Genomic DNA, 57,671 nt, shown 5'->3' with positions numbered 1-57,671 from the left:
CTTCGACGACGAAGCCAAGAAGATCTTCGAAGCCGAAAAATCATCGGGCGAAGAGGTCGCATGGCTCGTTCAGGGCACGCTTTACCCCGACGTCATCGAGAGCTCCTCCGTTCACGGACCGTCGCACACCATCAAGAGCCACCACAACGTAGGCGGCCTTCCCGAGGACATGAAGCTCAAGCTCATCGAGCCGTTGCGCGATCTCTTCAAGGATGAAGTCCGCCGCATCGGCCGCGACCTCGGCATGCCCGCCGATATCATCGACCGCCAGCCCTTCCCCGGCCCCGGCCTCGCCGTCCGCATCCTCGGCGAAGTCACCCCGGAGCGTGTCGCGATCCTGCAGGAGGCCGACGAGATCGTCGTCGATGAGATCAAGAAGGCCGGCCTCTACAAGAAGGTCTGGCAGAGCTTCGCCGTCCTCTTACCCGTCAAGTCCGTCGGCGTCATGGGAGACCAGCGCACCTACGCCAACACCTGCGCCATTCGCGCCGTGGAAAGCGAAGACGGCATGACCGCCGACTGGGCACCTCTTCCCTACGAGGTGCTGCGCACCATCTCCAGCCGCATCGTAAGCGAGGTGCGAGGCATCAACCGCGTCGTCTACGACATCACCTCGAAGCCGCCAGGAACCATCGAGTGGGAGTAAGAAACACCCAAACACAAGAACGGCCTCTCCATGGAGAGGCCGTTCTTGTTTCCTGAACTTCCATCAAGCCCCGGGCCCCTTCTCCGGCCCACGATTCAACTCATCCGTCTTCAGCACGATCATCAATTCATAAAACGCAATCATCACCGAGTAATAGAACCCGGCCATTCCATCCAGAAACCCGCGCTTCGCCACGTACATCGTCAAAAACTTCAGCACAGGCCGACCTGGCATCCGGTAGTAGATCTCCTTGATGGTCACCCGCCGTTCTTTGTTGTCCACGGGCGAGATCAGAGCGCCCCACCGTATGTCCTTCGCATCCCCACGGTTCGCGACAATCTGCTGCGCTTCCTGGTCGCTGTAGAAGTTATGCCGCTTCACCCAATCGGCCCAGCCCTTGCTGAACGGGTAGTGATCGAGATATCCCTCGATCGTCGCGACCGGTCCATCCGGCTTCGACACGCAGTGCCCCAGCCGCTCATACCGCATCTTCTCCGGCCGGAACAGCCGCTCGTAAAACGCCGTCATCTGCACATGCTCGAGCCACGTATCGCGCAGAAAGTCGCGCCGCTGAATCCGGAAAGCAACGTTGTCTCCGGGGTTCGCCACCGCAGCCAGCATCGACGCCTGCAGCTTCGGCGTCACGCGCTCATCGGCATCGAAGTAGAAGACCCACGGATACTTGAACGGAATGTTTTCCAGCGCCCAGTTCTGCTGTTGCGAGAAACTATCGAACTTGCGAAACCAGACCTGTCCCCCCAGCTCCTTCGCCAGCTCGATCGTTCCATCGGTGCTGTACGAGTCGAGCACATGCACATCGTCCGACCAGCTTACGGTCTTCATGCAGTGCGGCAGGTTGCCAACTTCATTCAACGTCAGGATAAGAATCGAGATCATAATCCTCTAAGGCGCAGCGTGGAGTACGTCAATGGACGATAGAAGAACCAGGCTCTTCGCTGGTATGGGTTTTGTTATCATAGCAACACCAACACCTTCTCAAAACCTAAGAACATCTGGAGCCAATGCATGAGAGTGCTTGTAACGGGCGGTAGCGGCTACATCGGATCTCACGCCGTGCGTGACCTCGCAGCCGCAGGCCATGAGGTCGTCATCCTCGACAACCTCTCCACCGGAAACCCCGCCCTCGCCAAAGGATTCAGGCTTGTTCAGGGCGACATCGCAGACCGCGAACTCCTAAAGTCCCTGCTCGCAGACGTCGATGCCGTCATGCACTTCGCCGCTTCGGCCTATGTCGGCGAGTCCGTCTCGAACCCGCGCAAGTACTTCCACAACAACGTTGAGTCAGCGCTTCTCCTCATGGACTCCGTGCTCGAGAGCAGCGTCCGCCAGTTCGTGTTCTCCTCCACCTGCGCGACCTACGGCATCCCCGACAAACTCCCCATCACCGAGACCAGCCACCAGAAGCCGATCAATCCCTACGGCGTCACCAAGCTCTTCTTCGAAGATGTCCTCTCGGCCTATAGCGTCGCGCATGGCCTTCGCTATGTCGCACTGCGTTACTTCAACGCCGCCGGCGCGCATCCCAACGGAGAGATCGGCGAAATTCACCATCCCGAAACACATCTGATCCCGCTGACGTTGAAGGCTGCTCTCGGCACCGCGCCACCGCTCACCGTCTTCGGCAAGGATCTCGACACCCCCGACGGCACCTGCATCCGCGACTTCATCCACGTCTCCGATCTCGCCACCGCGCACACCGCCGCCGTCGCCTATCTGGAGAACGGCGGCGCCTCAACCGCCATCAACCTCGGCACGGGCAAGGGCACGTCGATCGCGGAGCTCCTCGCCATCGTCGAAGAGGTCTCCGGCAAGCCAGTTCCGCACGTCTACGCCGCCCCGCGCGCAGGCGATCCGCCGGCCCTCTACTCCGACCCCAGCAAAGCGAAGGAAGTCCTCGGCTGGAAGTCGAAGTACGATATCCGCGACATCATCGAGACCGCCTATCAGTGGGAGTTGAAGCTGCCCAGCTTCCTCGCGCAGTAGTCCAGAAACAGCGATGCCCCCATCTCACTGCCGAGATGAGGGCATCGTCGTTTTCATCCAAAATTGATCTGTAACATTTTTGCCTACATATCGAAAATCACTGCACCGTCGGCTTCATTGCCGCCGACCGTCTTCCCGTCGTCTGGATCACCACGCGCGTATCCTTCGTGAACGCGACTGGCTTCCCCTTCCGCAGCCACCGCTCATACACCGAGATCGCCGCGCCATAGAACCCGATCCCCGCGGCGAGATTCGGCTGTTTCGCCGCCGTGCCCACGACGAACCCGATCACGCCCACGGCATTCGACCCAGCCGCATCCTTGCGCAGCATATGCCGCCCATTGTCCCGGTCGAGCGGACGAAACGCCAGCCCAATCAGAATCAGCGGCACCGCGATCTTGTCCTTCGGCTTCGGCTTGACCTCACCCTCGGAGTTCATCGCCATATCCTCCGCGCCATCGGCCCCCGTCACCTGCGCCTGCACCGCCATGGGAGACGCTCCCGGCAGCGTCAACTCCCGAAAACTGAACCGCAGCTCCCCCACCCGGCCGAAGGACCGCGCCGGCTTCGCAGCCGTCACCGCGCCCGTCAGCACCGCGCCCTGCGGCACCGCGACACTGCCATCGCCATTCAAAATCGGCTCCGCCACCACAGCCCGAATCGTCTCGCCCGCCTTCGACGTCTCCGAGCTCATCGGGTCCTCAAGATAAGCCTGCACAATCCATGTCTTCGGAGACGCGTCCGGAGCCACCACGCCCGGCTGCGGCACGGCCTCAGCCTTGACCGGCAGCGCCAGTGGCTCCGCAGTCTCCACCGTCCAGGCGGTGTTCTTGGCAATCCGCTCCGGATGATATGGCAACTGGCTATACAGAAACTGCACCAGACGATCGCCCTTATCCGGTCCCGTCACCACCTTGATCCTGTCCTTCGCTGCGTCCTTCACCTGGCCCAACTGCTGGGCGATGAACCCACCCTTGCGCGGCGGAGGAGCGACCAGCCGGTACACCGGCGCGCCATTCGTAGCCGTCCCCGTCACCAGCGGCAGAGTCCTCCCGTCAGCCATGGTCACAGAGCTGAACCGCACCACCGGCACATGAAACGGAGTGAAATCGCCACGCAGACGCGCATGCACCCGTCGAGTATGGTCCGCCGTCAGCTCAACGACCGACCCCGTCACCACCGTCTTCGCGGGCAGCACAAGACGATCGTGGTCATACACGGCATACACCAGCTCGCCGCGCACCACCTCATCTTTCTTCATCTTCGCGTTCTTCTGAATCGTCACCGCAAACGGTGTTCCACTGGGAATGACCACCGGCGCGGCCTCCTGCGCCCAAACCGCATACGGAAGCGCAAACACTGCAAGCAGAGAAAAAGGTCTCATCATCTGCTCCCACCCTAACCCCGCAACCTTAACCGAACCTGAACCCATCATGCCGGTTAGACGTGCCGCAACCTCTTTTCCTTCATGAAGTTTCCGTCATGCCCCATGCAGCAAGGGGACCCACATGGGTCCCCTTGCCAACCATCCTGCTTCGCGAAGCTCTTATCCAAGCTCTGCCAGGCTGCTCGCCCCATACTTCAGGTACCAGGGGCTGGCTGCCTTCAGGCCATTGTTCACGTTCTCGATGTTCTCGACGCCCGTCGTTTCGAGCCACGCCTTGAACGCATCCGGACCTTGCTTCGCATAGATCGCGATGCCGTCCTTCCACGTCGCGCGTCCGCACAGCACGCCATTGAACTTCGTGCCGGACTCGCCCGCAAGCTCCAGCGTCTCGATGAACACCGGGTTCGAAACACCCGCCGAGAGATAGATGAACGGCTTATGCGTCATCGATTCCGCGTCCCGGAAGTGCTGCAAAGCCTCGGCGCGCGTATACGCCTTCTCGCCCTTGAAGCTCTTCGTGCCTTCGACGTACGACATCTCCACCGGCACTTCGACCTTCAGCACATCGACGTTGTAGCGTGCCTTGCCGAACTCCGCCATCGAGCCCGAAACGATCTCCGGCTTCTTCTTCGCATATTCCAGCGACTTCTCGTCCCCACCCTGCGCGTCATAGCCCACAAACTCCAGGAAGAACGGAATATCGTGCGCCAGGCACTCATCGCCAATCCGCTCGATCCAGGCGTGCTTCAGATCGTTGACGGCGGTCTTCTCATAGGGCGTGTAGTACAGCAGAATCTTGATGCAGTCCGCGCCGGCTTCCTTCAGGCGGCGAACACTCCACACATCCAGCAGGTCCGGCAGACGTCCCGGCGTTGCCGCATCGTAGCCGGTCTTCTCATAAGCCAGCAGAAGACCCTTGCCGTTGCGGTGCTTCGCGGCTTCCAGACCATACTCCGGGTCCAGCAGGATCGCCGAAGCATGCTTCGTCAGCGTCTCCGTCACCAGCACCTTGAACTCTTCCAGATCGTGCGCATCCGCACTCGACCCGCGCTCCTTGCCAATCGACTTCTGCAGTGATCCGCGCTGATCCATCGCCGCCGCGGCAATCACGCCGCGCGCATCGGAGACGGCCTTAAGGCCGGCAAGTTTTCCTGGGGTCAATTTCATGCGTCGCTCCTGATGCTGATTGTAAAGCCAATCGAACGGGTTCCCCGCGGATCGAATCGATGATCGCACAACCGTGCGATCATCTGCTCCCGCGACCAAACTTCATCGACAACTCATACCGCGTTCGATTCGCCGCACGGTACCAATGACTCGCATCTCCCAAATGGGAGATCGCCTCCGGTTGTGACCAGCCCCCCAAACGGTGTACGCTAACGGTACCCAGTAACAGTTTTGTCCCGCAAAGCTTCCTTGTGACGACCCCAGCACTCAGTCCAAGGCAATGCGTCCGGCATGCAATCGGAGATCGACCTCATGAAGACCCCCAGGCTGCTGATTGCTCTTGCTCTCTCCGGCCCTCTGTTCGCCTTGACTCCCTTGCTCCACGCGCAGAACACCCAGGCCCCTGCCTCTCCGGCTCAGGAACCCACGCCACCGGCCCAGGAAGCAACCCGCCCCAAACCCGCGGGATCCGTTCCCGGCATCGCGCAGACCGGCATCGAACAGACGGTCAATGTCATCACCTCCGCGCCCGTCGTCCAGACCGACGACGCCATCACCACCACCTTCTTCCGGGACTTCATCCAGTCCACACCCGGTGCCTACCAGGACATCCCCCGCTTCCTCCAAACCCTTCCCGGCGTCACCTACGACACCGACGCCCGCAACACCTACCTCGTCAACGGCGGCAACCCGCTTGAAAACCTCTACGTCGTCGACGGCGTGGAAGTCCCCAACATCAATCACATCTCCACCTCCAATACCTCCGGCGGATTCGTCTCCATGATCGACTCCGACGACGTCGCCAGCATCAAGCTGCACAAGATGCTCTACGGCCCCCAGTACTCCGGAGCCCTCTCCTCGGTCCTCGAGATCAAGACCCGCGACGTCGATCGCCTCGGCCTTCACGGCGATGTCTCCGTCGGATACGCCGGTGCCGACATCGTCGTCGACCACCCCATCGGACGCCTCGGCGCCACCGTCACCGAGTTCCGCAAATCCGTCGTCAACTTCTTCACGGATGACATCGGCATCGACGGCGTGCCCAAGTACTGGAGCGTCCTCTCCAAGGACATCTTCAGCCTCAGCGACCATGACGTCATCTCCATCCTCTTCCTCACCGGAGACGACTCGCTCGACATCGCGCCCAACCTCCAGGACGCCCAGGACCCAACCTTCCTCAACACCTACTACACCGGCAACCGCCTCACAGCCGCCGCAACCTGGGAGCACCGGTTCTCCGAGAAGACCATTCAGCGTCTCCAGTTCGCCTACTCACGCATCCAGAGCACAAGCCGCCAGACCGACCCGAAGAAGAACAACGCCCTCGTCGACTCCGACAAGCTGGACGACTCCCCCGTCAACGCCAAGTACGACGTCACCACCAGCTTCAAGCACCTCGACATTCGCGCCGGAGCCGTCGGCGGCGTGCACGGCATCGGCTACCAGATCCAGCAACCCAACGGCTTCCCCAGCCCCTATACGCTCGATCCCACGCCCGTCAACGCCACCAACGTCAACTACCAGCTTCAGCCCAAGGACTACGCCGGATACGGCACCGTCAGCTACCAGTCCAAGGACGGCTTTCTCGTCTCCGCCGGAGGCCGCTTCCAGAAGTTCGGGCTGACCGAGAGCAAGATCTTCTCACCGCAGTTCACCATCCGGACCCCCACCTACAAGAGCTTCTTCCTCTTCGGCGGCGCCGCCAGCTACGCGCAGCTTCCGCCTCTGCCCACCATCCTCAGCATCCCGTCGAACCTCCAGCTGAAGCCCATCACGGTCAATCAGTTCCAGGTCGGTCTCCACAGGCAGAGCGACAACGGTTCGCGCTTCAGCATCTCGGTCTACCAGAAGAACTACCACAGCTATCCGGTCTCCAGCGCCTATGCTGCGCTCTCCCTGGCTGACGTCGTCGATCCCTTCGGACAGCCCTTCATCTATCTCGCCCTCACCAGCGCGGGCTCCGGCATCGCCACCGGCGGCGAGATCGACTACGCCTCCAACCCCAGCAAGCGCTTCTTCTACCAGGGCAACATCGCCCGCCAGCAGGTGACGCACAAGGCTCTCGACGGCATCTCCCGCCGCGCCAACTTCGACGTTCCCATCCTGATCAACGGCATCGCGGGCTACCGCTTCACCGAGAACCAGCGCATCACGGCACGCGTCGGTTACCACACCGGAACACCCTACACGCCGTTCCTCATCACCCAGTCCAAGGCGCAGGATCGCCTCATCTACGACACCAGCCTCATCAACACGCAGCGCGGTTCGTACTACATGCGCGTCGACTTCCGGTACCAGATCGACCTGCATATCCACGACCGTCCACTCGAGCTCTACGGTGGTCTGGACAACGCCTTCAATCGCCAGAATTTCTACCAGTACGTCTTTATCGCGAACTGCACCGCCGCGAACTGCAACAACGATGCCTACGCCCTCACGCAGCAGGGCTTCCTGGCCGAAGGCGGCATCACCTATCGCTTCTAGCGAACAGGCCTCCTGTCCTCTTCGCGCGGCTCCCTTTGCCGGCGAAGAGGTCGAGAAAAGCTGTTCGTGCCGGCTGAGGAAGGTCTGCGCGACATCGTCGCCGCAGCACCCGTTCCGTTAGACCGCTGTCCCAGCCTTCAGTGCTTCCGTCTGCAGCACCAGCATCTCGCGAATCCCCGCCTCCGCCAGATCCAGCATCGCGTTCAACTCGCTTCGGCTGTACGAATCCTTCTCCGCGGTAGCCTGCGTCTCGACCAGACCCCCATCGGCCAGCATCACCACGTTCATATCCACCGTGGCGCGCGAGTCTTCCTCATACGCCAGGTCGAGCAAAACATGCCCGTCCACAATGCCAACTGACGTAGCCGCCACCATCTGCTTCAGCGGCGAAGCCTTCAGCGTCCCGGCCAGCACCAGCTTATCCAGAGCGATCGCCAAAGCCACACACGCCCCCGAGATCGCCGCTGTCCGCGTCCCGCCATCGGCCTGCAACACATCGCAGTCCAGGATGACCGTCCGCTCGCCCAGCGCCTTCATGTCGACCACGGCACGCAACGACCGCCCAATCAGCCTCTGAATCTCGTGCGTCCGCCCACCCACCTTGCCGCGCTCGCTCTCGCGCGCCGTCCTGGTCAGCGTGGCCCTCGGCAACATGCCATACTCGGCCGTCACCCAGCCCCGCCCCGAGTTCCGCATCCAGCCCGGAACACCGGCCTCAATCGTTGCATTGCATAGCACCCGCGTGTTCCCCGCCTCAATCAAAACCGATCCCTCCGCGGTTCCAACGTATCCAGGAGTAAGGCGAATCGGGCGAAGCATAGTGGCGGAACGGCCACCCGGGCGAAAGAGCTGCGTCACATCAGGCATATTTTCGATTATAGTTTGCTGCAACATAAAAACGAGCCACACAACCCGGCTGTGCGCAGCCGTTCACGTGTCCCAAACTAAAACCATCGGTTCCAAAACGGCAGTCCGATCCATTTCGGGAATCTCTACTCCACGGTTTCTTGCCATTTCTCCACAGGGGATTCGCAGAAAAATCCCAAAACGGGAACAGGCAGAATCCCATCCAGGCTTCTCCGTTGGTGCTATCTCCCTTCGTATCTATGGCTTACCCCAATGTTTCACTTTGGCACCTAACGTGATTACAGACTAGATACCTAACCGCACCCAAAACGGTTCTATGGGCTCTACTGGAGTTACACCATGCAGGCCACCCAGAGCAGCACAGCAGCCTTTCGTCGTCGCGCCGTTTCACCGAAATCGGATGCCCCTCAAGCCAGCGGAATCGGCGCAGGCCCCCTCTGGCACGATGCGGTCGTCTTCCCCGCGGGCTCAAGCTCCTCCCTCGAGGAGGTCGCACTTGCCTGTTAATCCGCCTCCGCACAGAAAAGATCACCTCGCGTCCACGCGGACTCCGCGCCAGTCCACGCCGCCCTCCGGTGTCCTCATCGGAGCCACGCCTTATCCTGGCCAGGACGCCCGCGCCCTGTCTTCTCCAGACGCGGAAGCCTCCTCAAATCCACCTCCCGTCATGCATCTCCTCGTCGTCGACGATGACGCTCCCGTTCGCACCGCCTGCGCGGAGATCGCCGAGAGCATGGGCTTCCTCGTCGTCTCTGCCGCCAACGCCTCCGAGGCGCAGGCCATCCTCAAGCATCAGTCCATCGACCTCATGCTCCTCGACCTCAAGCTTCCCGGACGCTCCGGCGGCCTTGAGCTCCTCGAAGAGGTCAGGACCCAGCACCCCCATACCCTCGTCGTGGTCATGACCGCGTTCGCCACCGTCAGCTCCGCCGTGCAGGCCATGCGCATCGGCGCGGGAGACTACCTGACCAAGCCCTTCGCCCTCGAAGAGCTCACGGCCGTACTCCACCGCGCCCGCCAGAGCCGCCACTTTGACATGGAAAGCCGCTCACTCCGTGAGCGCATGCGCACCCAGAAGGGTTTAGGCAACATGATTGGTCGCTCCCCCGAGATGGAGAAGCTCTATCGCATTCTCTCCAAGGTCACCCACTCCTCACATCCCGTCCTCATCCTCGGTGAGAGCGGTACAGGAAAGGAACTCGTCGCTCGCTCCATCCACTTCAACGGGCCCCACGCCTCCAAGCCCTTCGTCCCGGTCGACTGCGGCTCACTCGTCCCCACCCTCATCGAGAGCGAGCTCTTCGGCTACGTCAAGGGTGCCTTCACCGGGGCCAACAAGGCCAAGGACGGCCTCCTGGCCTCGGCCGAGGGGGGCACCGTCTTCCTTGACGAGGTCGGCGAGCTTCCCCTCGACCTCCAGGCCAAGCTCCTCCGCGCCCTCCAGGAAAGGGAGGTGCGCCCCGTCGGCGCGAACTTCACCGTGCCCATCTCCGCCCGCGTCCTCGCCGCCACCAACCGCGATCTCGCCGTCATGGTGGAGCAGGGCCGCTTCCGTAAGGACCTCTACTTCCGCCTCAACGTCGTCAGCCTCCGCATCCCGCCCCTTCGCGATCGCCGCGAAGACGTCGCGCTCCTCGCCCTGCACTTTCTCGAGCGCTGCGACCGCGAGTCCGGCACCCACCACACCTTCTCCGACGAGGCCCTCCGCATCATGAGCCGGTACGACTGGCCGGGCAACGTCCGAGAGCTCGAAAACGCCGTGGAGCGCGCCTGCGCCCTCTCCTCCGGCCCCATCCTTCACATGGCCGACCTGCCTACCCAGCTCCAGGACTTCCGCCTCCACGCCCAGCGCGAGTCCGAAGCTGCCCCCGCTCCCAACGCACACTGGCGCTCCCCCGGCGGGTCGAACCCGATTCTTTCCATCGCCGACCTCGAAAAGCAGGCAATCCTCGGCACCATCCGCCAGCTTAACGGCGACAAGCTCATGGCCGCCAAGCTCCTCGGCATCGGCAAAACTACGCTTTACCGCAAGCTCAAGGAGTACGGCATCTCCGACACCGGAGACGACAACCCGTTCGACCACTAAGCCCCATCACGCAACGAGGGAGACTGCCATGCCCCCTGAAGTCCTTCTCATCTCCGCCCTCCCGGAGACCCCCCAATTCGCCGAGGCCCTGACCGGCCAGCTCGGCGTCGCGGTAGAGCTCGCCCCGACGCAGCGTCAGGCCCTCACCGCTCTCCGCCGGGACTCCTTCTCCGTCGTCGTCATCGAGCAGAGCCTCGCCGAGCGCGACGCCGACTGGGCCGAGTCCGTCTGGCAGCACTCCGGCCTCGCCGTCCCCATCGAACTCAACTTCTCCATCTCCGCCCGCCCCCGCCTTCTGCGTGAGATCAAGGCTGCCCTCACCCGCCGCAACCGCGAGATGGCCCTCGCCCGCAGCGAAGCCGCCGCGCAGATCGGCAACGAGCTCAAAGGCTCCATCACCGGCCTCCTTCTCCAGACCCAGCTCACCCTTCAGGAGCCCTCGCTCCCCCCGGCCCTCGCCCCCAAGCTCAGGCACCTCGTCGATCTCGCCTCCGGCATCCGGGAGCGGCTTCGACAAGGCCTCTAGCCCCACCCCCCACATCCCCCGGAACCGCTGGTTCTCCTGATCCCTGATCCCTGATCGCCTGCTTTTGCTATCCTTGGGTCAAATCAAGCACGTCAAAAGGAATCCCGCACCCATGTCCGACGAAACACTGAGCACACCCGTTCCCTCCGTCAAGATCACCGTCCGCCCCAACGGCCCCTTCCGCGTCGAAGGTGCCATCTCCCTGGTCGACGTCAACGGACAGGAGTGGGATCTCACCGGCAAGCCGGCCATCTCGCTCTGCCGCTGCGGCCTCTCCGCCAAGCGCCCCTTCTGCGACGGAACCCACGGCCGCGAGGGCTGGAAGTGCGACGCCAGCCCGATCCCCGTCGAACCCGTAGCCCAGGGCTAAAGAGCCTCCAAACCGGGTGCCCCACATCGCGCCTTTGCGGTGTGGGGTTTTACCGCCTCAGCTCCATCCCCATCCCAGCTTCTGCCAAACTCTGCATCATCGAGGTTCTCCAAGCCCATGCGCCTCTCTCTCCTCGCCGCCGTCCTCGTCATCCCCGCGCTGCTCCCCGCCCAGCAGCCCGAGCCAAGACCCTACACACGCGTCGAGCAGATGATCCCCATGCGCGATGGAGCCAATCTCCATTGCATCCTCCAGCGCCCCGAAGGCGCCAGCGAGCCTCTTCCTTTCCTCATGCAGCGCACCCCCTACGGCGTCGACGGCGTGACCTCTCAGGGCATCAACAACTCCAAGCCCGAGCTCGCCGCCAGCGGATACATCTTCGTCAACTGCGACATCCGCGGCCGCTACAAGAGCGAAGGCCAGTTCGTCATGAACCGCCCCATCGTCGCCCACACGACGAAGAAAGACGTCGACGAGACCACCGACACCCGCGACACCATCGACTGGCTCCTCAAGAACGTGCCCCACAACAACGGCAAGGTCGGCGTCCTCGGCGTCTCCTATCCCGGCTTCCTCGCCATGATGGCCGGCATCGACGCACACCCTGCCGTCAAGGCCATCAGCCCCCAGGCCCCCATGACCGACATCTGGCTCGGAGACGACTTCTTCCATAACGGTGCCTTCCGCGAGACCTACGGCTTCGACTACGTGCAGCAACTCGAGGCCCAGAAGACCGACGTCCGCGTCGACACCAAGGAAGACACCTACGACTTCTTCCTCCGCAACATCAACTTCGCCGGTGCCGCCAAGACCGCGGGCATGACCGATCTGCCCACCGCCAAGGCCTTTCTCGCCCATCCCGAATACGCCACCTTCTGGAAAGACATGGCCGTCCAGACCCACCTCACCAAGGTCGAAGTCCCCACCCTCGAGGTCGGCGGCTATTGGGACCAGGAGGACATGTGGGGCACCCAGGCCGAGTACGCCGCCCTCAAGCCCCACGACAAGAAGAACGAAGTCTTCATGGTCCTCGGGCCCTGGAACCACGGCGGCTGGGCCGGACGCAGCACAAAGCTGGGCGTCGTCGACTTCGGCTCCGTCACCGGCGAGACCTACCGCAAGACCATCGAGGCCCCCTTCTTCGAGAAGTATCTGAAGGGCAAGCCCGGCTTCGACCTCGAAAACGTAGCCAGCTTCCGCTCCGGTTCCAACGACTGGCACCGCTACGCCGCGTGGCCCCCCAAAGTCGGCTTCAAGCCCGCCAAGCTCTACCTCAAGGCTGAAAAAGTAGCCTCCTTCGAGGCCCCCACCGGCGACTACACCAGCGTGGCCGCCGCCTACGTCTCCGACCCCGCCGACCCCATCCCCTACCGCGCCCGCCCCATTCAGGCCACCTACGGGAACGGCTCCAAGTGGCGCACCTGGCTCGCCGAAGATCAACGCTTCGTCACCGGGCGCAAGGACGTAGCCGCCTTCTCCACCCCCGTCCTCGACAAGGATGTGACGGTCACCGGAAACGTGATCGCCGACCTCTACGCCGCCACCACCGGCACCGACGCCGACTGGGTCGTCAAGCTCATCGACGTCTATCCTGACGACGCCCCGGCCCCCATGGCCGGCTACCAGCTCATGGTCGCCGAGGAGATCTTCCGCGGTCGCTACGTCAAGAGCTTCGAGCACCCCGAGGCCTTGAAGCCCGGCGAACCCACCGAGTTCAAGTACTCCCTCAACGCCACCGACCACACCTTCCTCAAGGGCCACAAGATTATGGTGCAGGTCCAGTCCACCTGGTTCCCCCTCTACGACCGCAACCCGCAGACGTACGTGGAAAACATCATGAAGGCCCCAGCCGACGCCTACAAGCCCCAGACCGAAACCATCTTCGGCAACGCCAAATACCCCTCGCACCTGGACCTGAACCTCGCCGACTAGCCCTCGCCGCTGTCGTGACCGTCGTTGCTCTTACCGTTGCCCCTTGAGTTGTCATCCCCGAAGGCGTTCTGCTTCTGCCGTCGTCGTTGCTGTTGTCGTTGTTTCTGCCGTTGCCGTTGGGATTAGAGTGGGGCTTCAGCCCCACGTCCCCGCCACCACACAAAAGGGGCTCAGCCCCGGGCCTTTTGCCGTTGCCGTCCAAGAAAGCCCATGATCAAAACCATCTCCTCCCGCGTCGTCTACAAGAACCCCTGGACCTCCGTCCGCGAAGACGTCATCGAGCGCTCCAACGGCGTCCGAGGCATCTACGGCGTCGTCGACAAGGAAGCCGCCTGCATCATCATCCCCCTGGAACACACCCCCGAGGGCGACTTCCTCTACCTCATCGAGCAATACCGCTACACCGTAAAGGGCCGCTTCAAGGAGTTCCCCCAGGGCAGTTGGGAAGAAGCCAACATCGACCCCGAAATCCTCGCCCGCGGCGAACTCAAGGAAGAAACCGGCCTTACCGCCGCCCGCATGACCCACCTCGCCACGCACCAGATCGCCTACGGCGTCATGAACCAGGCCCACCATGTCTTCCTCGCCGAGGGCCTCACCCACGGCCAGACCGACCCCGACCCCGAGGAGATCGACCTCACCCTCCATCGCGTCTCGGTCGACGAGTTCGAGTCCATGCTCCTCGACGGCCGCATCGTGGACAACTGCACCGCCGCCGCCTGGGCCGCATACCTTATCTACCGCAAGCGACACCCCATTCGATAAGCCTGTCCCGCTGAGCGCAGCGAGGCTTCCGCTCCAGGAGCGAGACCGCCTCTGCTGAGTCGCCGCAAACGTGAACCGTTCCAACACGAAACCTTCCCGATACAGAAATCATCCAAACACTGTCGCGTCATCAAACTCCCCGGATGAGGAATCGATGCCTAATCGCAAGCCAAACTCTCTCCCCAGGCGCATCCTCATGATTGTGCTCGTCGTTGTCTCGCTCGTCGCCATCGCCCTCGCCATCACGGCGTACATCGTCCTCCATCGAGCCAGCCCTATCCTCAAGGGGCGCGTCATCCAGACCCTCGAGACCTACTTCCACGGCAACGTCGAGCTCGGCACCTTCGAGGTCTCCATCCTCAACGGCCTCGACGTCTCAGGCACCAACCTCCGCATCTACGCGCCCGACGACGTCGTTGCCGCCGGAGCCACCGCCCCCATCATCACCGTCGGCAACTTCGCCTTCCACGCCGATATCCGTGCCCTCCTCGAGCACCCCACGCGCATCCACTCCGTCCGCGTCTCCGGCCTCGAAGTCCGCATCCCCCCGCGCCAGCAGCGCAACGCCGCTCCCAGGACCGAGAAGAAGCCCCACAGGATCGAGATCGCCGCCGACGAGATCGAGTTCACCGACTCCCGTCTCATCATCGTCAACGGCAACCCCAACAAGCCCGACAAGGACTTCGAGCTCAAACACATCCTCCTCAAGAACTTCGGACCCGGCTCCCCCTCCAACTACGAGGCCACCCTCACCAACGCCATCCCCAAAGGCGAGATCCACACCACCGGCACCTTCGGCCCCTGGAATGCCGAATCCCCCGGCGACTCCCCCGTCACCGGCATCTACCGCTTCGATCACGCCGACCTCAACACCATCAAGGGCATCGGCGGCATCCTCAACTCCACCGGAAAGTTCTCAGGCCAGCTCAACCACATCGTCGCCGACGGCACCGCCCACGTCCCCGACTTCACCCTCGACTCCGCCAACCACCCCATGCCGCTCACGACCGCCTTCCACGTCATCGTCGACGGCCTCACCGGCGACACCTATCTCCAGCCCGTCCAGGCCACCCTCGGTCGCTCCAACTTCACCTGCACCGGCTCCGTCGTCAACATCAAGGGCGTCGGCCACACCATCGACCTCGACATCCACGTCCCCGCCGGCCACCTCGAAGACTTCCTCCAGCTAGCCGTCAAAACCCGCCCGCCCGTCATGACCGCCACCCTCGGCATGAACACGCACCTGCATATCCGCCCCGGCAAGGACAGCGTCACCCACAAGCTCTCCCTAGAAAAGGGCACCTTCTCCATGTCGAACATTCACTTCACCAACCCCAAAACGCAGGACAAGGTCGACGAACTCAGCGCCCGTGCCTCCGCGCGCCCCGAAGACGCCCACCCCGGCGCCGACGACGTCCTCTCCCACATGACCGGCACCTTCACCCTCGGCGCGGCCAAACTCACCATCCCCACCCTCGACTACCGTCTACCCGGAGCCACCGCCCACCTCACCGGCGTCTACTCCCTCGACGGTGAGCAGTTCGAGTTCGCCGGCAAAGTCCGCACCGACGCCAGGGTCTCGCAGATGATCAAACCCGGCTGGAAGTCCACCCTGCTGAAGCTGGCCGATCCCTTCTTCGCCAAAAACGGAGCCGGAGCCGAGATCCCGGTCAAGATCTCAGGCACCAAGGAGGCCCCCCACTTCGGCCTAGACTTCGGCAGCAAAACGGAGAAGCGCCTCGAAGGCGCCAAAAGATAATCGGCTTATTCCAAACCGACGGTCCCGCTGTCCGGAATCGTCGTCCCTGAAAAGTCCCGTACCGCCGGCGCACACAGCACCTCAAACCACCGGCTCACATACACCTGCGCATGCGCTTCCCCGCAGTAATGCCGCGCCCCGCGCGCATTCGCGGTCTCGGTATCCCAACGCTGCACCTTCAGCTCAGTGGGACCGCACTGAATCACAAACCAGTGGGTAGGGTTGGTCGAGGTGATCCCACAGACATCGCAACGGTATTCCTGAAGAGTCGACATAGATGCGTTCAGCATACAACAAACAAAAGAGGCCAAAGCAAAAAGCCCTGGCCTCTTTTCCCGCTTTTTCCCCACACTCTGTCGCCTGTTCGATCAATGCACCGTCTTCATCCGCCGCGACATAAAGTCCATCAACAGATAGCTCCCCAGGTTCTCCGGAGTCGTAAAATAGGCCTTCCCGCGGCACATCGCGCTCACCTTCTGCACAAACTGCACCAGTTGAAAGTCGCTCGCCAGCATGAACGTGTTGATCATGATGTTCGACCGCTTGCACCGCGCCACCTCTTCCAGCGTCTCCGAGATCACCAGCGGATCGAGCCCAAACGCATTCTTATAAATCCGCCCATCCGGCAGCGTCAGCGCGCTCGGCTTGCCGTCGGTAATCATCACAATCTGCTTCATATCCTTCGTCTGCCGCGCCAGAATCCTCTGCGCCATCCGCAGGCCTTCCCGCGTATTCGTATAATGCGGCCCCACCTTCACCCGCGACAACTGCCCGATCGGAATCTCCTCCGCCGAGTCGTGGAACAGCACCAGGTTGATCGTATCCCCCGGAAACTGCGTCCGAATCAGGTGCGCCAGAGCCATCGCCACCCGCTTCGCCGGCGTAAACCGGTCTTCCCCATACAGAATCATCGAGTGCGAGCAGTCCAGCAGCACCACCGTCGCGCACGACGACTGATAATCAGACTGATGCACATGCAGATCCTGATACTCCAGATTCAGCACCCCCGGCCCACTCGCCGACACATTGAAACCCTCACGCGCAAACACACTCGAGAGCGTAGCTGTGATATCCAGGTTCAGATTGTCACCAAACTCATACATCTTCGAAGACCCATTCGTCTCCACACCTGAAGCCTCGTGCCGCGTGTCATGCCGCCCCAGGTTCGACTTCCCTAGCGGCCCCAGCAGATCCCGCAGAGCCTTGTACCCCAGGAAGTCCATGCCCTTGTCCGTCACCTCGAACTTGGCATTCGTCTCCCCTTCACCCTCTCCGCCCTCGCCCTGCTCCGGCATCTCGGCGTTGATGAAGTTTTGCTCCTGCATCTTCTGGATAATCTGGTCGATCAGCTCCTCGACCTGCTCCTCGTTCAGCGCCTCATACTTCTCCTGCGCCTCCTCGTCGAACAGCTCGCCCGAATCCAGCGCCTGACGGATTGCATCGCGCAGGTTCTCCATCGTCTGCTCGCCGTCAAAGTCCTGGAACCGCGAAAGCGGATCCTGGAAGCCGGAGTCCAGCAAAAAGTCCGAAAGCGCCTGCATCAGGTCTTCCAACCCGAACGCCGAAGCCAGATCACCCGTAAATTTCGTATACCGTATGCGCTTCATAGGCCTATAGCGATATTAGACTCAGAATCCCGCTACAGGATGCAGTCACCCACCCGTCACCAAACAGACATTCATCCGACAAGAAATCGGGCACCCACATCTTGTTCTCGAGATGTGGGCACCCGTCCTCCACTCAGTCCGCCGCCTTCGTCCCACTCATCACCGCAAAGCAATTGTCCTTGAACCAGAGATCCACATCCCGGAACCCAGCCCGCCGCATCCATCCAAGCTGTTCCCCCACCGGAGCCCGCCGGTCCTCCTTCTGCCGATACAGCGAATCCGCAATCTGCTGCTCGCTCGCACCGTTCGCCCGCACCTGCTCCAGCCACGTCGCCTGATACCGCTCCTCCAGCTTCGCCGAAGGCCCCGCGATATGGTCCGCGTTCACGAACACCCCGTTCGTCCGCAGCATCCCATACACCTTCCCAAACAGCAGCTTCTTCCCCTCATCCTCCAGATGATGAATCGACAGAGCCGACGCCACCGAACACACATCCTCCGGCAAACTGTCCTTCAAATAATCCGCCTGATGATAGAACACCCGGTCGTCGGAGCCCATCCGTTCCCGCGCCTTGTCCAGCATGGGAGCCGAAAAATCCACCAGGTGCAGCTCCGCCTCCGGAAACCGCTCCCGGATCAGGATGCTCAACAACCCCGACCCCGCCCCAAGGTCCACGATCCTCTTTGCCTTCCGCGGAATCAGATCAATCGCCCATTGATAGAACCTTCCACATCCCGGAATCAGCTTCGCCCGGTCAACGTCGTACGTGGAGGCAGTCGTGTCGAAGACGGTCTTGGTATTGTTCTCTCTCATGCATCCAACATAAGAGAAACGCATACTAACTTCCATCTTCATAAGAAAGTTCAATAACCGTATCGACGAGCCAGCAAATGGAAAGGCCTGGCAATCGGCCAGGCCTTTCTATGTCCTTCTCCCGCTTTTATCGTTGAGAGCCTGGTTACGCCTTGTTCTAGTTGAAGCCTCGACGCGTCCGGTTCCGAGCCGCCTCATCCCGTTCCTTATCCCGCATCTTCTCCGCATACTGAGCCGCCTGGTCCACCCGAGACTTCTTCTCCGCCGCCGTAAACGCCCGCTCCTCGGTCCGCGAAAGCCGCTTATGCGCCGTCATGCCTTCCAGCAGAAACTCAGCCGCACTCACCGAAATCTCCGCCGGCGAATTCTTCTCCAGCTTCAGCGGTCCCAGCTTCTCGAACAACCCCTGAATCTGCTTCAGCTCCGCAATCGAGTCCTTGGCCGAGTGGTCATCCGTCAGCGCCACCGTGCCACCCAGATTGAACCACTGCTCGATCTGCTGCGTGTTCGTGTCGGCAAAGTACTGGTCGAACACATTCACCACCGCCTGCCGGATAATCTCGCGAATGACGGTGTCCGCCCCGCGCATCTCGCCTTCATACTCCAGCTCGATCTTGCCCGAGATCCCCGGCAGCGCCGCGATAATATCCGCGATCCGCGGCACCGCCAGCGTCTCCCCATGCAGAAGCGCCCTGCGCTCCGCGTTCGAGATCACCAGCTCCATCGTAGAGATCGGCAGCCGCTGCGACACGCCGCTCCGCTTATCGACCTTCTTGTCCTCACGAGCAGCAAACGCGACGGTCTCAACAACCTGCGAGATGTAATAAGGCACATGCAGCGCAATCTCGCCACCCCGCGCCGACCACGCCTCCTGCTGGGTAATCGCAATCGCCTCGTCGATCGACTCCGGATAGTGCGTCCGAATCTCCGACCCGATACGATCCTTCAGCGGCGTCACAATCTTGCCGCGCGCCGTGTAGTCCTCAGGATTGGCCGAGAAAACCACCGCCACATCCAACGGCAAACGCACCGGATATCCTTTGATCTGGATATCCCCTTCCTGCATGATATTGAACAATGCCACCTGGATCTTCCCCGCCAGATCCGGCACCTCGTTGATCGCAAAGATCCCGCGATTCGCCCGAGGCAGCAATCCATAGTGCATCGTCAACTCGGAGCCCAGGTCCTCACCCGACCGCGCCGCCTTGATCGGATCGATATCGCCGACAAGATCAGCCACGGTCACATCCGGCGTAGCCAGCTTTTCGACATACCGCTGGTCCGGCGTCAGCCACGCAATCGGCGTGTCCTCACCATGCTTCGCGATCAGATTCTTCGCAAACTGCGACAGAGGAGCATACGGATTATCCCGCAGCTCCGAACCCGCCACATACGGCAGCGCCGGATCGAGCAGCGTCGTCAAAGCCCGCAGAATCCGTGACTTCGCCTGCCCGCGCAGACCCAGCAGAATGAAGTTGTGCTTAGAAAGCACCGCGTTCACAATCTGCGGAACAACGGTGTCTTCATACCCAATCACGCCCGGAAACAGCGGCTCCTTCACCGGGCCAGCGGCATTCGCACGCAGTCGGGCGATCAGGTTCTCGCGCAGCTCGTCCTTGACCGTGCGGGCCATCCTGGCCGGGGTGTATTCACTGTTGCGGAGTGCGCCAAGCGTAGTCGGAAGAGTCGTGTTCGCCATGTGTGAAGTATAGATGTCCCAGCCGCCCCAAAGTTGCGGCCCGCGAACCGGCGTTCACACCACTCAAATTGAAAGATCATCCTTCAACGCCTGCATCTCCGCCGCCGCATGCCCATTGCCCGTCCGCGCCGCTGCCGCCAGCCCAGCCTCCAGCCACGTCACCGCCTCGGACGACCGTCCCATCTTCGCCAGCAACTGACCCGCCATCTGGTACCCAGGCACATAGTCCGGGTTCGCATCCCGCAGCTTTCCAAACTCCGCCAGCGCCGCATCCGGCTGCCCCGCCTCCGAGTAAGCCATTGCCAGCCCATACCGCGCAAACGCATCGTTCGGTGCCTGCGTCAGAATCTCCGTCAACATTGCAATCCTGTCCATGTCCCTAAGTCTAAACTGGAAGCATGATCGAGCAGCCCGTCTCCCGCACCGTCGCCGAATCTCAGTCCGAGCGCACCGAAATCGTCTTCCCCGCCGACTCCAACGCCCTCGGCAACCTCTTCGGCGGACGCCTCATGCAGTACATCGACCTCGTCGGCGCCATGGCCGCCAGCCGCCACGCCCGGGCCATCACCGTCACGGCCTCCATGGACCACCTCGACTTCGTAGCCCCCGTCCGCGTCGGCGAACTCCTCATCCTCAAGGCCAGCGTCAACCGCGCCTTCAAGTCGTCGATGGAGGTCGGCGTCCGCGTCATGGTGGAAGACGTCGAGCAACAGCATCTCCGCCACGTCTCCTCCGCCTACCTCACCTTCGTTGCCGTCAATCGCGACGGCACCAGGCTCATCGTCCCGCAGGTCATCCCCGAAACCGAGCACCAGAAGCGCCGCTACGAAGATGCCGGCCGACGCCGCGAGATGCGCTCCGGAGAGACCCTCAGAAAAAAAGAGCTTCGCGCCGCCCTCACCCCCGAGTGGCACTATTGAAGAAGAAACACGGAGTTTGTCTGTCTTTCTTTAGCTCTTGTCCCGCTGCCGGGTATTCTGCACACCCATCAGAATCCCCATCCCCACCAGAATGATCGCACCAGCACCGATGTAGGCCTGCGGAATGTGCATGATGTGCGCCAGATAAACCAGCCCGATAATCATGATGGCAAAACCCAACGCGTAAATTCCAAAGGACATGTCGATCTCCGGGAGGCAAAAGTGCCTGTATTCACCGTGAGATGCCGTTTCCGCCCAACTCGTTCGTCTGAAAGGTCCGCCAAAGTTCCAGGTACGCCACCAGCCGCGCCACATGGAAGAAGTCCGACCCGACAAAGTAAAGCAGCGAAACGCCCGCGCACCAAATCACCATGAATCCCGTCGTCGTTACGCTCTCAAACGGCAGCGGGCAGGCCGAGAACACCATCCCCAGCACAATCAGCGCGATCTTCACGATCCCCATCACCAGGTTGATCTCCACTAGCTTCGACCGCAGCTCCCCCACCCGGAACGCCGCCCGCAAGCTGTCGACAACACCCAGACCCCGCAGCATGGCCAGCAGCGGAGCCACGCTCAGCGCCCAGCTTCCCACGCCCCAAAGCACGAACAGGCCCAGCGTCGTCACAATCGACGCGGCACAATACCCCACCAGATTCGGCTCCTGCCCCGCCGCCACCGGCCGCACGATCGTCGCGCCCGCCGCCGCCTCCAGCAGCACAAACCAGATCCAGAAGCTCACCGCCAGCGCCCCCATCCGGATCGCCTGGAGCACCATCACTGTCCCCACCCGGGACTGCAGCCGCGAATCAGCCCGCCGCAGCATCCACGTCCGCCCCACCGACGAAACCACAATCCACACCACCACCAGCACCGGAGCCAGCCACCGCAGCACAGCCGAGACCGGCGGCGCCACCAAAGCGATCGCCTGACCCAGCGTATTCGCCGCAGCCATCGGATCGAGGATCGTCATCCCCTGCAACGCGCCCCAATCCACGCCCGCCGCCATCACCACCGGATACACCCAGTGCCACACACTCCAAAGCGCCGGCACCCCATACACCCAGCGCCAAAGCACCTCCAGCGCCGTCAGCGAAGGCCGATGCCAGCACTCCGAAAGCGTCCGCACAAACGACTGCGTCCCCCGTACCGGAACTCCCGTGGTCTCCACTACTTCACCACGAGATTGACGAGCCGGCTCTTGACGACGACGACCTTCACCACCGTCTTACCGTCCAACCGCGCCACCACCTTCTCATCCGCCATCGCCGCCGCCTTGATCGTCTCTTCGTCGCTCTCCGCCGGCACCTTCACAACGATCACCAGCTTGCCATTGATCTGCACCGGAATCTCGAGCTCGCTTTCCTTGGCCAGCTCCGCATCTGCCACCGGCCACGTCTGTCGAAAGACAACCCCCGTCCCGCCCAGCTCGGCCCACAATTCAGCCGCCAAAAACGGAGCGAACGGAGCCAGCATCAGCGTCAGGCTCCTGAACACCTCCGCCACCACCGAAGCCGGGATCTCCCCGGAGTCCATCGCCGGCTCCGAAGCCTGAATCTCGTTCACCAGAATCATGATCGAAGCGATGCACGTATTGAAGTGCCAGCGCCCGTCGAAGTCCTGCGTCAGCTTCGCAATCGTCTGGTGCAGCGTCCGCAGCAGCTTCTCGCCGCCAACCGCCGGCCCATCCCCCCGAACGTCCTTGTACTTCGTCGCCAGCCGATACACCCGCGACAAAAACCGGCTCACACCCGCAACGCCATCCTCCTGCCAGTCCAAATCCCGATCCGGCGGCGCCGCGAACAACGCATACATCCGCGTCGCATCCGCGCCATAGCGCTCGATCATCAAGTCCGGGCTCACCACATTGCCCTTGGACTTCGACATCTTCGCGCCATCCTTGATCACCATCCCCTGCGTAAACAGCCGCTCCGCAGGCTCCGAGTTCTCAATCAGCCCAAGGTCCCGCATCACCTTCGTCCAGAACCGCGAATAGATGAGGTGCAGAATCGCATGCTCCACCCCGCCAATGTACTGGTCGATCGGGAACCAGTAGTTCGCCTTCGCCGAATCAAACGGAGCCGAGTCGTTCTTCGCATCCGTATACCGGTAGAAGTACCAGCTCGAATCGACGAACGTGTCCATTGTGTCCGTCTCGCGCTTCGCCGGTCCACCGCACCGCGGACACGTCGTATTCACAAACGCGTCCACCCGCCCCAGCGGCGATCCGCCCTGCTGCGTGATCTCCACCTGCGCCGGCAACAACACCGGCAAGTCCTCCGCACGCAGCGGAATCGGCTCCTCGCCGCACGCAGCGCAGTACACCATCGGGATCGGCGTCCCCCAATACCGCTGGCGGCTCACACCCCAGTCCTTCAACCGATAGGTCGTCGTCTTCTTCCCAAAACCGCCCGCCTCGGCGAACGCAGCCATCTTCTCCTGCGCCTCCAGGCAAGCCTCACCCGACCACGCACCCGAGTCGATCAGCACGCCCTCTTCCTCAGCCAAATACGGCAACGCCAACTCCGCCGTATCCAGGTTCGGAGCGACCACCCGCTTCACGGGCAGCCCATACTTCGTCGCAAACTCAAAGTCCCGCTCATCATGCGCCGGCACGGACATAATCGCGCCCGTCCCGTAGTCCGCAAGGATGTAGTTCGCCACCCAGATCGGCACACGCTCGCCATTGAACGGATTCAACGCAAACCGCCCGGTCGCGCATCCCTTCTTCTCAATCGCACCAAGATCCCCGGCAGCCTTCGCCGCCTTCTGCTCGTCGATCATCGTCTGCACACGCGCCGCAAGCTCTCCATCCGCCTCAGCAAAGGCTGTCGTCAACACATGCTCCGGTGCCAACGCCACCAGCGTCGCCCCAAAGATCGTATCCACCCGCGTCGTAAACACCTTGATCTTCTCGTCCGAACCTTCCACCGCAAAGTCAACAAACGTCCCTTCGCTCCGGCCGATCCAGTTCTTCTGCATGGTCCGAACCTTCTCCGGCCAGCCTTCCATCGTGTCCAACCCATCCAGCAGCTCGTCCGCATACTTCGAGATGCGCAAAAACCACTGCGTCAGATCCCTCTGCTCCACGATCGTCGTCTCATGCCGCCAGCAGCACCCGCCCACCACCTGCTCGTTTGCCAGCACGGTCGCGCACTCCGGACACCAGTTCACCTTGCTCTTCTTCCGGTACGCCAGGCCCGCCTCGAACATCTTCAAAAAGAACCACTGGTTCCACCGGTAGTAATCAGGCAGACACGTCGTCACCTCATTCGCCCAGTCGTAGCTCAGACCGATCCGCCGCATCTGCACCTTCATCGCGGCGATGTTCGCAAGCGTCCACTCCTCCGGCTGCCTCTTGTTCTTCAGCGCGGCGTTCTCAGCCGGCAACCCGAACGCGTCCCACCCCATCGGGTGCAACACATTGCGTCCGCGCATCCACATAAACCGCGCCAGCGCATCGCCAATCGCATAGTTCCGCACATGCCCCATGTGCAACTGCCCACTTGGATACGGCAGCATCTCCAGGCAGTAGTACTTCGCCTTGCCGGAGTCGTGCGCCTCCGCGGCGTAAAGCGCAGGATCGGCGTCCCAGAGAGCCTGCCACCGCGGCTCAATCTCGGCTGGGTTATAACGCAGGGCTTCAACGGGGGAGGCGATATTTTCGGTCTGAATCGTGTCTGACATACTCTTTCGATTGTACTCGGCCAGCCTAGCGAACCGCCTCAGGCGCAGGCAGCACCTGGTATCCCTCAGGCACCTGGAACAGCTTCGGATCCGGCTCGGCAGTACTCAGGTCTCGAAACTCATACTTCCTCAAACCATGGAACGGGCTATCGTCGATGGTGAACAGCGCCAGGTGAAGCCGCGGTGAGTACCAACTTCGGACCGACCATCTGAGGTCTTGATCGTTCCCATCCAGCCCCGCCTTCACCACACGCAGCGCCTCGGTCCCCTCCGTCGGCTCACCCTGGATAAGCTGCCCCTCGATCGGCGTCAGGCGATACTTCAGGCGTTCGTTGGCAGGCCCCAGATACACATCCATGCCCTCAGCCCCCACCTGCCTGTGAGGTGGTTCCACCCTCGGGTCGCCATACAGCCTGACGTAAGCAATCTTGCGGCAGTCGCACCACGATGTGATCGTGCGATGGATAGGATCCCAAACATCGTAGTTGGTGTATTTTTTGCCATCGCGGCGAAGGGCGTCCTTGCTCTCACTGACCTGCTTGTTCCATACCCACCCTTGTCCGTTGCGCGCCGACCAGCTCTCGCTCTCGTGCGCAATCTGCGTGCCATCGGCGAGCTTCTCGTAAGTCGTGGTCACGCGTCGAGCCGAGTACGGTGCCGAAGTAACGATCGTTGGATAAGCCGGTAACCGGCTCTGCGGGAAGGCCACACCCGAAATCGCAAGCACGACTGCAAAACGAAGCGCCGTCCAACGCATCATGCTCCTCCCTGTTCAACGTTTGAAAGCCAGTTTCCTCCCTCCCCCAAAGATTCGCAACACCTATGTGCAGAGTAGAGCATCATAGGGAGCATGAAAGTTCTCATCATCGACATCGGCGGCACGCACATCAAGGTAGCTTCGACGGAAAACCTCGTTCCCATCAAGATCGTCTCCGGCCCCCATATGACGCCCGCGAAGATGGTCGAGCAGGTCAAGGCCGCGACCGCCAAGTGGAGCTACGACGTCGTCACCATCGGCTACCCGGGCCCCGTCGCCCACGAGCGACCCCTCAGCGACCCCTTCAACCTCGGTCCCGGCTGGGTCGACTTCGCCTACCAGAAGCACTTCCCCGGCAAACCCCTCAAGTTCCTCAACGACGCCGCCATGCAGGCGCTCGGAGGCTACAAGGGCGGCCGCATGCTCTTCCTCGGAACCGGCACCGGACTCGGCTCCGCCCTCATCGTCGACGGCACCCTGGTCTCGCTCGAGCTCTCCCACATGCCCTACAAGAACGGCAAGTCCTACGAGGACTACCTCGGTCTGCGCGGCATCGAGGCACGCGGCAAGAAAGCCTGGCGCAAGTCCGTTAAGAAGGTCATCGCCATCCTGCAGGCCGGCATGGTCGCCGACTACGTCCTCCTCGGCGGAGGCAACGCCAAGCTGATGAAGAAGCTCCCCAAGGGCGTCATACTCGGAGCCAACTCCAACGCCATCGACGGCGGCATCGCCATCTGGAAGGACGGCGCAGTCGGCTCGTCGAAGCACCCCTCCCCCAATCAGTATCCCGACACCACCGTCACCGCCAAGCCCAACTAAACGCTCAAGAATCGGGCACCACTCATTGTCTTTGGGATTGCCTTTGCTTTGGGGATGAACATGGGGCTTTAGCCCCACGACAAAAACAAGCAAAAAGAAAGGGGCATCAGCCCCGGGCCCTTGCCGTTGCCTGCCCCTATCCGTCCTTCATCCTTCCGATCCCGGTTACGCCCTGCTTCAACCCGCCGCAAGCGTCCGCAGCACCCCGACATTCCGAGCCTCATCCCCCGGATTGTCCACCGGCGTCTCCGCAATAAACGCGCAATGATCGAACCGCGCGTCATGCAGCAGCTTCCGAAACGCCTCCGCCCCGATCGTCCCTTCGCCGATATGCTCATGCCGGTCCAGCTTCGATCCCATCGCGGCCTTGGCATCGTTGCAATGCCATACCCGCACCGCCTCGAACCCGACCGTCTCCCCCACCAGCTTCATCGTGTCCGCATACCCCTCCGCCGTCACGATGTCGTAGCCCGCCACATGCATATGGCACGTATCGAGACACACCCCCACCGGAGCACACGCCTCCAGCGTAGCCACCAGCTCCGCCACCTGCTCTAAAGATCCACCGAGAGAAAACTCAGCTCCAGCCGTGTTCTCAATCAGAATCTTGAAGTCCTTCCCCTGCCACGCCAGTCCATCGATGGCCTTCTCGATCGACTGCGCCGCCAGCCGCAGGCCCTCATCCCGCGTCAATCCCTTCCAGCTTCCGGGATGCAGCACCAGGTACTCCGCACCCAAAGCCAGCGCCCTCTCGACCTCACCGCGAAACCCGGCGATCCCGTTCACCCGAACGCTCTCGGTCTGGCTGCACAGGTTGATCAGATAGCTCGCATGGATCGAGACCGGCCCAATCCCAAACTCCGCCCGCAGATCCCGCATCTTCGCGGCATCCTCCGGCTTCACATCCGCCGCCTTCCACTGCCGCGGGCTCGAGGAAAAGATCTGAAAGGTATTCGCGCCCGCTTCCACCGCGCGATTTACCGCCATCCACGTACCGCCGGACGTGCCAAGATGCACGCCAATCTTCTTAAGCTTCGACATACAACGAGTTTAAGCCCACCCGCGCCCGCTGCAAACTCCCGCCACCGTTGCAAGCCCAAAGCCAACAGCCAACAGCTCATACAGAAACCCAGCCAACGATCCCCCGGGCGATCCAAGCGAAATCACGTATCATTCGGCCATGCCCGAACAAAGCGCCAAAAGCCACGCCTCCAGCGATCGCCTCTTCATGGCCATCGCCCTCATCCTTGTGATCAACGTCATCTTCGCCTGCGTCCGGGCCTTCCACGTCCGCGACGCCTATGCCATCTACCAGATCCTCGTCGCAGTGGCCTTTGTCATCCTGGCGCTCCGGGTCCGCGGCTACGGCACCAAAAATCAGGACCGCATCATCCGCCTTGAGGAGCAGGTCCGTTACGCCAGGGTCCTTCCCGAGCCCATCCTCACCCGCTCCGCCGCACTCACCCTCGACCAGTACATCGGCCTCCGCTTCGCCTGCGACACCGAACTCGCCGCCCTCGTCGAGCGCACCCTCGCCGAAAATCTAACCCGGAAGCAGATCAAGGAAGCCGTCACCACCTGGCGCCCCGACCACTTCCGCATCTAGGTTCCGACGGAGGTCTTCGGAGAGATGTCCTCCCGCATCCACACAAAGTCCACATCGTGGCCACGTTTTCCATGCAAAAAACCACGTTTTACCGGCCCCAAAATCGCAGGTAAAACCCGGAGAAACCCAAAGAAACAGGCATAAAACCCGAAAATGCACCACAAAACCCCACAAATGCCGAAGTTTAGACCAATTCCAGACCATTTCTGAAAAATCGCGCGGCGAGAGGTCTAACCTCTTCGATCCCCCAAACGTGTCATCGCGCACCCCAAAAGCCGCAGGACGTAACCCCCGATGTGGCATTTTCCTTTCCTCCGGACGGACCTAGGATCAGTCCTGTCAGCACTAGGAGGAGAAGCAAATGCCCGCCATCCACCGTCTCGAAGCCCGCACCACCAGCCACTCGCTCCGCCTCGCCTGCCTCGCCGCCAACCGTACCGTGGCCGTCGTCCGCAGCTTCGCCGAGACCCTCTTCGACGGCAACGACTTCGGTGGTCCCAGCCCCATGGCGGTGCAGGCATGAGCGCCAACCGCGCCCTTAAACACCAGAGGCACCACGGTTTATTCGTGGTGCCTCTCGGTGCTCCTATCGGAAGACGCGCTCTAGTAAACGTCCCTCTGGTACCGTTTGTCCTTCTTCATCTGCGCGAGGTACTCGTTCGCGTGGTCCAGCGTACCGTTCGAACCTTTGGCAATCGCATCGAGCAGAGCCAGCTCCACATCCTTCGCCATACGGCTCGCGTCGCCGCAGACGTAGAAGTAGGCACCTTCCTCCAGCCACGCAAACAGCTCGGCAGCGTGCTCCGCGATACGGTCCTGGACGTAAACCTTCTTCGCCTGATCCCGGGAAAACGCCGTGTCGAGACGCGTGAGAAGGCCGTCCTTGTGCATCCCCTCAAGCTGGTCCTGGTAAAGAAAATCTAGCGCCTTCCGCTGCTCGCCGAAGAACAACCAGTTCTTCCCCGTCTCGCCCTTCACCTGGCGCTCCTCGAGGAACGCGCGGAACGGCGCGATACCGGTTCCGGGACCAACCATGATCACCGGCTTCGTCGTGTCCTCAGGCAGCCGGAACTGACCGTTTGCATGCAGGAAGATCGGGATCTTCGCACCGACAGGCCCGCGCTCGCCAAGGTGGCCGCTGCACAATCCCTGCCGCTCCTTGCCATGCGACTCGTACCGAACCACACGCACGGTCGTCTCCACCATGCCAGGATGCGCCAGAAGGCTCGAGGCGATCGAATACATCCGCGGCGTCAACCGGGCAACCACCTGGAAGAGCTGTTGCGGATTCGTGATGATCCCGGGAAAGTCCGTGACCAGATCGACCAGTTCGCGGCCATAGGCGTACTCCTCAGCGCGAGCCTTGTTATCCGGTCCGACCATTGCCTGCAGTCCCTCGACAGAAGGATCAAGCTTCGCCAACTGCAAAATCGAGCTACGCGTAAGAACACCAATCTGCAACCGCGTGCGCACAGCTTCGAGAAGAGAGATCTCGACCTTGTAGTGGTCCAACACGCGCTCTTCGCCGGTGAACCCAAGGGCCTTCAGGATCTCTTCGACGGCGGCATCGCGGTTAGTGGGCAGAATGCCAACGGCGTCGCCCGGAACGTACTCCATGCCCTCATCGAGGGTCAGTTCGATATGACGGGTTTCTTTTTCCGATCCCTCTGCAGTCAGCAGCCTATTGACGGTGATTTCGGATAGAAACGGATTATTCCGTGTGTACTTCGCGTTCGCTTCGCTCATCTCTATAGCTTAAATGGATTTTCGTTTCGGTGAAACCCATGAGCACCGAAGAGCGTCCCAAAGCTGTAGCCATTTCTCCTAGACTGAGTTATCTCCCCGGTTCTCTCCACACTCGAGAGCGCACGACGAAAAGCACGATTCATTCGGATCCCCGCACGAAACGGACGTTCAAAGCGCATGTTTAAGAAGTTCTGTCAGTGTTTCGGGATCGCCTCCATCATTCTCGCGGGAAGCTACGGCGATTTTCTCGGCGGCGGCGCGGACGTTCGGATGCATGTGCCGTTCTCGCTGGCCCCCATCTGCGTAGCCCAGATCCTCGATATCCTCCTACTCGCCCTGGTGCTCTTTCTTATCCTCGCTCCGGTGCGCCGTCTCGGACTCTATGATTGGGCACGGCTTGTCCTGGCGCTTTTGATCCCGCCGTATCTCCTACAAAGGATTCAGTCTTTTCTCCCCGACAGCTTCCTTACGGGGCGCGTGGTCACATTTTCCATCATCTGGATCGCCGGCCTCCTTCTCCTTCGTCTCCGTTTTCCCCGCTCGTATAAGAGGACGATGCGAACGGCCAGCGCGGTCGCCACCTTCGTGGCGCTTTTCGCCGTCTGGAGCGTGGCGCAACTGCTCTGGGTGGCGACCTGGAAGCCTGGCCCGCAGCAAAAGATAGCTGCATGGGCCTCCGGAACCCAGCCTGCCAGGCAGCATCCGCTCATTGTCTGGGTGTTGTTCGACGAACTTTCGTACGACCAGACCTTCGAGCATCGTGCGCGCGACCTGCAGATGCCGAACTTCGACCAGCTCCGCAGCGAAAGCACTACCTTCACCAACGCGCAGCCGATTGGGTACTACACCAAGCGCATCATTCCCTCGCTGTTTACCGGCCAGATCGTCGACGACTTCAAGTACGACATGAAGAATCGCTTCAGCGTTCACTACACCGGCCAGAAGGGCTTCCACCCCCTTACCGGCTCCGGCACGGTCTTCGCCGACGCCCAGCAAGCGGGCTTCCGCACCGCGGTCGTGGGCTGGTACAACCCATACTGCACGATCTATGCGTCAGCGCTCGACAACTGCTACTGGACCAATCACGACAAGCTCGACGGCCCGATGGGGGAGAACGAGACATTCCGAAGCAACGTGTACAGGCCTTTGCGGCAGTTTACACAGGACATCAAGTCGTCGCGGCGGGCGAACCGCGACATCTGCAACTACGACGTGCAGCAGAGGCTGAAGACGCATCTCGATCTCGAAGACCACGCCCTGCAACTGCTCCATACCGATCAGGCTGACTTCGTGTTTCTGCACATGTCGACGCCGCACAGCCCGAATATCTGGAGCCGGATTAACGACGACTACACGCAGGTCTGCGATAGCTCGTATCTCGACAACCTGGAGCTGGCGGATCGGGTGCTTGGCAAGATTCTCACGACGCTGAAAGCCTCGCCGCGCTGGAACGACACGACCCTGATCGTGCAGGGAGACCACTCCTGGCGGGTCGAGACGTGGGAAGATACGCCGACCTGGACCGAGGAAGACGACGCCGCATCCAAGGCCGCCACGTTCGATCCACGACCGGCGCTGATCATCCATCAACCCGGCCAGTCCGACGCAAAGACCGTGGGGGAACCCTGGTCCCTGTTGAAGGTCCACACCGTGCTGGAGCAGAGCATCGCAGGCAAACCTTCCGCCTACTAGGCGATGCGATGCTCACACACACTTCCTGAAAGCCTGCCCAATCCGTCTAGACGACGAATTGGGTGAGTCGAGTGAGGGCGCGTTCCAGTTTTACGCCACGGGAGGCCTTCAGAAGCACGGCGTCGCCGAGGGTAACGTTGGCTTCCATCCAGTCGCCGGCCTCTTCGGGGGTGTCGAAGAAGAGGGTCTCGCAGCCACCGGCTTCGGCCCCCGTGACGATCTCGGAGGCGAGGCCACGAACACCGATCACGAGTGCGATGCCGCGCAGGGCCATCTGAAGGCCGCAGAGACGGTGGAGTTCGGACGCCTCCGGACCGAGTTCGAGCATCTCTCCGGCAACGACGATATGGCGGGCGGCGGGAATGGCCAGAAGGGCGTCGACCATGGCGTCGAGGGCGCGGGGGTTGGAGTTATAGGTGTCGTTGATGAGAGTGGCGCCACGCCAGGCGAGGAGCTCACCGCGACGGTCGCCGGCATGAAGATTTCCAGCGGCGGCGCAACACTCGGTCAGGGACATGCCGCTTGCCAGGCCTACGGCGATCGCCGCGAGCGCGTTGTAGACGTTGTGGCGACCGAGCATCCGAAGCTGAACGCTGCCGCGTTCGCCGCGCACAAGGATGGTGAAGACGACGCCCTCGGCGCCGATCTCGGTGATCGCTGTACCACGGATGGTGGCGCCTTCGCCTTCTCCGAAGAAGATGGCACGATCGCCCATGCCGCGTGCGAAGGCGGCGACGTAGGCGTCGTCGAAGTTGAGGAAGGCCAGGCCGTCGTCCGGGAGGGAGGCGACGAGTTCGTATTTGGCGGCAGCGATACCTCCGATGCCTTCGGGGAAATGTTCCAGATGAACGGGAGCCACATTCGAGACGACGGCCCAGTTGGGCTTCGCGATGGCGGCGAGGGCCGCAATCTCTCCGGCATGGTTCATGCCCATCTCGATGACCGCCACGTCGTGTTCGGGCTCGAGCTTGAGTAACTGAAGCGGGAGGCCGAAGCCGTTGTTGAAGTTCCCCTGAGACTTGAGAACTTTGAATTTGGCCGCGAGGACGGTGGCTACGGCCTCTTTGGTGGTGGTCTTGCCGGCCGAACCGGTGATGCCGATGAGACGTCCGCCCCACTGATCGCGCACCCTGGTGGCGAGACGCTGGAGCGACGTAAGAACGCAGTCGGACTCGTCATCGGGTACGCGAAGCAGCTTGGTGGCGTCGACGTGCTCGCCGAGCCAGCGCATGCTGACGACGGCGGCGACGGCACCGTTGGCGAGCGCGGCTTCGACGTAGTCGTGGCCATCCATCTTCTCGCCCTTGACGGCGAAGAAGAGCTCACCGGCGGCGAGGGTGCGGGAGTCGATGGAGTAGCCGACGGCCTCGGCCACGGTCGAGAAATCGCCCTCGGCGTGAATCCAGTCGGCGATTTGTCCAAGGGTCAACTTCATTGGAGCTCCTTCAGGATGTCTGCGGCAACGGCGACGTCATCGAAAGGGACGGTGCCGTCGGCGAAGGTCTGGGTCTTTTCGTGGCCCTTGCCGGCGAGAAGAACGATGTCTCCAGGGCGCGCGGCGCGGATGGCGATGGCGATGGCTCCGGCACGATCTTCTTCCACGATGCAGTCCGTTGGCGTGACGCGGATGGCTGGGAGGATCTCGGCGATGATCGAGTTTGGATCTTCGGAGCGAGGGTTGTCACTGGTGACCACGACAAGATCGCTCCCCTCACCGGCAACGCGGCCCATTTTGGGACGCTTTGTGCGGTCGCGGTCGCCGCCGCAGCCAAAGAGGGTGATAACGCGGCCTCCGTCGCGGCCGACGAGCTCGCGGGCGAGGGTGATGAGGTTCTTGAGGGCGTCGTCGGTATGGGCGTAGTCGACGACCACCGTGATGCCGGTGCGTCCGGAAGGCACGACCTGAAAGCGGCCAGGGACTTGTCCCAGGTGCTTTGCGGCTTCGGCGATCTGCTGGAGGGTGAGACCGCGGGCGAGAGCCGCGCAGGAGGCCGCAAGAAGGTTGTAGACGTTCACTCGGCCAGTCAGGGGAGAGTGGATTTCAATCGTGTCCGTGGGGGTTACAAATGTGTACGCGGTGTGGCCTGCCTTGAGGACGATGGCTTCGGCACGGTGGGTTCCCTTGCCGAGGATGCCGTAGGTCATGAGTTCGGAGCCGGCGCGATGCATGAGTTTGGGCGAAGACTTGTCGTCGATATTGATGACCGCCACGCGTGGTGCGGGTGTCCCGACTCCCTCGAAGAGGCGGGCCTTGGCTTCGAGGTAGGCCTCCATGGTGAGGTGGTAGTCGAGGTGGTCCTGCGTGAGGTTGGTGAAGATGGCGACGTCCACAGGGATGCCCCAGACACGCTCCTGTTCGAGCGCGTGAGAGCTCATCTCCATCACGCACTCGGTGGCTCCGGCAGCGACGCCGTCGGCAAAGACCTTGTAGAGGTCGCGGGCTTCGGGGGTGGTGTGCTCACTGGGAAGGATCTGGTCGCCGATGTGAGTTTCGATCGTGCCGAGCAGGACGCAGGTACGGCCCGCATGCTTCAGCATCTGCTCCAGGAGGTAGGCGGTGGTGGTCTTGCCGTTGGTGCCCGTGACGGCGGAGACCGCAAGAGTGCGCTCCGGATGGCCAAAGATGTTGGCGGAGACCATCGCGAGGGCACGGCGGCCATGTTCGACCAACGCGGCAGGAATGCGGCTTCGGAGGGATTCGAAGGCATCGGGAGAATCTGTGACAATGGCCGCAGCGCCACTGGTCATGGCGCGTTCGATGAACTGGTTGCCGTCGGCGGTGCCTCCGCGCATGGCGACGAAGACGTCACCGGGTTCGACGCGGCGTGAGTCGTACTGGATGCCGGTGATGGTGGTGGATTCGCCGTGAGTTGCGATCGTTGCTACATCGGCCAGCGCGTCGTGCCAGGTCATCGAATGCCTCACCGTGTGAAGCGTACTACGACCTGCGTGCCGACGGGAACCATGGTTCCTGCTGCAGGGACCTGTTCACGGGCGAGACCGCTGCCGACCGGCTCGACACGGAGCCCGATGGCAGAGGCTTGCTCGACGACCGTGCGAAGACCGTTGCCGTCAAAGGAGGGCACCGCGACGCGTTTGGACGAGTCGACGATGACGGCTCCACGTTCGAGATTCTGAACGGCAGGTTTGACGACCGGAGCATGTAAAGCAGCCGTTTGGCCGCCGGCGGCGTCGGGCATCGTCGAAGAGGTTCCCCCGTTCGCCTTGAACGCCGCGAGCACTTTGGCCGGAAGAAGTTTGAGGGCATTTTCGCTGCGGCTTGGCGTGGGTGCCGGTGCAGGCAGGGCGGATTGCTGCTGGGGTGCGGGAGCGTTCGCGGCGTGGAGGGGATCGTCGGCAGGGAGGTTGTTGACCTCGGCGAACATGGCGTTGAGGTCGTCGGGCTCGCTGGTGACGGCCTCTTCGACGGGCGGCGGAACGTTCTTGGTCTTGGTAAGAGGCTGGTCATGGGGAACGCCGAGATACTCCAACACCTGCTGGGCGACTTCGGCGAAGACCGGTGCAGAGGTCGTACCACCGTAGCGCGTGCCGAGGGTCGGTGTGTCGATAACGACTGCGATGGAGATAGCCGGATTCGAAACCGGAGCGAACCCGGCAAAGCTGGCAACCAGCTTGGTATGCGAGTAGGTGTGGGTGGCGACGTCGATCTTCTGTGCCGTGCCGGTCTTGCCGGCGGAGGTGTAGCCGTTGAGCTTGGCCTGGGAACCAGTGCCTTCGGTGACGGTGCCCCACAGGATCTTGCGCATCTTCGCCGAGGTCATCTCCGAGATGACGCGGCGGGACCCCTCGGGCAGGTTCGCAGGAAGCTGATTGGCGGGGCGGTAAGCGGCGGGTTGGAGGCGCGGGTCGCCCTTCATTTCATCGGTGGATTGGAGGAGGATGCGAGGCGGAATGTAGACGCCGCCGTTCGCGATGGCGGAGACCATGCTGACGAGTTGGACCGGGGTGACGCCAACCTCTTGCCCAATAGCCATGGAGAGGATAGACGTGGCTCCCCACTTCTTGGGAGCCTGGAGGAGGCCGCGCGTCTCGCTGGGAAGCTCGATGCCTGAGCGGTCGCCAAAGCCGAACCCACGCATGTATTCGTAAAACTTCTGGTTGCCGACCTTCAGCGCCATCTTGGCGGCACCGACGTCGGAGGAGTGCTCCAGGGCGTATTGCACCGTGACGCGGCCGAAGTGATCGCTCTTATCGTCGTGAAGGGTGCGGCCGAACATGGTCATCGCTCCGCCTTGGCAGTCGACGATGTCGGTGGGCTCGACGCCGGCGGAGTCGATCGCGGCGGAGTAGGCAACGAGCTTGAAGGTCGAACCAGGCTCGTAGACGTCGGAGACGGCGAGGTTCTGGAGAACGCTCGAGTCCATATGCTTCTGATCGTTGGGATTGAAGCGCGGGGAGATCGCCAGGGCCAGCACCTGACCGGTGTGAGGGTCCTGCACGACGACCGTTCCGTGGGCGGCCTTGACCTTCTCCATCTGGGCGTCAAGGGCACGCTCGGCCATGTACTGGATGTTGGCGTCGATAGAGAGCACCAGATTTTCGCCGGGGAGGGGCTCGCGCTCGGCGGAGTCCATGACGTGGCGCTTGGCATCGAGCGCAGTCAGCATATGTCCGGGAGCACCGTGCATCTCATCGTCGAACTTCAGCTCGAGGCCGCCGAGGCCGGCGTCATCGGAACCGACGTAACCGAGGACCTGCGCGCCGAGATCGTTGTTCGGATAGAAGCGCTTGAACTCCTTCTGCAGGTAGACACCCTTCAGGTTGAGCTCGCGGACGCGCTGCGCCGTTTCCGCGTCGACGCGGCGGGCGACCCAAGCGAAGTTCCTGGATGCCGTGAAGCGGGCGAGCATCTGCTGCTGCGAGGTGAAGTTGTCGGTGGGGTCGGCATGGACGACCTTGGCGAGGATCTCGGCGGCGCCGGCGCGGTTTTCGCCGAGTTCCGATGGAACAGCATAGACGGAGTCGACGAGCACCGTCATGGCCAGTTCGCGGAGGTTGCGGTCGTAGAGGACGCCGCGGCGTGGTGCGACCTCAAAGGTACGCTGCTGCTGGTTGGCGGCGCGGTGCTCCCACTCACTGCTCTTGATGAGCTGCAGCCAGGTGAGACGCATCCCGATGGCACAGACCCAGGCGCAGAAGAACAAGGCGACATACGCGAAACGGATTCTCCGGATGGGAGCCGTCAGCGTCTGCCGCCTTGCCTGGTTATTGTTCGTCGGTGTTCCGTAGCCCACGGCGTGGCCCCTTTAGTCGTCGTTACTGCATGGCGGGCGTGTTGACCTGCGCCAGTACCGGAGCGTTCGGGTCACCGCCATCGGAGCGAACGACCTGGCCGGGCTGGGGAACGTCAAGACCGAGCTGCTTGGCGATACGATCGATGCGGCCCGGGTCGGTGAGCTGAGCCTCGGTAAGGCGAAGCTGCCGGTTTTCCTCGCGCATCTGCTCCATCTGGACCTTCTGGGCCTCCACCGAATACCCGACTTCGATGGCCGAGAAGTGCTGCCAGACGTAGACCATGACCAGCACGAACAGGATGCCCATGACAGCCGTGAAGGTGCGCATCTCACGGCGGCGGACGGGATCGTCGGCCTTGACGATGCGGCTGTTGTCGATGTGCTTGGCGAAGAAGACCTCGGGCGTGGGCCCGCGGCGTGCCTTGCGCTGCAGATCGAAGAGTCCACGGTTGCGCTCAGCCATGGATCCGGTCCGGCTCCGCATTCCCATCTGTCCCATGCCTGCTGCTGTCATCGTCGCCATCGTTCTACCCTCGGGTGGTGCTTTAATCACTCGTTGCTAAAGTTTCTGTGCCGCTCTCATCTTGGCGCTGCGTGATCTTGGGTTTCGCCTTTGCTCTTCGTCGTCCGCGATCACCGGCTTCTTGGTCAATACTTCGAAAACCTTTGCGTCCTTGGCTTCCTTGAAGGCGTCTTTTACCAAACGGTCTTCAAGGCTGTGAAAGCTGATGAGCACCAGACGTCCGTTCTTCTTCAAGAGAGAGCCCGCGCTTTTGAGCAGCGATTGAATCTCTCCCAGCTCGTTGTTCACTCGAATCCGGATGGCCTGAAAGGTGCGTGTTGCGGGGTGGATCTTGTCGCCTTTCATTGATGGGGCCGCGACCGATATCACTCGAGCTAATTCTGCTGTTGTCGATATCGGCCGGGCCCGCACAATGGCTCTGGCGATTTTCCGCGACCTCCTCTCCTCTCCGAATTCGTAAATCAGGTCCGCGAGTTCGTTCTCGTTTTCCTGATTTACCACTTGCTCGGCCGTCTCCCCACTGCGCGTGTCCATCCGCATATCAAGTGGGCCATCCGACCGAAAACTGAATCCTCTGTACGCCTCGTCGAGCTGCAGGCTGCTCACTCCGAAGTCCGCGAGCAAGCCGTCGATCGTGCCGGGCTTGATCTCCTGGGCTGCCTCCGAGAAGGCTCGGGGAACGTAGACCACGGTGGGCATCTGGTCGCCAAGTTCCGCGGCGACTTCGTCCATCCGCGCCTTGGCCTTGGCCATCGCCTCGGGATCACGGTCGAAGCAGATCAGCTTGCCTGCCTTGCCCAGCTTTCTCGCGATGGCCGAAGAGTGACCGGCCAAACCGAGGGTGGCATCGACATACACGCCGCCGGGACGTACATTGAGGTACTCCAATGCGTCTTCTAAAAGAACAGGCGTGTGAACCGGTTTCGGTGTCACGCGCTCTCCCTGAGGAGAAAAACTTGGACCGCTGCTTTCGGGTTCCAACTAAATTCCCAATTCCGCCAAGGCTGCCTGCTCTGCCTCGGTCATCGGTTCGTCAATCTTGGCCTTGAACTTCGGCCGGTTCGCTACTTCAAGAAAAGTCAGCGACCCAAGGACAACCACTTCTTCTTTCAAATCCGCCGACTCCCGAATGACCTGGGGAAGGAGCAAGCGGCCCTGAGCGTCCATTTCCGTCATCTGGCCGTAATAGTTGGTCGTATCGACGAACTTCTTCCGAGCCGGATGCATTGAGCCCAACGTGGCAAGCTTCGCCTCGATGGCCTCCCATTCCTTCAGCGGGTAAATCTCGGCCCGCAACCCGTCCTTACTGGTGATGTAGAACTTGGTGCCTTCTCCGTATTGCTCATCCGCGAGGCGCTTGAAGTCAGCCGGTACTTTGAGCCGGCCCTTCTCGTCGATCTTCGTCGGGTAATTTCCACGGAAACTCATACTCGCTCGGTTACCTGGTACGCCTAAGTGGTCTTGAGGGGTAAGATTCACTCATATCGAGTAAGGTTGTTCCCTTTTTCTCCACTTTTTACCACTTCCATCCACATCGTCTCCCGCCGTGTGCCCCGTGTAAAGCCCTAAATTGGGAAACCGGTGGATTTCGTGTGCAGTTTTTTCTGGGATTTCCGTTGGAAATCTACATCTTGTGGCTCTTCATGCAAGGATCGCTATATGGGAGATTAACGATCCTGGTTCCTGCTGTTTTTCCCCTTGCGGGACTGCGGGGTCTCTGCTAAAGCGAAATAAAAGCGAAAATGCCAGTAACGTATGAAAAGGTTGTTTATACAACGAAATACTGAGTCTGGCCCAAGCGATCGTTCCGGGCTGCCTTTGAGTGTCTGCAGTGCCTGCGGCAGAGCCTTCGAGAAGCACGATCAAAGGACGATTGCGAAGGCAGAAGCCGGTATGACTAGGCTGACTCGTGAGCGCGGCGCTTCCGCTTCAGGAGCCAGAGCAGGTAGCCGAGGACGAGGAGATTGATCAGGAGCAGGCCCACGCGGAACCAGTTGGCGTCGCGGGCAAGTTCGAAGAGCTCCCAGGGCAGGAAGGAGATCGTCAGGCCGAGGGTCAGGTACTCAGCCCAGGACTGTTCCATCATCAGGCCTACCCCTTCCACCAGGGCCAGCGCCGAGTAGGCAAAGGTGCCCATGCTGATCTGGCGGAGACGGTGGTGGTCGATGAGGTCGACCTTGGACATGAGAAGTTCGACCAGCTTGCCTTCGGCGTCGACATGCAGCTTGGGTGCGAGGCGAAGGATGGTCTCGCCGAGATCTTTATGGAGAAACTGCAGGGCTCCGGCACCGATGGCGAAGAAGAAGAGCGCCTTGCCGAGTTTGAAGAGGCCGATGAGGAGGAGGCCGCGGTCGCGGGAGTGCTTGACCGTGGCGTCTGCCTTGGTGGAGGTGGGGGCTAATGCGGTGCCGGGTTGGATAACCTTGGTCTGCATCGATGCTGGCTTTAGTTGAACGGGCTCCCTCCGAAAAGTCAACGATGGGGCGATTGTCGGTGCCCGGGTTGCCAACTTCGTAAGCAGTTTGATGGGACGCACAACGAATTGAAATGTGTGCATCGCCTCCTTCCGTGGCAATCCACCTTCGCATGAACGGCGTAGAAGAGAGTGAAGCCCTTGCGCAAGGGAGCTCTTGAGAACCACACAATTCGGCAACAGGAAATCAAAGGACCTATCATGACGATCAAGAAGACTCTCCTCGCGGCATTGGCCGTCGGTGTACTTTCCGTGTCCACGCTTACCCTCTCCGCACAGACCGACCCCATGGTCGGCGGAGCTGCCATGTACCCGACGAAGACGATCGTCGAGAACGCCGTCAACTCCCCCATTCACACGACCCTTGTCGCCGCCGTGAAGGCTGCGGGCCTGGTGGACACTCTCAACAGCGCTGGACCGTTCACGGTCTTCGCTCCGACCAACGACGCCTTTGCCAAGCTGCCTGCCGGCACGGTGGACACGCTGGTGAAGCCTGAGAACAAGGCCACCTTGACCAAGATTCTGACCTACCACGTTGTGGCCGGTCGGATCAGCTCCAAGGAACTCTCGGCCTGGATCAAGAAGGGCCACGGCAAGTATGAGATGAAGACGGTTTCCGGCGGCACGCTGACGGCGACCAAGGTGGGCGGCAAGATCATGCTGACCGACGAAAAGGGCGGTATGGCCACCGTCACCATCGCCGATGTGTTCCAGTCGAACGGCGTCATTCACGTCATCGACACGGTGTTGATGCCCAACTAAGCTCCTCCCCCGGCTGTGCAGAAAAGAGCACCCCCACGGGGTGCTCTTTCTGTGTTTGACCGGGCATCGCGCAACGATACGCCGTATTCTGATCTTCTATGTCTTTGCCGATATCACCTGCCCTGCCGGGGAATAACCAACAACCATCGGATGCCGCAAAACGCCTTTTGCCCTGGCTGGTGGCGGTTGCCTTCTTTATGGAGTCGCTGGACACGACGATTCTGAATACTGCCGTGCCGGCAATCTCGGCGGCGCTGCATGTAGGTACCCTGAGCATGAAGGCGGTGCTTGCCAGCTACACACTCAGTCTGGCGGTGTTCATTCCGATCAGCGGGTGGGTGGCGGATCGGTTCGGAACGCGACGGACATTCGCGTTTGCAATCGGCCTGTTTACGCTGGGTTCGCTGCTGTGCGGGCTTTCGAGCAACATCCATCTGCTGGTGGCCTGCCGGGTCTTGCAGGGGTGCGGCGGATCGATGATGGTGCCGGTGGGACGGCTGACGCTGGTGCGGACGTTTGCGAAGAGCGATCTGCTACGCACAATGAGTTTCGTTTCGATTCCAGCGCTCGTGGCTCCGATGCTGGGGCCCGTGGCAGGCGGGTTGATTGTCGGGTATCTGCACTGGCGATTTATCTTTTTCCTCAATATTCCGATTGGGCTGGTTGGGTTGGTGATGGTCTATCTGCATCTTCCAGACTATCGGGAAGAGACGCACGCGCTGGATGTCGTGGGGCTGATCATGTTCGGCTCCGGGGTGGGTCTGCTGTCGTATGTGCTCGAGGTGTTCGGCGAACATACGCTGAGTTCGCGGGAGATCACCGCCATGCTGGTGATGGGGCTAGCCATGCTGGGCGGGTACTGGATGCATGCGAAGACCATGCAGTATCCGCTGCTGCAGCTTTATCTATTCCGGATACGGACGTTTCGCGCAGCCGTGGGTGGGAGCTTCTTTACGCGGCTGGGGATTGGCGGCGTTCCGTTTCTGCTGCCTCTGCTGTACCAGGTGGGGCTTGGCTTTACGCCGGTGCAGTCGGGGTTTCTGCTGATGCCGCAGGCTCTGGCGGCGATGAGCATGAAAGCCATGATGCCGAAGCTTCTGGAGAAGGTCGGCTACCGGTGGGTGTTGGTGTCGAATACGGTGGTGCTGGGCGTTTTGTTGATGGTGTTCGCGACCATTGGACTGACCACTTCGGTGTGGTGGATCGTGCTGCTGGCGTTTTTGTATGGAGGATTTTCGTCGTTGCAGTACTCGGCGATGAACACGCTGGTGTACGCGGATACGACGGACCAGGAGAGCAGCGCCGCCAGTACGATTGCAAGCACGATGCAGCAGATGTCGATCAGCTTTGGCGTGGCGGTGGCCGGATTGGCGACGGCGTTCTTTGTGCCGGAGAATGCCCAGTCGGCGCCGGGGCTTATGATTCATGGTCTGCACAAAGCGCTGCTGGCGATGGGTGTGCTGACGATTCTATCGACGGTGGTGTTTCGTAGTTTGAAGCCAGAAGATGGCGATACAGTGAGTCATCGCAAGGCGATTCACGCGGGGGCATGATGACGTACACGTACAACGCGGAACAGTGGCTTCCCTTCCCGATTGAGGTAGTGTTTGCTTTCTTCTCGAACCCGGAGAACCTTCCGCGGCTGATGCCGGGGTGGCAGAAGGCGCGCATCGAGGAGGCTTCGTTTGCGCCGCCTCCACCGCATCCCACGCCTTCGAAGCGGATTCGCGGGATTGCTGCGGGAGCCGGGACGCGGATTACGATGAGCTTTCGGCCCTTTCCGCTTTCGCCGATCCGTCTGCCCTGGGAGGCGGAGATCACGGAGTTCGAGTGGAACGATCACTTCTGCGATATCCAGGTGCGGGGACCGTTCGCGTATTGGAAGCACTGCCACCGGCTGACAGTAGAGGGGGCCGGGACACGGCTGAAGGACTCGGTGGAGTATGAGCTGCCGCTGGGGGCCTTGTCTCCGTTGGCGCAGCCTTTCGCAGCATTCCAGATCGCATCGATCTTCAAGTTCCGGCAGGCGCGGACGGCAGAGTTGCTGCCCTTGATGGTGGGTTCCTTGCGCTGAACGAAAGCAAAAGATTGTGGGGAAAAAGCGGGAGAGAGACAACAGCAAAAACGGATGCTTCGAAGGTGCCGGCGCAAATAATCCGCTCTTGTCTTCGCTCCGTACCCTCTTCTCTTTCGCCTTTTTCTTTGTTTGGCTTTGTCTTTGCTTTTTTTCCCGCTTTTTCCGCCTTTTCCCCACAATCTTTTGCCTGTTGTCAGCGGAGATTGTTGGCAGGGCGGGTAGGCAGGGTGAAGTGGAAGGTCGCGCCTTCGCCCAGGCGGCTGGTGGCCCAGATGCGTCCTCCGTGCTGATGCACGATGCTGCGGCAGATGGCGAGGCCGAGGCCGGTGCCCCCCATGGCGCGGGAGTCCGAGGCGTCGACCTGCTGGAAGCGCTCGAAGATCTGCTCGAGCTTATCCTCGGGGATGCCGCGGCCGTGATCCTCCACCTGAATCTCGACCTCGGCTTCGTCGAGGTTGCGGGCGGAGAGACGGATGGCGCTGCCCGCGGGTGAGAACTTGATGGCGTTCGAGATGAGATTGGTGAGAGTCTGAAGCACCCGGTCCGGATCGGCCCAGACGTTGACGCCGGCAGCGTCGAAGGAGATGGCGATGCTGCTCTTGGCCGCAGCGGTCTGCTGGAGGCCGGCGGCGCGGCGGAGAAGGTCGTCGACGGAGCACATGGTGTAGTGCAGTTCAGCCTGGCCGGAGCCGATGCGCTCGAGATCGAGGATGTCGTTCACAAGGCGGACGAGACGGTCGGTGTTGCCGATGGCGATCTCGAGCATGTGCTGGAGCTTGTCGGGGCGGTTCTGGAGGGCTCCGCCAGCAATGAGTCCCAGGGCGGCGCGCAGGCTGGTCAACGGCGTGCGGAGCTCGTGCGAGACGGTGGAGACAAACTCGTCCTTCATGCGGTCGAGGGCACGGCGTTCCGTGGTATCGGTGAAGGCGACGACGACTCCGACGGCCTTCCCCTCGCGTCCTGAGTCCTTGTTGGACTCGATCTGAGGGCGCGCGACGTATTCCACGGGGAAGCTGGTGCCGTCCTTACGCCAGAAGACCTCGTTGGCGACGCGAATGGTGTCGCGGTTGATGAGGGTGCGGCGGACGGGGCACTCTTCTTCCGGATAGGGGGTGCCGTCGGGCCGGGTGTGGTGGACCACATCGTGGAAGACCTTGCCGAGAAGTTCCTGGGGCTTGTAGCCGAGCATCTGGGCGGCCGCAGGGTTGATGACCGTGACCTTGCCTTCGAGATCGATACCGTAGATGCCGTCGCCGACGCTCTCGAGGATGGAGTTCGACTGCCGGATGAGGACGCGAAGCTTGTCCTCTGCCTTGACCTGCTCGGAGATATCGACGCCGAAGCCGAGCACATACGGCTCGTGCCCCGGAACATCGATCAACTTGTTGCGATAGGCGATGACGCGGTGTTCGCCGTTGACGTGCGAGAGGTAGAGCAGGCCCTGCGCTTCTCCCGTCTCCTCGATCTGCTGGAGATAGGGTTCGAGAAGCGCCTGCTTGCCCGGAATCATGAGGTCGCCCAGCGAGCGGCCTACCATATCCTCCACGGTGCGTCCGATGCTCTGTGCGCCGTGGGTGTTGACCGAGAGGAGGACGCCGTCGAGGTCGTGGGTGCAGACCATACCGAGGGAGCCTTCGACAAGCTGGCGATAACGCGCTTCCGACTCGCGGAGGGTCGATTCGGCGGCGCGCTGCACGGTAACGTCGATGCCGGTCGCGATGATGAAGGCGACCTGGCCCTGGGGGTCGAGCAGGGCTGTCGCACACCAGTCGATGAGACGCTCAGAGCCATCGCGGCTGACCCACTTGTTCTCGAAGGTGGCGGGAAACTCACCGTTGCGGAGCCGCTCGAAGGCGTCGATGGCTGTGGAAATATCGCTCTCCGGGATGAGACGCTCCCAGGGGTAGCGTCCAACGAGCGAGGGGAAGTCGTATCCGGAGGCGGTTTCGCAGGCTCGGTTGAAGCGGACAATGCGACCGGCGGTGTCGTAGACGACGACGAGAGCGCCGACGGTATCGAGGACGGCTGAGACGAAGTTGCGCTCCACGGTGAGGGCGGATTCGGCGCGGACACGGGCGTGCGCAGCGCGGTCCATCTGCCGGATTCGGTTGTTGAGCTCAAGCTGGTTGATGGCCTGACGGGCAAGCGCGGCGAGGCTGGTGACCTGCGCGTTGGTAAGGCGGCGATTGGCCGAATCCATGACGCTGAGGCTGCCGATAACCGCGCCTGCCGGTGTGACAAGAGGCGCCCCGGCGAAGAAGCGGAAGCTGCGTCCGGCAAACGCGATGCCGTTGCGGTAGGCCGGATCGAGGCGTGCGTCGGAAATTTCGTAGACGTCGTTGGAGAGAAGGACATCCTCAAACGGCAGATTGCCGCGGGGAGCATCGGAGATCTCGGCCCCGATGACGGAGCGGAAGTAGAGGCGGTCGGGGCCGACGAGGGCGATCAAAGCCAGAGGCGCGTTGCAGAGCTGTCCGGCGAGACGGACGATGTCGTCCAATGCCGCGTCAGGCGTAGCACCGAGCACCTCATACTCCTCAAGGGCGTCGATGCGTTTGAGCTCGTCTTTTTCCTGCAAAGCGTTCATGGCTGGATGCCGCGAGAAAGGTGCTGGCTCACTATCGTATGCACTGGAAACGATTTCCGCACTGCAACTTTAGGGTTAGGTAGTCGTACCCGTCGCCGTCATGGCTTGGGCAGGGTGCAGCAGTCTCCGGCGTTGGGGGGCTCGTCGGCGCTGGCGTCGAGCGCCACCTTCCAGCTCCCATCGGGGGTCTTCTTCCAGAGGGTGATGTAGCGTCCGGTGGTGACGATGGGCTGCCCGTTGCGGTCGCGGGCGTGGCCCTCGTAGTGGCCCCAGGTGTAGCCGGCATCGTTGGAGGGCAGCATCTGGGCACCCTGCGGGGTCCAGGTGAGTTGGTAGAGCTTTGGATCCCAGTTCGCCTGGGCTGCGATGTTGCCCCGTCCCAGGACGGCGGGTTTGCCGTTGGTCAGGGTAACGGCGTCGTCGGCGAACCAGGTGGCAAAGGCCTTGCCGCCACCTTTGGCGACGGACGCGGCGAAGCGGTGCTCGAGGTCGAAGAGAAGGAAGACACCGGGAGACAGGGTGGGCTGCGTGAGGGGCGACGCTGCGGTGGGTGCTCCAGGACCAAACGGCAGGGATCCACTGGCCTGCCCTGGCAGAAGAGGTTGCTGCGCGGCCGCCGTGAGGACAGGCAGCAGAGATGCGAAGACGGAGGCGAAGAGCTTCAAACGCATACGCCTTCGATGCTACCAGCAGGGGAAGACATGGCTCCAAGCAAGAGTACGGGCCGGTGCTGTATTCTGCGCAACACATGAACATTTCCAAGAACGATCTCGGCTTCCTGCTGCCCGGCGTGGGGCTTTTCCTGGTGGGCATCCTTACCCAGAGTCTGGGTCATGGCGCGGCAACTGCACGCCTTGCGGGTGAGGTAGTGCGTTGGGCAGGCATTGCCGGTTTAGCGGTATATGGGGTTCGCCGGCGAAGCCTTACGCCGTGGATCTTTATCGCGATGGTGGCGGGGGCGGAGATCGGGTTCGATGCTCCGGTGTTCGCGGGGTCGCTGCGGGTGTTCTCGGACATCTTTCTGCGGATGATCAAAACGATCGTCGCACCGCTGATCCTGGCGACACTGGTAACCGGTATAGCGGGACATGGGGACCTGAAGGGCGTCGGGCGGATTGGGGTGAAGAGCCTGATCTACTTTGAGGTGCTGACGACGCTGGCGCTGGTGATTGGGCTGGTGGCGATCAATATTTCGAAGGCAGGCGTGGGGTTGTCGCTGCCGGCCGCAGCCGGGGCTGCGGAGGCGATCCAGAAGGTAGCGCCTCTGCACTGGGACGACTTTCTGCTGCACATCTTTCCGGAGAATATTGCGAAGTCGATCGCTGAAGGGCAGATTCTGCAGGTAGCGGTATTCGGCGTGTTCTTCGGCATTGCGCTGGCTTGCCTGTCGGAAGAAAAGCGCGGGCCCGTACTGCGACTGTGCGAGAGCCTCTCCGAGGTGATGTTCAAGTTCACCAATGTGGTGATGTACTTTGCGCCAATCGGCGTGGGTGCGGCGATGGCCTTTACCGTGGGGCACCTGGGGCTTGGAGTGCTGGTGAATCTGGGCAAGCTGCTGCTGACGCTGTATGCGGCGTTGATCGCCTTCGCGGTGCTGGTGATGCTGCCGGTGGCGCTGATCGCGGGCGTGCCGGTGAGGCGGTTTCTGCGGGCCGTGGCAGAGCCGGCCACGATTGCGTTTGCCACGGCGGCGAGCGAAGCGGCGCTGCCGAGGGCGATGGAATCGATGGAGGCGCTGGGGGTGCCGCGGCGCATCCTGGCGTTTGTGATTCCCGCAGGGTACAGCTTCAATCTGGATGGATCGACGCTTTACCTGGCGTTGGCCAGCATCTTTGTGGCGCAGGCGGCGGGGATTCACATGAGCTGGGGCGAACAGTTGCTGATGATGGGCACGCTGATCCTGACCAGCAAGGGCGTTGCGGGTGTGCCCCGGGCTACGCTGGTGGTCTTGTTGGCGACCGCCGCGACTTTCCGCCTGCCGACCGAGCCGATTTTTGTGATTCTGGGGATCGACGCCCTGATGGATATGGGCAGAACGATGGTGAATGTGGTGGGAAATTGCCTGGCGAGCGTGGTCGTCGCGCGGTGGGAGGGTGAGTTTGGAGTAGAGCCGATCAGCGAGGTGGTGTTGGAGGGGATGGCGGACTAGATCGGATCGTTGTGGAGGTGATCTTCGCAGGGCTCGACGCCGATGGTCGGGATGATCCAGATGAGGGTGACGGCAGCGATCAGGCCGAGGGCGACATCGGGGTGGTAGCAGGCCAGCGGAATGGAGACGACGTAGGTGACGACCGAGATCATGTCCTTGGGGCGGGCGGCCATGTCTTCGTGCAGGAGCTTCCCGGAGCGGCGGAGACGGCGCAGGATCGCAAGGCGCAAAAGCATGAAGCTGAAACCGGTGACGAGGTTTCCGGTGCCGTAGAGGGCGACCGAAAGGCTGTCGAGGTGCTTGTCGAGGAGGTAGGCGGTGGAGAACGGCAAAAGCGATAAACAGAAGAGAAGAAACAGGTTGGACCACAGCATGGCCTCGTCGACGCGGTCGATGCGTTCGCTGCACCGGTCGATGAGGTGGCGGTGGTTTATCCAGTAGATGCCGGTGTAGGTGAAGGACAGGGCGTAGATGAGGAGCGTTGGCAGGACCTGACGGAGGCCGGCGAAGCCGTCTTCGTGCGGGACCTTGAGCTCCAGCACCATGATGGTGATGATGACGGCGATGACGCCATCGGAGAAGGCTTCAAGACGGGCCGGGGTGGAGTTGACGTGTTTCATAAGGTGGATTTGAGCAGGATACACGGTGGTCCTGTAGCCGAAGCATCTTTCCCCGGCGTCCAGTGTTGGTATAGTGAATGGTTGCGGCTTCCTGCAGGGAGCGGCTGAGAAGAACGGAACTATGGATACGATTTTAAGCAGGATCAAGTCGCCGGCCGATGTCAAAGCTCTTTCGATGCCACAACTGACCCAGTTGGCCGAGGAGATACGCGAACGGCTCATTCAGGGTGTGGCCAAGACGGGCGGGCATATCGGCCCGAACCTGGGCGTCGTCGAACTGACGATTGCGATGCACTATGTGTTCGACACGCCGACGGACAGCTTCATCTTCGATGTGAGCCACCAGGCGTACGTCCACAAGCTGCTGACGGGGCGCGAGCATTTGTTCGATACGATCCGGCAGCCGGGCGGGTTGAACGGCTTTATGCTGCGGACCGAGAGCGAGCACGACAGCTATGGCGCGGGGCATGCCGGGACGGCGTTGTCGGCGGCGCTGGGCATGGCAGTGGCACGGGATATGTCGGGCGGAAGCGAGCATATCGTGGCGCTGGCGGGGGATGCGGCGTTTACGAACGGGATCTCGTTCGAGGCGCTGAACAATATCGCCGCGCAGACCAAGCGCCTGATCATCGTGCTGAACGACAACGAGTGGTCGATCGACAAGAACGTCGGGGCGATCGCGGAATATTTCCACAAGATCGTGATGAACTCGACCTACAACAGCCTGCATGACAAGGCGGTTGAGTTTGTCGAGATGATCGGCGGCAAGGCAGCGAGGCATGTTGCGAAGAAGGCTGAGGAAGCCGCCAAAGGACTGGTCGGTCGCGGGATGATCTTCGAGGAGTTCGGGATCAGCTACTTTGGGCCGATCGATGGGCATAACCTGCCGAATTTGATCGAGACGTTCAAGTTCCTGAAGACGCAGAACAAGCCCGTCGTGCTGCATGCGATCACGCAGAAGGGACGCGGGTTCCAGCCGGCGATCGAAGGGCAGAAGAAGTTCCATGGACTGGGGCCGTACCATCCGGAGACGGGTGAGACCAAGCCCGCGGTGCAGAAGACGTACTCGGAGATCTTTGCCGAGACGCTGACGAAGCTGGCGACTGGGAACGACAAGGTAGTAGCGATTACGGCGGCTATGCCGAACGGAACGGCGCTTGACCTTTTCCGGCCGGTGCATCCGACGCGGTATTTCGACGTGGGCATCGCGGAGGAGCACGCGGTGCTGTTTGCCGCAGGCATGGCGACCAAGGGATACAAGCCTTTCTGCGCGATCTACTCGACGTTTTTGCAGAGGGCGTTCGACCAGATTGTGCATGATGTGGCGCTGCAGAATCTGCCGGTGGTGTTCTGCATGGATCGCGGCGGGTTGAGCGGCGACGACGGACCGACTCACCATGGACTCTTCGATATCAGCTATTTGCGCAGCGTTCCGAACCTGATTCATATGGTTCCGAAGGACGAGGACGAGCTGGCGGACATGATGTACACGGCGATGCTGCACGAGGGACCGAGCGCGATTCGGTATCCGCGTGGCACGGGGCCGGGCGTGGCCGTCAAGGATCAGCCGGCGGTTCTGGAGATCGGCAAGGCTGAGGTGATCTCGGGCAAGCCGGGCGCGGAGGTTGTGATCTTCGGGCTGGGCGCGATGCTGGCCGAGGCGGAGCGTCTGGCGCAGATGTTGAAGGCACAGGGCTTCTCCGTCGCGGTGATCAATCCCCGGTTTGCGAAACCGATCGACAAGGACTGCGTGGATACGTTTGGCGCGGCGTGCGAGCTTGTGGTGACGTTTGAGGACCATGTGCTGGCGGGCGGCTTTGGATCGGCGATTCTGGAGACGCTGAATGCGCTGCGGATCGATATCCCGGTGGTGCGCGTGGGATGGCCGGATGAGTTCATCGAGCATGGCAAGGTGGAGTCGCTGCGGGAGAAGTATGGCCTGACGGCGGAGGCTGCGCTGGAGAATTGCAAGGGCGCTCTGGAAGAGATTCTGGAGTGGCGTGGACGGTAAGAGGTCCAACCTCTGCTCGTAAAAGTGGTCTGAAAGTGCACCGTTTTCGGTGCACTTTTTCTTGTGCCCGTATCCTGGTGTTCTAAAGGACTTCGTGGGGTGGCGATGCGAAAAACCCAAGGTTTCACCAGAGACGTTTGGGACGTTAAAACGTGGACAAATGCATGGATAGTGTGGCCAATATGCGGTGAATGCGCGATGCGCGAAAATTGGTCTGTTTTGGATTCGATATTCGCACGCCTGTTCGAATAAGGGAAAAGCCGGTTTGCTGCGAGACTATGGGGAGGAGATTGAGCGATGACGAAGACGGTGGAGAGCGTGGCTGCGCGGCGGTCGTTTTTGAAGGGTGCGGTGGCGAGTGCGGTGGCGGCGGCTACTGCGGCCGGCGCTGAGGGGCAGAAGGCGAAGACGGTGGTGAGGCCGAACATCATTCTTTATCTGGCGGACCAGTTCCGGTGGGATTTTCTGGGGGCGAATGAGAAGAACCATTCGACGCGGACGCCGCACCTGGATGCGATGGCCGCCCGTGGGAAGAACTTTACGCATGCGGTGACGAACCAACCGGTGTGCTCGCCGGCGCGGTCGGTGGTGTTTACGAGCCGGTATGCGACGGAGACGGGGGTGTGGCATAACGGGTTCCCGATCCACAAGGAGCTTTCCACGCTGCCGGGCGAGTTGCATGCGGCGGGCTACTCGACCAACCTGATCGGCAAGTGGCATCTGGCGCCGGAGAAGAAGGAGGATGGCGGGAGCATCGGGTTTGTGCCGAAGGAGTACCGGAGTGGGTTCATGGATCTGTGGGAGGGGGCGAATGCGCTGGAGAATACGTCGCACCCCTACGAGGGGACGATCTGGGATGGGGATGGCAAGGAGATTACGTACAAGGACGAGTACCGGGTGGACTTCCTGACGGATCGGGCGGAGAAGTTCTTGCGGCAGAAGCATGAGAAGCCGTTCTTTCTGTTTCTCTCGCAGTTGGAGCCGCACCAGCAGAACGACATGCACCAGCCGATCGGGCCGAAGGGTTCGGTACAGCGGTTTGCCAATGCGACGGTGCCGGATGACCTGCGGGCTCTACCGGGGACGTGGCAGGCGCAGTTGCCGGACTACTACGGATGTGTCGAGGCGATCGATACTTCGGTGGGCCGGGTGAGGAAGATTCTGGAGGAGGAGGGGCTTGCGGAGAATACGATCTTCGTCTTCTTCAGCGACCATGGATGCCACTTCATGACGCGGAACACGGAGTACAAGCGGAGCACGCATAACAGCTCGATCCGGGTGCCGCTGGTGATCGATGGGCCGGGGTTCCGGGGGCGGCAGCAGATTCCGGAGTTGATTGGTTTGATCGATGTGGCGCCTACGCTGCTGGAGGCGGCTGGGGTGCCGGTGCCTTCGACGTGGAAGGGCAAGAGTGCGGTGCCTTTGCTGAACGATCCGGCGGCCCGGGAGCACTGGCCGAACAGGCAGTTGATCCAGATCAGCGAGTCGATGACGGCGCGGGCGATTCGGACGCCGGACTGGACGTATTGCGTGGCGGATATTTCGGGGAAGAAGGACACGCCGGCGGCGAAGACGTATACGGAGTACCAGATGTACGATCAGCGGGCGGATCCGCATGAGCTGGTGAATCTGGCGGGGCGCGCGGAGTATAAGGCGAAGGCGGAGGAGCTGCGGGCGGAGCTGAAGAAGATGGTGGTGGCGGCGGGAGAGGCGGAGCCGGAGATTTTGGGGGCGAAGCTTTATCCGTAGGGATGAGCGTGTGAGGCTTATCGGCCCCGGTGGAACCCACATCTCAGAAGCGAGATGTGGGGCACCCGGCGTTATCGCGGATTGGAGGCGCTGGTGAGGATGCCGTTGAAGAGGAGTTTGAAGGTTCCGTGGGGCTGGCCGCGGAAGGCTATTTCGGGGCCGAAGAGGACTACCCTTCCCTTTCCGACGGCGATGTCCACTACGGCCGCGGTGCCGTCGAGGTATTGCTGACCCCAGGCCCAGCCTGAATCGAGGACGGAGGGGCCTTTGTACCAGGAGACGGCGTGAACGTGGTTGAGCTCGGCGTCGGGGGCGAGGCGGAAGGATGGGCTGTTGTCGAAGAAGACATCCAGGCTGGTGGGCAGGCCGTAGGCGAGCGGGACGGTGTTGTCGATCTGGGCGCGGAGGAGCGAGCCAGGGATGTAGAACTTCTCGCGGGGGAGGGGTTCTTCCTTCTCCTGGCGGAGTTCGGTGAGTCCGTCGCGGACGGGGAGGTGGAGGAGGTCGGCGAGGGCGGTGGAGGAGCCGATGGTGAGGATGGTTCCTCCGTCCTGGGCGAACTGCTGGAGCTGGGGGATGGTGGTTTTCGGCGTGATGCGGCCGAGCCAGGGGCGGAACTCGGCGGGGATGTCTTCGGGTTTGGGCTGGCCGTTGGGACGCTCGGAGGCGTCGCCGCTGCCGGCTCGCCTCTGGATGGCTCCGTCGGCGAGGATGAGGACGTCGTAATGGTCGTGGAGGTGGCCGGCGTCGAGGGTCTGGGGATAGACCACCTCGAAGGGGAACTCGAACTGCTCGAGGAGGAAGCGGGTCCAGCCGGAAGGCATGCTGCCGCCGTACTGGTCGGCGAGGCCGATGCGGATGGGTTTGAGCTTGATGGTGGGACCGGTGGGCGTGGTGGCCAGGGCGGTGGCGTGGAGGCCTAGTTTTGTAACGCTATTGGTTACGATCTCGCGGGACTTGGGGGTGGCGGGGATCCAGATGGCTCCGGCTGCGAGGCCCTCGGTGGGCTGCTGGAGCCACTGGACATCGCAGCCGGCTTTCAAGAGGCGGTTGGTGAGGATGACGGCGTCGTTGTATTCGTGGCTGATGAGGAAGCCGCGGGTTTTGGCGGTTTCGCCGGTGATGTCGCCGGTTGGGGGTGAGGCGAGGTTTTCGGTGATTTCTTTGAAGGGGCCTTCTACTGCTGCGTAGAAGCGGTCGTAGTGGACGCCCATCTGCATGGCGAGGGTGTAGCCGGTGACGTCATAGGGCGGGATGGGCGGCCCGCCGGGGTAGCGGAAGTCGTTGGGGTGGTCCTGGGGCTCGAACATGTCGAGGATGTGGGGGCGGTAGGCCTGGTCGGCTTTGACGATGTAGGAGTTCTTCGGGTAGGGCTTGCCTTCGACGGTGAAGTCGGAGGAGGCTTGCAGGACCGTGACACCGTTTTTGAGGAGGGTGTTGATGAACTTGGTGGCGGTGGGGAAGTCGGGCTGGGTGGCCGGAAGGATGTAGACGCGGGGGTCGCGCTTGGCGGGGTCGTGGAGGACGGAGTCGTAGAGTTTGGCGGGGGCTGAGGTCTCGCGTCCGCCTTCAGCGGGGGCGCCTGCTCTGCCGGGCCGGGCTGCGCGCTCGGGGTCTACTGCCGCGGCTTCGACGGCGGCGATGCGCTTGGGGGAGACGGTCCAGCTATCGCGCTGGCCGCGCTCAATGGAGTTCTTGCCCATGCGGTAGATGTCGTAGAGGAGTTGCTCGCGGTTGCGCGAGGCGTAGTCGAGGATGGCACGGTTGGCGGTCATCTCGTAGTCGATGGACTGGCGGTAGTGCCAGAGCTGCGGCTTTACCGGGTAGGGGAGGTCGCTGGTGGGGAGCTGCTTGGAGGGGAGGAGCGGGAGCTGCCAGGGGGTGGGGCTGCCGATGATCTCGGTGAGGATGCCGATCTGGTTATGGAAGTAGGTGACGGTGCGAAGGCCGCCGTTGTACCAGGTGGAGTAGGTAGCTCCGCTGCGCATGGTGGAGCCGGGCTTGTCTTCCTCGATGAAGCGCATGTGGATGGCGGTGCCGACGGACTGGATGCCCATGGGGATGAGGGGGTCGAAGTGGTAGTTGAAGGGGTCGCGGAAGGGGGGGACGAAGATGACCGTTCCGGCGGGGCCGGTCTGGTGGTGGTTATACATGATCTGGGGGTACCAGGTGCGGAAGAGCTGGCTGTCGATGTTGGTGGTCTCGGCGAGATTGGCCATGAAGAAGTCGCGGTTGTTGTCGTGGCCGGCGTACTTGTTCCAGAGGCGCGGGGGGCTGGTGCCGGGGCCTTCGGCCTTCCGCTTCTCGGGGACGGGCTCGCGCATATACCAGTTGGCGACGAGCTCCTGTCCGTCGGGGTTGGCGGCGACGCAGAGGATGATGGAGTCGTGGAGGAAGCGGAGGGTCTCTTCGTCGTTGCGGCTGGCGAGTTGATAGACCCACTCGATGATCTGCTGGGAGCCGACGGTCTCTGAGGCGTGGAGGCCACCGTCGATCCAGACGACGGACTTGCCTTCTTTCGCGAGGGCGTGAGCCTGGGCGTCGGTGAGGTCTTTGGCGAGGGAGAGGCGACGGGAGATGTCGCGGTAGTGGTCGAGGTTCTTGAGGTTCTCGGGCGAGGAGAAGATGGCCATGTACTGCGGGCGGCCTTCGGAGGTGGTGCCGATGGAGACCAGCTTCATGCGGTCGGACTCGGTGGCGAGCTTCTTCCAGTAGGCCTCGAGCTGGGTGTAGTTGGCGACGTGGTAGTCGTCGCCGATGTTGAATCCCAGGGCCTGCTTCGGGGTGGTGATGGTCTGCGCGGCGGCGATGGGGAGATGGGCCGTGAGGAGGGCGAAGGCCAGAAGGCTTTTTGGGAGGCGCATAGACCTCCAATGTATCCGAGGAGGCGGAGGTTTCTTGGCACTCTTTTTGCGAGGCTATGCGAGGTATAGGACTTCTACGATTCTGCCGGGAAGAGGAGCTGGATGGTGGTGCCGCCGGTGGGGCGGTTGATGGCGCGGACGATGCCGCCGTGGAGGCGAACGGCACGCTCCGTGATGGCCAGACCTACGCCGAAGCCGCCCGTGGAGGAGCTGCGGGCGTGGTCGAGGCGATAGAAGGGGCGGAAGATGTGGACGAGCTGATCTTCGGGGATGCCGGGGCCGGCGTCGTCGACCTCGACCATGACGAAGGGCAGGGCGTTCTGCTGGGTTTCGGTGACGCGGATGGTGACCTGGGAGTTGGGCTTGGTGTAGCGGATGGCGTTTCGGACTACGTTCTCGATGGCGCGGTGCAGGAGTTCCCAGTTGCCGCGGATGGATGCGGTGGAGACCTCTTCGAGGATGACGGAGCAGGGACGGCGCTGCGCTTCGTACTCTGCGTCGGGAAGGATCTGTTCGCAGAGGGCGTTGAGGGAGAGTTGCTGGAAGCTGAAGGTTCCTTCACGCGCCTCCATGGAGGACAGGGTGAGGAGCTGACCGATGAGCTGATTGAGGCGACCGGCCTCGCGGTCGATGCGGGCGAGGTGGCCGCCGCGATCCTGCGGAGCGTCCTCGCGGGCGAGCTCGAGGGCTACGCTGAGGCGCGAGAGAGGCGAGCGGAGTTCGTGGGAGACGTCGCGGAGGAGGAGGCGCTGCGCGGCTACCTGGGATTCCAGGCGCTCGGCCATGTGGTTGAAGTCGTGGACGAGGCCTTCGAACTCGTCGGAGTGCTGACGAAGGGCGCGTTTGGATGGCTCGGGGACGCGCGCGGTGAGGTCACCTTCGGCGAGCTGTCGCGCGGCTTTGCGGAGGCGAACGAGAGGGCGGGTGAAGAGGAGGACGAGAACGAAGGTGGTGAGGCCGCCTACGCCGATGGCGACCCACATCTGCGGGAAGGCGAAATGAAGCATGTCGCGCCAACGCGGAGGCGGCTTGGAGATCGACGGAGGCTGGAACCATACGTACTCATAGTGTTCCCCTTTGGTCGAGGTCAACGGCACAAGCCATACGTATCCGCCATCCACGAAGCGGCCGTCGATCCGTCCGGGAAAATGCGGGGTGAGCGAAGGGATGGAGGGTGCGTCCTTGGTGCTGCAGACTTCCTGTCCCTGCTGGTCGAGCAGAGCGGCACCCGAGGGCTCATGACGGTTCGCGTTGGCGCTGAACCCCGCGCAGCCTGCTGCTTCATAGGTCTCGAAGGCCACGACGGCGTCATGATGCAGACTGCTGTCGAGTGCATCATTGACGATGTTGCGCGTGGGAAAGTGCTGCCCCACGATGAGCGCCGTGGAGATGATGAAGATGAGGCTCTGGGCGAGCCAGAAGATGGCGAAGATCTTGAAGAAGAGGCCGCGCATGGGTTAGTTTCTCCCGCTGGAGGGGGTGCGGAGGAGGGCCAGTTGGTAGCCTGTGCCACGCACGGTTTTCACGCGGTCGTCGCCGTTGCCTTCACCGGCGAGCTTCTTGCGGAGGCGGCTGACGTGCATGTCGAGGCTTCGGTCGAAGGGGCTGAACTTGCGGCCGAGGACGGCTTCGGCGAGACTCTCGCGCTCGACGACCTTGCCGGGCGAGCGCATGAGGACTTCTAGAAGGGTGAACTCTACGTCGGTGAGGTCGAGACGGAGGTGGTCGAGCGTGACGGTGCGGGCGGCGGGGTCGAGCACGAGGTCTTCCACGACGAGCGCGGATGGACGGCTGGTCGCTGCCGGGGCAGCGCTGCGGCGGCGTATGGCTCGGATGCGGGCGAGGAGTTCGCGGGCGTTGAAGGGCTTGGGCATGTAATCGTCTGCGCCCATTTCGAGGCCGACGATGCGGTCGATGTCTTCACCGCGAGCGGTGAGGAGGAGCACACTGTCAGAGGAGAAGGTGCGGATCTGCTTGAGGACTTCGAAGCCATCGATGCCGGGGAGCATGACGTCGAGGAGGATGATGGGCCAGCTACGGCTGCGCACGGCCTCGAGGCCGGTATCGCCACGGTGGACGGCATGGACGCGAAGCTCGTATCGCCCGAGGTAGTCGGTCAGCATCTCACACAGCTCTTCGTCATCGTCGATCAGGAGTATGTCTTCCATCTGCGCTCGCCTTCTGGAGCTATGGTAACGCCGCGGACGGGCTGCTCCCTGTCATGAATCGTCACACGCTCCGTTGCGCTTCGTTACAGAGCGTTACGCAATGTATCCGCGTGGGGTTGCGAAGTGCGTTTTTCTAGAGAAGGTACAGAAAGGCGCATACGATGATGGGGAAAAAGACGCTGGTCCGGTTGTTTCTTGGAGTGATGCTTTCGATGACGGGCGCGGCCTTTGGGCAGGCGGCAACCGGAGTGGTGAGGGGCGTTGTGACCGACCCCTCGGGAGCACTGGTGCCGCAGGCGGAGATCACGGTGCGCAACGCCAGCGGGTTATCGCGCACGGTGAAGAGCAATGGCACGGGCAGCTTCGAGATGCCGCGCATGGTGCCGGGCCGGTACACGATGAGCGTTGCGGCGAAGGGATTCTCGTCGTCGCAGGTGGACGATGTCGAGGTCTTCGGGGACAAGACGACGACGGAGAATGTGAAGCTGGAGATTACGGTGGAGTCGGAGGTGCAGGTGACCGCCGAAAGCGTCCAGGTGAGCACAAGCCCCGACGACAATGCGAGCGCGCTGGTGATCAAGGGGAAGACGCTCGATGCGCTCTCGGACGATCCGGACGATCTGCAGAACGAGTTGACCGCCTTGGCAGGACCGGCGGCGGGGCCGAGCGGTGCACAGATTTATATCGATGGCTTTACCGGTGGACAGTTGCCGCCGAAGAGCTCGATCCGCGAGATCCGGATCAATCGGAATCCGTTCTCGGCGCAGTACGACAAGCTTGGATATGGGCGGATCGAGATTCTGACCAAGCCAGGCACGGACAAGTTTCATGGGTCGCTGATGATGAACGGCAATGAGAAGGCGTTCAACTCGCTGAATCCGTTTGTGACGAATGAGCCTTCGTACTACTCGACGTTCTTCACGGGCAATGCAAGCGGCGCGTTGAGCAAGAGTGCGTCGTGGTTCACCAGTGTGTTCCGCCGGGACAACCAGTCGAACTCGATTATCACCGCGCAGATTCCGGGCACGACCTCGGCTGGGCAGAGCTATTCGCTGGCGGTGTCGAATCCCCAGTCGCGTCTCGATATCAGCCCGCG

Annotated in this window: 49 protein-coding genes (2 of these 49 running past the window's edge); 21 read left to right on the top strand and 28 right to left on the bottom strand. The window is 61.8% G+C overall.

Annotation, left to right across the window (positions count from 1 at the left end):
* Positions 1–646, top strand: partial view of a glutamine-hydrolyzing GMP synthase gene (guaA, locus tag BM400_RS09670; protein ID WP_089838845.1) — the final stretch only. 932 nt of this gene lie to the left of the window's left edge; the window shows 646 of its 1,578 coding nt (coding positions 933–1,578); its start codon lies off the left edge, out of view; the stop codon is at positions 644–646.
* 63 nt (positions 647–709) lie between these two features.
* On the opposite strand, the gene BM400_RS09665 is transcribed toward guaA, so the two are convergent.
* Positions 710–1,543: a glycosyltransferase family 2 protein gene (locus BM400_RS09665; RefSeq protein ID WP_089838843.1), complete on the bottom strand. Its 834-nt coding sequence runs from the start codon at positions 1,541–1,543 to the stop codon at positions 710–712.
* 129 nt (positions 1,544–1,672) lie between these two features.
* On the opposite strand from BM400_RS09665, the gene galE reads away from it, so the two are divergent.
* A complete protein-coding gene (gene galE / locus BM400_RS09660) occupies positions 1,673–2,650 on the top strand; it encodes a UDP-glucose 4-epimerase GalE (protein ID WP_089838841.1) in 978 nt (325 codons plus the stop codon).
* Between the two features lie 97 nt (positions 2,651–2,747).
* Here the strand turns inward: galE and BM400_RS09655 are convergent, their stop codons facing one another.
* Positions 2,748–4,037 carry a hypothetical protein gene (locus BM400_RS09655; protein WP_141223861.1) on the bottom strand — a complete coding sequence of 430 codons (1,290 nt, stop codon included), beginning with the start codon at positions 4,035–4,037 and terminating at the stop codon, positions 2,748–2,750.
* Positions 4,038–4,196: 159 nt separating this feature from the next.
* Complete coding sequence (locus tag BM400_RS09650; protein ID WP_089838838.1) at positions 4,197–5,204, bottom strand: tagatose 1,6-diphosphate aldolase; 1,008 nt, start codon at positions 5,202–5,204, stop codon at positions 4,197–4,199.
* 312 nt (positions 5,205–5,516) lie between these two features.
* Between BM400_RS09650 and BM400_RS09645 the strand changes: the two genes are divergently transcribed.
* Positions 5,517–7,688 (top strand): TonB-dependent receptor plug domain-containing protein, encoded by a 2,172-nt coding sequence (locus BM400_RS09645; protein ID WP_175528947.1) that lies wholly within the window; start codon positions 5,517–5,519, stop codon positions 7,686–7,688.
* Positions 7,689–7,805: 117 nt separating this feature from the next.
* On the opposite strand, the gene rph is transcribed toward BM400_RS09645, so the two are convergent.
* Entirely contained in the window at positions 7,806–8,555 is a 750-nt protein-coding gene (gene rph / locus BM400_RS09640; protein ID WP_089838834.1) for a ribonuclease PH, read from the bottom strand.
* Between the two features lie 496 nt (positions 8,556–9,051).
* Here rph and BM400_RS09635 point away from each other — a divergent pair, with 496 nt between their 5' ends.
* From BM400_RS09635 to BM400_RS09610, 6 genes are all read left to right on the top strand, one after another.
* A complete protein-coding gene (locus tag BM400_RS09635; RefSeq protein ID WP_342714572.1) occupies positions 9,052–10,641 on the top strand; it encodes a sigma-54-dependent transcriptional regulator in 1,590 nt (529 codons plus the stop codon).
* A gap of 28 nt (positions 10,642–10,669) precedes the next feature.
* The gene (locus BM400_RS09630; RefSeq protein WP_089838832.1) at positions 10,670–11,167 is read left to right on the top strand and encodes a hypothetical protein; all 498 of its coding nucleotides are present in this window, start codon (positions 10,670–10,672) and stop codon (positions 11,165–11,167) included.
* Between the two features lie 112 nt (positions 11,168–11,279).
* A complete protein-coding gene (locus BM400_RS09625; protein ID WP_089838830.1) occupies positions 11,280–11,537 on the top strand; it encodes a CDGSH iron-sulfur domain-containing protein in 258 nt (85 codons plus the stop codon).
* Between the two features lie 117 nt (positions 11,538–11,654).
* Positions 11,655–13,469 carry a CocE/NonD family hydrolase gene (locus BM400_RS09620; protein ID WP_089838827.1) on the top strand — a complete coding sequence of 605 codons (1,815 nt, stop codon included), beginning with the start codon at positions 11,655–11,657 and terminating at the stop codon, positions 13,467–13,469.
* Between the two features lie 210 nt (positions 13,470–13,679).
* Positions 13,680–14,234, top strand: a complete 555-nt coding sequence (locus BM400_RS09615; protein ID WP_089838826.1) for an NUDIX domain-containing protein — start codon at positions 13,680–13,682, stop codon at positions 14,232–14,234.
* A 154-nt stretch (positions 14,235–14,388) separates the two neighbouring features.
* Positions 14,389–15,993, top strand: coding sequence for an AsmA family protein (locus BM400_RS09610; protein ID WP_245781789.1), 1,605 nt, complete (start codon positions 14,389–14,391; stop codon positions 15,991–15,993).
* Between the two features lie 5 nt (positions 15,994–15,998).
* On the opposite strand, the gene BM400_RS09605 is transcribed toward BM400_RS09610, so the two are convergent.
* The 5 genes from BM400_RS09605 to BM400_RS09585 form a co-directional block, all read right to left on the bottom strand.
* The gene (locus BM400_RS09605) at positions 15,999–16,268 is read right to left on the bottom strand and encodes a hypothetical protein (RefSeq protein ID WP_089838824.1); all 270 of its coding nucleotides are present in this window, start codon (positions 16,266–16,268) and stop codon (positions 15,999–16,001) included.
* Between the two features lie 93 nt (positions 16,269–16,361).
* Positions 16,362–17,600 carry a vWA domain-containing protein gene (locus BM400_RS09600; protein WP_089838822.1) on the bottom strand — a complete coding sequence of 413 codons (1,239 nt, stop codon included), beginning with the start codon at positions 17,598–17,600 and terminating at the stop codon, positions 16,362–16,364.
* 133 nt (positions 17,601–17,733) lie between these two features.
* Entirely contained in the window at positions 17,734–18,414 is a 681-nt protein-coding gene (locus BM400_RS09595; RefSeq protein ID WP_089841691.1) for a class I SAM-dependent methyltransferase, read from the bottom strand.
* Positions 18,415–18,571: 157 nt separating this feature from the next.
* The gene (locus BM400_RS09590) at positions 18,572–20,113 is read right to left on the bottom strand and encodes a sigma 54-interacting transcriptional regulator (protein WP_089838820.1); all 1,542 of its coding nucleotides are present in this window, start codon (positions 20,111–20,113) and stop codon (positions 18,572–18,574) included.
* A gap of 63 nt (positions 20,114–20,176) precedes the next feature.
* Positions 20,177–20,488 carry a tetratricopeptide repeat protein gene (locus BM400_RS09585; RefSeq protein WP_089838818.1) on the bottom strand — a complete coding sequence of 104 codons (312 nt, stop codon included), beginning with the start codon at positions 20,486–20,488 and terminating at the stop codon, positions 20,177–20,179.
* Between the two features lie 23 nt (positions 20,489–20,511).
* On the opposite strand from BM400_RS09585, the gene BM400_RS09580 reads away from it, so the two are divergent.
* On the top strand, positions 20,512–21,033 hold the full coding sequence (locus BM400_RS09580; protein WP_089838816.1) for an acyl-CoA thioesterase: 522 nt from the start codon (positions 20,512–20,514) through the stop codon (positions 21,031–21,033).
* A 30-nt stretch (positions 21,034–21,063) separates the two neighbouring features.
* Here BM400_RS09580 and BM400_RS22030 read toward each other — a convergent pair whose 3' ends face one another.
* The 4 genes from BM400_RS22030 to BM400_RS09565 are packed head-to-tail and all read right to left on the bottom strand — an operon-like array spanning position 21,064 to position 25,477.
* Positions 21,064–21,234 (bottom strand): hypothetical protein, encoded by a 171-nt coding sequence (locus BM400_RS22030; RefSeq protein WP_175528946.1) that lies wholly within the window; start codon positions 21,232–21,234, stop codon positions 21,064–21,066.
* A 31-nt stretch (positions 21,235–21,265) separates the two neighbouring features.
* On the bottom strand, positions 21,266–22,201 hold the full coding sequence (locus tag BM400_RS09575) for a hypothetical protein (protein ID WP_089838813.1): 936 nt from the start codon (positions 22,199–22,201) through the stop codon (positions 21,266–21,268).
* On the bottom strand, positions 22,201–24,717 hold the full coding sequence (gene leuS, locus BM400_RS09570; RefSeq protein ID WP_089838811.1) for a leucine--tRNA ligase: 2,517 nt from the start codon (positions 24,715–24,717) through the stop codon (positions 22,201–22,203). Before leuS ends, BM400_RS09575 begins: the two co-directional genes overlap by 1 nt.
* A gap of 25 nt (positions 24,718–24,742) precedes the next feature.
* Positions 24,743–25,477, bottom strand: a complete 735-nt coding sequence (locus tag BM400_RS09565) for a hypothetical protein (protein ID WP_089838810.1) — start codon at positions 25,475–25,477, stop codon at positions 24,743–24,745.
* A gap of 90 nt (positions 25,478–25,567) precedes the next feature.
* Here BM400_RS09565 and BM400_RS09560 point away from each other — a divergent pair, with 90 nt between their 5' ends.
* Entirely contained in the window at positions 25,568–26,293 is a 726-nt protein-coding gene (locus BM400_RS09560) for an ROK family protein (protein WP_089838807.1), read from the top strand.
* A 177-nt stretch (positions 26,294–26,470) separates the two neighbouring features.
* On the opposite strand, the gene BM400_RS09555 is transcribed toward BM400_RS09560, so the two are convergent.
* Positions 26,471–27,334, bottom strand: coding sequence for a deoxyribonuclease IV (locus tag BM400_RS09555; protein ID WP_089838805.1), 864 nt, complete (start codon positions 27,332–27,334; stop codon positions 26,471–26,473).
* Between the two features lie 139 nt (positions 27,335–27,473).
* Here BM400_RS09555 and BM400_RS09550 point away from each other — a divergent pair, with 139 nt between their 5' ends.
* Together BM400_RS09550 and BM400_RS22025 are read left to right on the top strand one after the other, a co-directional pair.
* Positions 27,474–27,899, top strand: a complete 426-nt coding sequence (locus tag BM400_RS09550) for a DUF6526 family protein (RefSeq protein ID WP_089838803.1) — start codon at positions 27,474–27,476, stop codon at positions 27,897–27,899.
* Between the two features lie 361 nt (positions 27,900–28,260).
* Positions 28,261–28,422, top strand: a complete 162-nt coding sequence (locus BM400_RS22025; protein WP_175528945.1) for a hypothetical protein — start codon at positions 28,261–28,263, stop codon at positions 28,420–28,422.
* Between the two features lie 80 nt (positions 28,423–28,502).
* Here the strand turns inward: BM400_RS22025 and BM400_RS09545 are convergent, their stop codons facing one another.
* Entirely contained in the window at positions 28,503–29,645 is a 1,143-nt protein-coding gene (locus BM400_RS09545) for a diflavin oxidoreductase (protein WP_089838801.1), read from the bottom strand.
* Between the two features lie 177 nt (positions 29,646–29,822).
* On the opposite strand from BM400_RS09545, the gene BM400_RS09540 reads away from it, so the two are divergent.
* Entirely contained in the window at positions 29,823–31,337 is a 1,515-nt protein-coding gene (locus BM400_RS09540) for a sulfatase-like hydrolase/transferase (RefSeq protein WP_089838799.1), read from the top strand.
* 46 nt (positions 31,338–31,383) lie between these two features.
* Here the strand turns inward: BM400_RS09540 and BM400_RS09535 are convergent, their stop codons facing one another.
* The 7 genes from BM400_RS09535 to BM400_RS09505 all read right to left on the bottom strand — a co-directional run bounded on the left by BM400_RS09535 (position 31,384) and on the right by BM400_RS09505 (position 39,549).
* Positions 31,384–32,772: a UDP-N-acetylmuramoyl-tripeptide--D-alanyl-D-alanine ligase gene (locus tag BM400_RS09535; RefSeq protein ID WP_089838797.1), complete on the bottom strand. Its 1,389-nt coding sequence runs from the start codon at positions 32,770–32,772 to the stop codon at positions 31,384–31,386.
* Positions 32,769–34,262 (bottom strand): UDP-N-acetylmuramoyl-L-alanyl-D-glutamate--2,6-diaminopimelate ligase, encoded by a 1,494-nt coding sequence (locus tag BM400_RS09530; RefSeq protein WP_245781788.1) that lies wholly within the window; start codon positions 34,260–34,262, stop codon positions 32,769–32,771. The genes BM400_RS09535 and BM400_RS09530 overlap by 4 nt, the downstream gene beginning before the upstream one ends.
* The gene (locus BM400_RS09525; RefSeq protein WP_483866650.1) at positions 34,259–36,592 is read right to left on the bottom strand and encodes a penicillin-binding protein; all 2,334 of its coding nucleotides are present in this window, start codon (positions 36,590–36,592) and stop codon (positions 34,259–34,261) included. The genes BM400_RS09530 and BM400_RS09525 overlap by 4 nt, the downstream gene beginning before the upstream one ends.
* 22 nt (positions 36,593–36,614) lie before the next feature.
* The gene (locus tag BM400_RS09520; protein ID WP_089838794.1) at positions 36,615–37,115 is read right to left on the bottom strand and encodes an FtsB/FtsL family cell division protein; all 501 of its coding nucleotides are present in this window, start codon (positions 37,113–37,115) and stop codon (positions 36,615–36,617) included.
* Between the two features lie 36 nt (positions 37,116–37,151).
* On the bottom strand, positions 37,152–38,048 hold the full coding sequence (gene rsmH / locus BM400_RS09515; protein WP_089838792.1) for a 16S rRNA (cytosine(1402)-N(4))-methyltransferase RsmH: 897 nt from the start codon (positions 38,046–38,048) through the stop codon (positions 37,152–37,154).
* A gap of 48 nt (positions 38,049–38,096) precedes the next feature.
* Entirely contained in the window at positions 38,097–38,543 is a 447-nt protein-coding gene (locus BM400_RS09510; RefSeq protein ID WP_089838790.1) for a division/cell wall cluster transcriptional repressor MraZ, read from the bottom strand.
* A 469-nt stretch (positions 38,544–39,012) separates the two neighbouring features.
* Positions 39,013–39,549: a DUF2127 domain-containing protein gene (locus tag BM400_RS09505; RefSeq protein ID WP_089838788.1), complete on the bottom strand. Its 537-nt coding sequence runs from the start codon at positions 39,547–39,549 to the stop codon at positions 39,013–39,015.
* A gap of 240 nt (positions 39,550–39,789) precedes the next feature.
* Between BM400_RS09505 and BM400_RS09500 the strand changes: the two genes are divergently transcribed.
* The 3 genes from BM400_RS09500 (at position 39,790) to BM400_RS09490 (ending at position 42,424) form a co-directional block, all read left to right on the top strand.
* The gene (locus BM400_RS09500; protein ID WP_089838786.1) at positions 39,790–40,350 is read left to right on the top strand and encodes a fasciclin domain-containing protein; all 561 of its coding nucleotides are present in this window, start codon (positions 39,790–39,792) and stop codon (positions 40,348–40,350) included.
* Positions 40,351–40,448: 98 nt separating this feature from the next.
* Positions 40,449–41,903, top strand: a complete 1,455-nt coding sequence (locus tag BM400_RS09495) for a DHA2 family efflux MFS transporter permease subunit (protein ID WP_089838785.1) — start codon at positions 40,449–40,451, stop codon at positions 41,901–41,903.
* Entirely contained in the window at positions 41,900–42,424 is a 525-nt protein-coding gene (locus tag BM400_RS09490) for an SRPBCC family protein (protein ID WP_245781787.1), read from the top strand. The genes BM400_RS09495 and BM400_RS09490 overlap by 4 nt, the downstream gene beginning before the upstream one ends.
* Before the next feature lie 196 nt (positions 42,425–42,620).
* On the opposite strand, the gene BM400_RS09485 is transcribed toward BM400_RS09490, so the two are convergent.
* Positions 42,621–45,014 carry a PAS domain S-box protein gene (locus tag BM400_RS09485; protein WP_089838782.1) on the bottom strand — a complete coding sequence of 798 codons (2,394 nt, stop codon included), beginning with the start codon at positions 45,012–45,014 and terminating at the stop codon, positions 42,621–42,623.
* A gap of 98 nt (positions 45,015–45,112) precedes the next feature.
* Positions 45,113–45,685 (bottom strand): YybH family protein, encoded by a 573-nt coding sequence (locus BM400_RS09480; protein WP_089838780.1) that lies wholly within the window; start codon positions 45,683–45,685, stop codon positions 45,113–45,115.
* Positions 45,686–45,762: 77 nt separating this feature from the next.
* On the opposite strand from BM400_RS09480, the gene BM400_RS09475 reads away from it, so the two are divergent.
* Complete coding sequence (locus BM400_RS09475) at positions 45,763–47,163, top strand: dicarboxylate/amino acid:cation symporter (RefSeq protein WP_089838777.1); 1,401 nt, start codon at positions 45,763–45,765, stop codon at positions 47,161–47,163.
* On the opposite strand, the gene BM400_RS09470 is transcribed toward BM400_RS09475, so the two are convergent.
* Positions 47,160–47,783: a TMEM175 family protein gene (locus BM400_RS09470; RefSeq protein WP_089838775.1), complete on the bottom strand. Its 624-nt coding sequence runs from the start codon at positions 47,781–47,783 to the stop codon at positions 47,160–47,162. The two genes, BM400_RS09475 and BM400_RS09470, sit on opposite strands and share 4 nt — an antisense overlap.
* 121 nt (positions 47,784–47,904) lie before the next feature.
* Between BM400_RS09470 and dxs the strand changes: the two genes are divergently transcribed.
* The gene (dxs, locus tag BM400_RS09465) at positions 47,905–49,794 is read left to right on the top strand and encodes a 1-deoxy-D-xylulose-5-phosphate synthase (protein ID WP_089838773.1); all 1,890 of its coding nucleotides are present in this window, start codon (positions 47,905–47,907) and stop codon (positions 49,792–49,794) included.
* A 297-nt stretch (positions 49,795–50,091) separates the two neighbouring features.
* Positions 50,092–51,543 carry a sulfatase-like hydrolase/transferase gene (locus BM400_RS09460; protein WP_089838771.1) on the top strand — a complete coding sequence of 484 codons (1,452 nt, stop codon included), beginning with the start codon at positions 50,092–50,094 and terminating at the stop codon, positions 51,541–51,543.
* Positions 51,544–51,614: 71 nt separating this feature from the next.
* Here BM400_RS09460 and BM400_RS09455 read toward each other — a convergent pair whose 3' ends face one another.
* The 3 genes from BM400_RS09455 to BM400_RS09445 all read right to left on the bottom strand — a co-directional run bounded on the left by BM400_RS09455 (position 51,615) and on the right by BM400_RS09445 (position 56,575).
* Positions 51,615–54,407 (bottom strand): M14 family metallopeptidase, encoded by a 2,793-nt coding sequence (locus tag BM400_RS09455; RefSeq protein WP_089838769.1) that lies wholly within the window; start codon positions 54,405–54,407, stop codon positions 51,615–51,617.
* A 74-nt stretch (positions 54,408–54,481) separates the two neighbouring features.
* The gene (locus BM400_RS09450) at positions 54,482–55,861 is read right to left on the bottom strand and encodes an ATP-binding protein (protein WP_089838767.1); all 1,380 of its coding nucleotides are present in this window, start codon (positions 55,859–55,861) and stop codon (positions 54,482–54,484) included.
* A gap of 3 nt (positions 55,862–55,864) precedes the next feature.
* A complete protein-coding gene (locus BM400_RS09445) occupies positions 55,865–56,575 on the bottom strand; it encodes a response regulator transcription factor (protein WP_089838765.1) in 711 nt (236 codons plus the stop codon).
* Positions 56,576–56,736: 161 nt separating this feature from the next.
* Here BM400_RS09445 and BM400_RS09440 point away from each other — a divergent pair, with 161 nt between their 5' ends.
* On the top strand, positions 56,737–57,671 hold the beginning of the coding sequence (locus BM400_RS09440) for a TonB-dependent receptor (protein WP_089838763.1). The gene runs 1,933 nt beyond the window's last position; 935 of the gene's 2,868 nt are visible here — the first part of the coding sequence; the start codon lies at positions 56,737–56,739; its stop codon lies beyond the right edge, outside the window.

The organism is Granulicella pectinivorans (assembly GCF_900114625.1).
In the GTDB taxonomy this organism is placed as follows: Bacteria; Acidobacteriota; Terriglobia; order Terriglobales; family Acidobacteriaceae; genus Edaphobacter; species Edaphobacter pectinivorans.
The sequence above is the reverse complement of the archived record's forward strand: the minus strand, read 5'-3'. Positions and strand labels throughout refer to the sequence as shown.

Excerpts from the sequence above, each read along its gene's own strand:
- BM400_RS22030 (WP_175528946.1), bottom strand. The coding sequence starts at position 21,234 with ATGTCCTTTGGAATTTACGCGTTGGGTTTTGCCATCATGATTATCGGG.
- BM400_RS09535 (WP_089838797.1), bottom strand. The coding sequence starts at position 32,772 with ATGAAGTTGACCCTTGGACAAATCGCCGACTGGATTCACGCCGAGGGC.
- dxs (WP_089838773.1), top strand. The coding sequence starts at position 47,905 with ATGGATACGATTTTAAGCAGGATCAAGTCGCCGGCCGATGTCAAAGCT.
- BM400_RS09450 (WP_089838767.1), bottom strand. The coding sequence starts at position 55,861 with ATGCGCGGCCTCTTCTTCAAGATCTTCGCCATCTTCTGGCTCGCCCAG.
- BM400_RS09565 (WP_089838810.1), bottom strand. The coding sequence starts at position 25,477 with ATGATGCGTTGGACGGCGCTTCGTTTTGCAGTCGTGCTTGCGATTTCG.
- BM400_RS09645 (WP_175528947.1), top strand. The coding sequence starts at position 5,517 with ATGAAGACCCCCAGGCTGCTGATTGCTCTTGCTCTCTCCGGCCCTCTG.
- BM400_RS22025 (WP_175528945.1), top strand. The coding sequence starts at position 28,261 with ATGCCCGCCATCCACCGTCTCGAAGCCCGCACCACCAGCCACTCGCTC.
- BM400_RS09490 (WP_245781787.1), top strand. The coding sequence starts at position 41,900 with ATGATGACGTACACGTACAACGCGGAACAGTGGCTTCCCTTCCCGATT.
- BM400_RS09560 (WP_089838807.1), top strand. The coding sequence starts at position 25,568 with ATGAAAGTTCTCATCATCGACATCGGCGGCACGCACATCAAGGTAGCT.
- BM400_RS09580 (WP_089838816.1), top strand. The coding sequence starts at position 20,512 with ATGATCGAGCAGCCCGTCTCCCGCACCGTCGCCGAATCTCAGTCCGAG.
- BM400_RS09545 (WP_089838801.1), bottom strand. The coding sequence starts at position 29,645 with ATGAGCGAAGCGAACGCGAAGTACACACGGAATAATCCGTTTCTATCC.
- BM400_RS09655 (WP_141223861.1), bottom strand. The coding sequence starts at position 4,037 with ATGATGAGACCTTTTTCTCTGCTTGCAGTGTTTGCGCTTCCGTATGCG.
- BM400_RS09480 (WP_089838780.1), bottom strand. The coding sequence starts at position 45,685 with ATGCGTTTGAAGCTCTTCGCCTCCGTCTTCGCATCTCTGCTGCCTGTC.
- BM400_RS09605 (WP_089838824.1), bottom strand. The coding sequence starts at position 16,268 with ATGTCGACTCTTCAGGAATACCGTTGCGATGTCTGTGGGATCACCTCG.
- BM400_RS09590 (WP_089838820.1), bottom strand. The coding sequence starts at position 20,113 with ATGGCGAACACGACTCTTCCGACTACGCTTGGCGCACTCCGCAACAGT.
- BM400_RS09620 (WP_089838827.1), top strand. The coding sequence starts at position 11,655 with ATGCGCCTCTCTCTCCTCGCCGCCGTCCTCGTCATCCCCGCGCTGCTC.
- BM400_RS09615 (WP_089838826.1), top strand. The coding sequence starts at position 13,680 with ATGATCAAAACCATCTCCTCCCGCGTCGTCTACAAGAACCCCTGGACC.
- BM400_RS09550 (WP_089838803.1), top strand. The coding sequence starts at position 27,474 with ATGCCCGAACAAAGCGCCAAAAGCCACGCCTCCAGCGATCGCCTCTTC.
- BM400_RS09460 (WP_089838771.1), top strand. The coding sequence starts at position 50,092 with ATGACGAAGACGGTGGAGAGCGTGGCTGCGCGGCGGTCGTTTTTGAAG.
- BM400_RS09500 (WP_089838786.1), top strand. The coding sequence starts at position 39,790 with ATGACGATCAAGAAGACTCTCCTCGCGGCATTGGCCGTCGGTGTACTT.
- BM400_RS09540 (WP_089838799.1), top strand. The coding sequence starts at position 29,823 with ATGTTTAAGAAGTTCTGTCAGTGTTTCGGGATCGCCTCCATCATTCTC.
- rph (WP_089838834.1), bottom strand. The coding sequence starts at position 8,555 with ATGCCTGATGTGACGCAGCTCTTTCGCCCGGGTGGCCGTTCCGCCACT.
- BM400_RS09650 (WP_089838838.1), bottom strand. The coding sequence starts at position 5,204 with ATGAAATTGACCCCAGGAAAACTTGCCGGCCTTAAGGCCGTCTCCGAT.
- galE (WP_089838841.1), top strand. The coding sequence starts at position 1,673 with ATGAGAGTGCTTGTAACGGGCGGTAGCGGCTACATCGGATCTCACGCC.
- BM400_RS09505 (WP_089838788.1), bottom strand. The coding sequence starts at position 39,549 with ATGCAGACCAAGGTTATCCAACCCGGCACCGCATTAGCCCCCACCTCC.
- BM400_RS09555 (WP_089838805.1), bottom strand. The coding sequence starts at position 27,334 with ATGTCGAAGCTTAAGAAGATTGGCGTGCATCTTGGCACGTCCGGCGGT.
- BM400_RS09455 (WP_089838769.1), bottom strand. The coding sequence starts at position 54,407 with ATGCGCCTCCCAAAAAGCCTTCTGGCCTTCGCCCTCCTCACGGCCCAT.
- BM400_RS09625 (WP_089838830.1), top strand. The coding sequence starts at position 11,280 with ATGTCCGACGAAACACTGAGCACACCCGTTCCCTCCGTCAAGATCACC.
- BM400_RS09510 (WP_089838790.1), bottom strand. The coding sequence starts at position 38,543 with ATGAGTTTCCGTGGAAATTACCCGACGAAGATCGACGAGAAGGGCCGG.
- BM400_RS09600 (WP_089838822.1), bottom strand. The coding sequence starts at position 17,600 with ATGAAGCGCATACGGTATACGAAATTTACGGGTGATCTGGCTTCGGCG.
- BM400_RS09630 (WP_089838832.1), top strand. The coding sequence starts at position 10,670 with ATGCCCCCTGAAGTCCTTCTCATCTCCGCCCTCCCGGAGACCCCCCAA.
- BM400_RS09495 (WP_089838785.1), top strand. The coding sequence starts at position 40,449 with ATGTCTTTGCCGATATCACCTGCCCTGCCGGGGAATAACCAACAACCA.
- BM400_RS09585 (WP_089838818.1), bottom strand. The coding sequence starts at position 20,488 with ATGGACAGGATTGCAATGTTGACGGAGATTCTGACGCAGGCACCGAAC.
- BM400_RS09475 (WP_089838777.1), top strand. The coding sequence starts at position 45,763 with ATGAACATTTCCAAGAACGATCTCGGCTTCCTGCTGCCCGGCGTGGGG.
- leuS (WP_089838811.1), bottom strand. The coding sequence starts at position 24,717 with ATGTCAGACACGATTCAGACCGAAAATATCGCCTCCCCCGTTGAAGCC.
- BM400_RS09595 (WP_089841691.1), bottom strand. The coding sequence starts at position 18,414 with ATGAGAGAGAACAATACCAAGACCGTCTTCGACACGACTGCCTCCACG.
- BM400_RS09665 (WP_089838843.1), bottom strand. The coding sequence starts at position 1,543 with ATGATCTCGATTCTTATCCTGACGTTGAATGAAGTTGGCAACCTGCCG.
- BM400_RS09470 (WP_089838775.1), bottom strand. The coding sequence starts at position 47,783 with ATGAAACACGTCAACTCCACCCCGGCCCGTCTTGAAGCCTTCTCCGAT.
- BM400_RS09610 (WP_245781789.1), top strand. The coding sequence starts at position 14,389 with ATGCCTAATCGCAAGCCAAACTCTCTCCCCAGGCGCATCCTCATGATT.
- BM400_RS09520 (WP_089838794.1), bottom strand. The coding sequence starts at position 37,115 with ATGGCGACGATGACAGCAGCAGGCATGGGACAGATGGGAATGCGGAGC.
- BM400_RS09445 (WP_089838765.1), bottom strand. The coding sequence starts at position 56,575 with ATGGAAGACATACTCCTGATCGACGATGACGAAGAGCTGTGTGAGATG.
- BM400_RS09485 (WP_089838782.1), bottom strand. The coding sequence starts at position 45,014 with ATGAACGCTTTGCAGGAAAAAGACGAGCTCAAACGCATCGACGCCCTT.